The 55,549-nt window shown below is 57.6% G+C and carries 59 protein-coding genes and 4 tRNA genes (1 of these 63 cut by a window edge); 53 read left to right on the forward strand and 10 right to left on the reverse strand.

Annotated features, from left to right (window positions below):
• Positions 1–252: 252 nt before the first annotated feature.
• The 47 genes from birA to bfr all read left to right on the forward strand — a co-directional run bounded on the left by birA (position 253) and on the right by bfr (position 33,379).
• A complete protein-coding gene (birA, locus tag ACYAR8_RS14825; protein ID WP_463580302.1) occupies positions 253–1,209 on the forward strand; it encodes a bifunctional biotin--[acetyl-CoA-carboxylase] ligase/biotin operon repressor BirA in 957 nt (318 codons plus the stop codon).
• Positions 1,210–1,270: 61 nt separating this feature from the next.
• Positions 1,271–1,708, forward strand: a complete 438-nt coding sequence (locus tag ACYAR8_RS14830) for a hypothetical protein (protein ID WP_463580320.1) — start codon at positions 1,271–1,273, stop codon at positions 1,706–1,708.
• A gap of 142 nt (positions 1,709–1,850) precedes the next feature.
• Positions 1,851–1,935, forward strand: a tRNA-Tyr gene (locus tag ACYAR8_RS14835).
• 27 nt (positions 1,936–1,962) lie between these two features.
• Positions 1,963–2,036: transfer RNA gene (locus ACYAR8_RS14840), tRNA-Gly, on the forward strand.
• A gap of 27 nt (positions 2,037–2,063) precedes the next feature.
• Positions 2,064–2,139, forward strand: a tRNA-Thr gene (locus ACYAR8_RS14845).
• Positions 2,140–2,315: 176 nt separating this feature from the next.
• A tRNA-Trp gene (locus ACYAR8_RS14850) sits at positions 2,316–2,391 on the forward strand.
• A 44-nt stretch (positions 2,392–2,435) separates the two neighbouring features.
• A complete protein-coding gene (secE, locus tag ACYAR8_RS14855) occupies positions 2,436–2,804 on the forward strand; it encodes a preprotein translocase subunit SecE (protein WP_037017694.1) in 369 nt (122 codons plus the stop codon).
• A 9-nt stretch (positions 2,805–2,813) separates the two neighbouring features.
• Positions 2,814–3,347, forward strand: a complete 534-nt coding sequence (nusG, locus tag ACYAR8_RS14860; protein ID WP_103392788.1) for a transcription termination/antitermination protein NusG — start codon at positions 2,814–2,816, stop codon at positions 3,345–3,347.
• Positions 3,348–3,466: 119 nt separating this feature from the next.
• Positions 3,467–3,898 (forward strand): 50S ribosomal protein L11, encoded by a 432-nt coding sequence (rplK, locus tag ACYAR8_RS14865; protein WP_037017696.1) that lies wholly within the window; start codon positions 3,467–3,469, stop codon positions 3,896–3,898.
• Positions 3,898–4,593, forward strand: coding sequence for a 50S ribosomal protein L1 (gene rplA, locus ACYAR8_RS14870; protein ID WP_065988464.1), 696 nt, complete (start codon positions 3,898–3,900; stop codon positions 4,591–4,593). The genes rplK and rplA overlap by 1 nt, the downstream gene beginning before the upstream one ends.
• 197 nt (positions 4,594–4,790) lie before the next feature.
• Positions 4,791–5,291, forward strand: a complete 501-nt coding sequence (gene rplJ, locus ACYAR8_RS14875; RefSeq protein WP_074891743.1) for a 50S ribosomal protein L10 — start codon at positions 4,791–4,793, stop codon at positions 5,289–5,291.
• A gap of 78 nt (positions 5,292–5,369) precedes the next feature.
• Positions 5,370–5,735 carry a 50S ribosomal protein L7/L12 gene (gene rplL, locus ACYAR8_RS14880; protein WP_019409897.1) on the forward strand — a complete coding sequence of 122 codons (366 nt, stop codon included), beginning with the start codon at positions 5,370–5,372 and terminating at the stop codon, positions 5,733–5,735.
• Positions 5,736–5,956: 221 nt separating this feature from the next.
• Entirely contained in the window at positions 5,957–10,030 is a 4,074-nt protein-coding gene (rpoB, locus tag ACYAR8_RS14885) for a DNA-directed RNA polymerase subunit beta (protein ID WP_074891745.1), read from the forward strand.
• A gap of 63 nt (positions 10,031–10,093) precedes the next feature.
• The gene (rpoC, locus tag ACYAR8_RS14890) at positions 10,094–14,293 is read left to right on the forward strand and encodes a DNA-directed RNA polymerase subunit beta' (RefSeq protein WP_108121483.1); all 4,200 of its coding nucleotides are present in this window, start codon (positions 10,094–10,096) and stop codon (positions 14,291–14,293) included.
• A gap of 202 nt (positions 14,294–14,495) precedes the next feature.
• A complete protein-coding gene (gene rpsL, locus ACYAR8_RS14895) occupies positions 14,496–14,867 on the forward strand; it encodes a 30S ribosomal protein S12 (RefSeq protein ID WP_002555494.1) in 372 nt (123 codons plus the stop codon).
• 116 nt (positions 14,868–14,983) lie between these two features.
• Entirely contained in the window at positions 14,984–15,454 is a 471-nt protein-coding gene (rpsG, locus tag ACYAR8_RS14900; RefSeq protein ID WP_002555493.1) for a 30S ribosomal protein S7, read from the forward strand.
• 30 nt (positions 15,455–15,484) lie between these two features.
• Entirely contained in the window at positions 15,485–17,590 is a 2,106-nt protein-coding gene (gene fusA, locus ACYAR8_RS14905) for an elongation factor G (protein WP_074891749.1), read from the forward strand.
• 31 nt (positions 17,591–17,621) lie between these two features.
• Complete coding sequence (gene tuf, locus ACYAR8_RS14910; protein ID WP_024646116.1) at positions 17,622–18,815, forward strand: elongation factor Tu; 1,194 nt, start codon at positions 17,622–17,624, stop codon at positions 18,813–18,815.
• A gap of 139 nt (positions 18,816–18,954) precedes the next feature.
• A complete protein-coding gene (rpsJ, locus tag ACYAR8_RS14915; protein WP_003186070.1) occupies positions 18,955–19,266 on the forward strand; it encodes a 30S ribosomal protein S10 in 312 nt (103 codons plus the stop codon).
• Between the two features lie 81 nt (positions 19,267–19,347).
• The gene (gene rplC / locus ACYAR8_RS14920; RefSeq protein WP_065988459.1) at positions 19,348–19,983 is read left to right on the forward strand and encodes a 50S ribosomal protein L3; all 636 of its coding nucleotides are present in this window, start codon (positions 19,348–19,350) and stop codon (positions 19,981–19,983) included.
• A gap of 12 nt (positions 19,984–19,995) precedes the next feature.
• The gene (rplD, locus tag ACYAR8_RS14925; protein ID WP_037017717.1) at positions 19,996–20,598 is read left to right on the forward strand and encodes a 50S ribosomal protein L4; all 603 of its coding nucleotides are present in this window, start codon (positions 19,996–19,998) and stop codon (positions 20,596–20,598) included.
• Positions 20,595–20,894: a 50S ribosomal protein L23 gene (gene rplW / locus ACYAR8_RS14930; RefSeq protein WP_065988457.1), complete on the forward strand. Its 300-nt coding sequence runs from the start codon at positions 20,595–20,597 to the stop codon at positions 20,892–20,894. The genes rplD and rplW overlap by 4 nt, the downstream gene beginning before the upstream one ends.
• Before the next feature lie 14 nt (positions 20,895–20,908).
• On the forward strand, positions 20,909–21,733 hold the full coding sequence (gene rplB, locus ACYAR8_RS14935; protein ID WP_003176423.1) for a 50S ribosomal protein L2: 825 nt from the start codon (positions 20,909–20,911) through the stop codon (positions 21,731–21,733).
• Between the two features lie 16 nt (positions 21,734–21,749).
• Complete coding sequence (rpsS, locus tag ACYAR8_RS14940) at positions 21,750–22,025, forward strand: 30S ribosomal protein S19 (protein WP_002555486.1); 276 nt, start codon at positions 21,750–21,752, stop codon at positions 22,023–22,025.
• 13 nt (positions 22,026–22,038) lie between these two features.
• Positions 22,039–22,371: a 50S ribosomal protein L22 gene (rplV, locus tag ACYAR8_RS14945; protein ID WP_003103908.1), complete on the forward strand. Its 333-nt coding sequence runs from the start codon at positions 22,039–22,041 to the stop codon at positions 22,369–22,371.
• Between the two features lie 13 nt (positions 22,372–22,384).
• Complete coding sequence (gene rpsC, locus ACYAR8_RS14950) at positions 22,385–23,071, forward strand: 30S ribosomal protein S3 (protein ID WP_003176422.1); 687 nt, start codon at positions 22,385–22,387, stop codon at positions 23,069–23,071.
• A gap of 12 nt (positions 23,072–23,083) precedes the next feature.
• Positions 23,084–23,497 (forward strand): 50S ribosomal protein L16, encoded by a 414-nt coding sequence (gene rplP / locus ACYAR8_RS14955; protein ID WP_003186052.1) that lies wholly within the window; start codon positions 23,084–23,086, stop codon positions 23,495–23,497.
• Complete coding sequence (rpmC, locus tag ACYAR8_RS14960) at positions 23,497–23,688, forward strand: 50S ribosomal protein L29 (RefSeq protein WP_002555481.1); 192 nt, start codon at positions 23,497–23,499, stop codon at positions 23,686–23,688. Before rplP ends, rpmC begins: the two co-directional genes overlap by 1 nt.
• A gap of 2 nt (positions 23,689–23,690) precedes the next feature.
• A complete protein-coding gene (rpsQ, locus tag ACYAR8_RS14965) occupies positions 23,691–23,957 on the forward strand; it encodes a 30S ribosomal protein S17 (protein WP_003194644.1) in 267 nt (88 codons plus the stop codon).
• 23 nt (positions 23,958–23,980) lie between these two features.
• Positions 23,981–24,349, forward strand: a complete 369-nt coding sequence (gene rplN, locus ACYAR8_RS14970) for a 50S ribosomal protein L14 (RefSeq protein WP_002555479.1) — start codon at positions 23,981–23,983, stop codon at positions 24,347–24,349.
• Between the two features lie 11 nt (positions 24,350–24,360).
• Positions 24,361–24,675 carry a 50S ribosomal protein L24 gene (gene rplX / locus ACYAR8_RS14975; RefSeq protein WP_002555478.1) on the forward strand — a complete coding sequence of 105 codons (315 nt, stop codon included), beginning with the start codon at positions 24,361–24,363 and terminating at the stop codon, positions 24,673–24,675.
• 20 nt (positions 24,676–24,695) lie between these two features.
• The gene (gene rplE / locus ACYAR8_RS14980; RefSeq protein WP_037017720.1) at positions 24,696–25,235 is read left to right on the forward strand and encodes a 50S ribosomal protein L5; all 540 of its coding nucleotides are present in this window, start codon (positions 24,696–24,698) and stop codon (positions 25,233–25,235) included.
• A 13-nt stretch (positions 25,236–25,248) separates the two neighbouring features.
• A complete protein-coding gene (rpsN, locus tag ACYAR8_RS14985; RefSeq protein WP_003186042.1) occupies positions 25,249–25,554 on the forward strand; it encodes a 30S ribosomal protein S14 in 306 nt (101 codons plus the stop codon).
• A 214-nt stretch (positions 25,555–25,768) separates the two neighbouring features.
• Positions 25,769–26,161 (forward strand): 30S ribosomal protein S8, encoded by a 393-nt coding sequence (gene rpsH / locus ACYAR8_RS14990; protein WP_037017722.1) that lies wholly within the window; start codon positions 25,769–25,771, stop codon positions 26,159–26,161.
• Positions 26,162–26,173: 12 nt separating this feature from the next.
• The gene (gene rplF, locus ACYAR8_RS14995; RefSeq protein WP_108121485.1) at positions 26,174–26,707 is read left to right on the forward strand and encodes a 50S ribosomal protein L6; all 534 of its coding nucleotides are present in this window, start codon (positions 26,174–26,176) and stop codon (positions 26,705–26,707) included.
• 10 nt (positions 26,708–26,717) lie between these two features.
• Positions 26,718–27,068 (forward strand): 50S ribosomal protein L18, encoded by a 351-nt coding sequence (rplR, locus tag ACYAR8_RS15000; RefSeq protein ID WP_037017727.1) that lies wholly within the window; start codon positions 26,718–26,720, stop codon positions 27,066–27,068.
• Between the two features lie 3 nt (positions 27,069–27,071).
• Positions 27,072–27,572, forward strand: a complete 501-nt coding sequence (gene rpsE, locus ACYAR8_RS15005) for a 30S ribosomal protein S5 (RefSeq protein ID WP_037017729.1) — start codon at positions 27,072–27,074, stop codon at positions 27,570–27,572.
• 2 nt (positions 27,573–27,574) lie between these two features.
• Entirely contained in the window at positions 27,575–27,751 is a 177-nt protein-coding gene (gene rpmD / locus ACYAR8_RS15010) for a 50S ribosomal protein L30 (protein WP_028621547.1), read from the forward strand.
• Positions 27,752–27,754: 3 nt separating this feature from the next.
• A complete protein-coding gene (gene rplO, locus ACYAR8_RS15015) occupies positions 27,755–28,186 on the forward strand; it encodes a 50S ribosomal protein L15 (protein ID WP_037017733.1) in 432 nt (143 codons plus the stop codon).
• A complete protein-coding gene (gene secY, locus ACYAR8_RS15020) occupies positions 28,187–29,518 on the forward strand; it encodes a preprotein translocase subunit SecY (protein ID WP_065988454.1) in 1,332 nt (443 codons plus the stop codon).
• Between the two features lie 28 nt (positions 29,519–29,546).
• Complete coding sequence (rpmJ, locus tag ACYAR8_RS15025; RefSeq protein WP_002555468.1) at positions 29,547–29,663, forward strand: 50S ribosomal protein L36; 117 nt, start codon at positions 29,547–29,549, stop codon at positions 29,661–29,663.
• A 131-nt stretch (positions 29,664–29,794) separates the two neighbouring features.
• Complete coding sequence (gene rpsM, locus ACYAR8_RS15030; RefSeq protein WP_037017739.1) at positions 29,795–30,151, forward strand: 30S ribosomal protein S13; 357 nt, start codon at positions 29,795–29,797, stop codon at positions 30,149–30,151.
• A gap of 30 nt (positions 30,152–30,181) precedes the next feature.
• Positions 30,182–30,571, forward strand: a complete 390-nt coding sequence (rpsK, locus tag ACYAR8_RS15035; RefSeq protein WP_002555466.1) for a 30S ribosomal protein S11 — start codon at positions 30,182–30,184, stop codon at positions 30,569–30,571.
• An 18-nt stretch (positions 30,572–30,589) separates the two neighbouring features.
• The gene (gene rpsD, locus ACYAR8_RS15040; protein WP_037017742.1) at positions 30,590–31,210 is read left to right on the forward strand and encodes a 30S ribosomal protein S4; all 621 of its coding nucleotides are present in this window, start codon (positions 30,590–30,592) and stop codon (positions 31,208–31,210) included.
• 22 nt (positions 31,211–31,232) lie between these two features.
• Positions 31,233–32,234 carry a DNA-directed RNA polymerase subunit alpha gene (locus tag ACYAR8_RS15045; protein WP_007970428.1) on the forward strand — a complete coding sequence of 334 codons (1,002 nt, stop codon included), beginning with the start codon at positions 31,233–31,235 and terminating at the stop codon, positions 32,232–32,234.
• A 42-nt stretch (positions 32,235–32,276) separates the two neighbouring features.
• Positions 32,277–32,663: a 50S ribosomal protein L17 gene (rplQ, locus tag ACYAR8_RS15050; protein ID WP_074891753.1), complete on the forward strand. Its 387-nt coding sequence runs from the start codon at positions 32,277–32,279 to the stop codon at positions 32,661–32,663.
• A 251-nt stretch (positions 32,664–32,914) separates the two neighbouring features.
• Entirely contained in the window at positions 32,915–33,379 is a 465-nt protein-coding gene (gene bfr, locus ACYAR8_RS15055) for a bacterioferritin (protein WP_074891756.1), read from the forward strand.
• A gap of 71 nt (positions 33,380–33,450) precedes the next feature.
• On the opposite strand, the gene uvrA is transcribed toward bfr, so the two are convergent.
• On the reverse strand, positions 33,451–36,285 hold the full coding sequence (gene uvrA / locus ACYAR8_RS15060) for an excinuclease ABC subunit UvrA (RefSeq protein WP_463580303.1): 2,835 nt from the start codon (positions 36,283–36,285) through the stop codon (positions 33,451–33,453).
• A gap of 189 nt (positions 36,286–36,474) precedes the next feature.
• Between uvrA and ACYAR8_RS15065 the strand changes: the two genes are divergently transcribed.
• A complete protein-coding gene (locus ACYAR8_RS15065; RefSeq protein WP_074891760.1) occupies positions 36,475–37,869 on the forward strand; it encodes an MFS transporter in 1,395 nt (464 codons plus the stop codon).
• Between the two features lie 9 nt (positions 37,870–37,878).
• Complete coding sequence (locus ACYAR8_RS15070) at positions 37,879–38,418, forward strand: single-stranded DNA-binding protein (RefSeq protein WP_037017756.1); 540 nt, start codon at positions 37,879–37,881, stop codon at positions 38,416–38,418.
• 90 nt (positions 38,419–38,508) lie between these two features.
• On the opposite strand, the gene ACYAR8_RS15075 is transcribed toward ACYAR8_RS15070, so the two are convergent.
• From ACYAR8_RS15075 to ACYAR8_RS15085, 3 genes are read right to left on the reverse strand one after another with little or no spacing between them, the layout of a single operon-like run.
• Positions 38,509–38,988, reverse strand: coding sequence for a nuclear transport factor 2 family protein (locus ACYAR8_RS15075; protein ID WP_074891762.1), 480 nt, complete (start codon positions 38,986–38,988; stop codon positions 38,509–38,511).
• Positions 38,989–39,036: 48 nt separating this feature from the next.
• Positions 39,037–39,615 carry a TetR/AcrR family transcriptional regulator gene (locus ACYAR8_RS15080; protein WP_463580304.1) on the reverse strand — a complete coding sequence of 193 codons (579 nt, stop codon included), beginning with the start codon at positions 39,613–39,615 and terminating at the stop codon, positions 39,037–39,039.
• Positions 39,616–39,672: 57 nt separating this feature from the next.
• The gene (locus ACYAR8_RS15085) at positions 39,673–42,027 is read right to left on the reverse strand and encodes an FdhF/YdeP family oxidoreductase (RefSeq protein ID WP_463580305.1); all 2,355 of its coding nucleotides are present in this window, start codon (positions 42,025–42,027) and stop codon (positions 39,673–39,675) included.
• A gap of 216 nt (positions 42,028–42,243) precedes the next feature.
• Here ACYAR8_RS15085 and ACYAR8_RS15090 point away from each other — a divergent pair, with 216 nt between their 5' ends.
• Positions 42,244–44,406, forward strand: coding sequence for a mechanosensitive ion channel family protein (locus tag ACYAR8_RS15090; RefSeq protein ID WP_463580306.1), 2,163 nt, complete (start codon positions 42,244–42,246; stop codon positions 44,404–44,406).
• Between the two features lie 259 nt (positions 44,407–44,665).
• Here ACYAR8_RS15090 and ACYAR8_RS15095 read toward each other — a convergent pair whose 3' ends face one another.
• Entirely contained in the window at positions 44,666–48,979 is a 4,314-nt protein-coding gene (locus ACYAR8_RS15095) for a DEAD/DEAH box helicase (RefSeq protein ID WP_463580307.1), read from the reverse strand.
• 191 nt (positions 48,980–49,170) lie between these two features.
• Here ACYAR8_RS15095 and ACYAR8_RS15100 point away from each other — a divergent pair, with 191 nt between their 5' ends.
• Entirely contained in the window at positions 49,171–50,055 is an 885-nt protein-coding gene (locus tag ACYAR8_RS15100) for a sugar nucleotide-binding protein (protein WP_074891773.1), read from the forward strand.
• Positions 50,048–50,977, forward strand: a complete 930-nt coding sequence (locus ACYAR8_RS15105; RefSeq protein WP_463580308.1) for an NAD-dependent epimerase/dehydratase family protein — start codon at positions 50,048–50,050, stop codon at positions 50,975–50,977. The genes ACYAR8_RS15100 and ACYAR8_RS15105 overlap by 8 nt, the downstream gene beginning before the upstream one ends.
• A gap of 66 nt (positions 50,978–51,043) precedes the next feature.
• On the opposite strand, the gene ACYAR8_RS15110 is transcribed toward ACYAR8_RS15105, so the two are convergent.
• From ACYAR8_RS15110 to ACYAR8_RS15130, 5 genes are all read right to left on the reverse strand, one after another.
• Positions 51,044–51,730: an OmpW family outer membrane protein gene (locus ACYAR8_RS15110; protein ID WP_108121499.1), complete on the reverse strand. Its 687-nt coding sequence runs from the start codon at positions 51,728–51,730 to the stop codon at positions 51,044–51,046.
• Between the two features lie 112 nt (positions 51,731–51,842).
• Positions 51,843–52,352: a DUF3299 domain-containing protein gene (locus ACYAR8_RS15115; protein ID WP_463580309.1), complete on the reverse strand. Its 510-nt coding sequence runs from the start codon at positions 52,350–52,352 to the stop codon at positions 51,843–51,845.
• A 25-nt stretch (positions 52,353–52,377) separates the two neighbouring features.
• A complete protein-coding gene (locus tag ACYAR8_RS15120; protein ID WP_108121501.1) occupies positions 52,378–53,643 on the reverse strand; it encodes an ABC transporter permease in 1,266 nt (421 codons plus the stop codon).
• A 1-nt stretch (position 53,644) separates the two neighbouring features.
• Positions 53,645–54,355, reverse strand: a complete 711-nt coding sequence (locus ACYAR8_RS15125; protein ID WP_463580310.1) for an ABC transporter ATP-binding protein — start codon at positions 54,353–54,355, stop codon at positions 53,645–53,647.
• A gap of 63 nt (positions 54,356–54,418) precedes the next feature.
• Positions 54,419–55,003, reverse strand: a complete 585-nt coding sequence (locus tag ACYAR8_RS15130; protein ID WP_463580311.1) for a DUF2796 domain-containing protein — start codon at positions 55,001–55,003, stop codon at positions 54,419–54,421.
• A gap of 300 nt (positions 55,004–55,303) precedes the next feature.
• Between ACYAR8_RS15130 and ACYAR8_RS15135 the strand changes: the two genes are divergently transcribed.
• Positions 55,304–55,549: the 5' portion of a hypothetical protein gene (locus tag ACYAR8_RS15135; RefSeq protein WP_265388124.1), read on the forward strand. It continues 108 nt past the right edge of the window; the window shows 246 of its 354 coding nt (coding positions 1–246); its start codon is at positions 55,304–55,306; its stop codon lies off the right edge, out of view.

A 55,549-nucleotide genomic window follows, 5' to 3' on the forward strand; every position in this document is an offset into this window, starting at 1 on the left:
TGAAACGATGCATCGCCGATGGTAGTGTGGGGTTTCCCCATGTGAGAGTAGGTCATCGTCAAGATTAAATTCCAAAACCCCATTTGCGAAAGCAGATGGGGTTTTGTTTTTGCGCGCGAAAAAGTTGGTATCCATCCTTCCCAGGATTAGCGCATGAGAGCTGCTCGGCTCCTGTCTGAGTATTGGTGATGACTCTTGCGTAGGTCGGTTGTATCGCTATCATGCGCGTCTTACTACCAGGCAGTCTCACTCATGCATACGTTGCTAAAGCTACTTGAAGACGGGGCGTTTCACTCTGGCGAGGATCTAGGGCTTGCGCTGGGCGTCAGTCGGAGCGCCGTCTGGAAGAAGCTGCAGCAGCTGCAGACTGACATCGGCATTGAAATTTACAAGGTGCGCGGTCGTGGGTATCGTTTGGCGTCGCCGCTGTCCTTGCTGGACGATGAGGCGCTACGTGGTGGGCACGCTGAGCTGGGTTGGGCGTGCAGCATCCACGAAACGATCGACTCGACGAATGCTGAAGCCATGCGAGTGGCGAATTCAGGCGCTGTTCTTCCTTGCCTGGTTCTTGCAGAGCAGCAGACGGCGGGCCGCGGCAGGCGTGGCCGTCAGTGGATAAGTCCTTTTGCTGAAAATCTCTATTACAGCCTCGCGCTGCGGATGGATGGAGGGACGCGCCGGCTCGACGGTCTTAGCCTTGTCGTAGGGCTTGCAGTAGTAGATACCCTGCGACAGCTCGGTATTCGTGACGCGGGGTTGAAGTGGCCTAACGACGTTCTGGTTGGCGGCAAGAAAGTCGCGGGAGTGCTGCTCGAGGTAACTGGCGATCCCGCCAATGTATGCCACGTAGTGATTGGTATTGGGATCAATATCAACATGCGTGAATCCAGTAACGTCGACCAGGCCTGGACTTCATTGGGCCTCGAGCTGGGACATCTCCAGGACCGGAACAACGTTGCCTGCGCCCTCAGTCGAAATCTCAGCGCCTATCTTGCTGGGCATCAAGAAAAGGGTTTTGCAGCCTACCGGAGAGATTGGGAAGACAAGCACTTATGGCAAGGCCTCGGGGTTGCTCTTACCGCAGGTGCGACGATCACTCAAGGCGTTGTTATGGGGGTTGGTGATGATGGAGCGTTACGTCTTGAGGTTGGCGGGCGTGAGGAGCATTTCAGCGGCGGGGAAGTGAGTCTCAGGCTCAAGGGTGATTAGGGTTCAAATCGCAGTCAGTAGGTAGGCATGCATCCGGATGCGTATCGTTTATGAGGTGGGTATGCCTTGGACGTTGTTGTTAGTACTGATGTTGAACGGTCTTTATTTTGTATGGCATCAGCAGGATGCGCCGCTACGCCCTAAAGAGGTTGAGCCGCTGCTAACTCATCGAGCATATGGCCAGGATATTCGGTTACTAAGCGAGTCAGGATTGGGTGGTGGTAATGCGCACACCACTGCAGATCAAGAGAAATGCCTCTACGTTGGAGGTAGCACCAAGCAGGCTGAGGCGGCGCTTCTCGAGCAGCGCCTTGTTGCTTTGGATATAGATGCTCGCTTTGGGAAACGCCTGGACCTGCAAGGCGGCGGTTACTGGGTGAAAATTGCGCCTGCTAGCCGGCGGCTGATCAGCGAGGCGTTGATCGCCGAGCTCCGTAGGGATTTCCCCACGCTAAAAAATGAAATAATGTCGTGTGAAGGCATTGCAACCGTAGAATAGTTTGAATAGAATGGCGCCCGCTTCGCAGTGCAGATCAATTGATAAGTACTGGTGTTGCGAGAGTCAATGCTTGTAACCTCAAGTTTTTATTGAGAAAAAGATTGACAGAAGGGTGGCATGATATAGAATGCTGCCTCGCTTAGGAGGGGTTCCCGAGCGGCCAAAGGGATCAGACTGTAAATCTGACGTCTACGACTTCGAAGGTTCGAATCCTTCCCCCTCCACCAAATTTTGAGCGTAAGCAGCAAAGCTCAGCGGGTATAGTTTAGTGGTAGAACCTCAGCCTTCCAAGCTGATGATGCGGGTTCGATTCCCGCTACCCGCTCCAAGTTTTTCTGGTTGTGCGATGTGTTTTGCTCTTGTAGCTCAGTTGGTAGAGCACACCCTTGGTAAGGGTGAGGTCAGCGGTTCAAATCCGCTCAAGAGCTCCATTACTAAGGCAGATATGCAAGTATCTGCCTTTGTTTTAGGCGCTACGAATTCCAAGTTTTTCAAGGGCTTGGTGAGGTAGTGCTGCAGCGGGTCGATTTGCGCAGTGCGTACTTTTCGAGTTGCTGTTGAAATCTTCCTGTCAGGTCCGCATAATGTTCGGCCTGATTTTGCTTTTAGGTCAGTAGCTCAATTGGCAGAGCGACGGTCTCCAAAACCGTAGGTTGGGGGTTCGATTCCCTCCTGACCTGCCAGATTCTCTAAAGTGTCTGGCTTTCTTTTCACAGGATTTTAGTAGATGAATCCAAAGGCTGAAGCCCAAGACTCCCGTTTTGATCTCGTGAAGTGGCTTGTAGTAGTGCTTCTAGTGGTCGTGGGTGTCGTTGGAAATCAATACTACTCCGCGCAACCAATCCTGTATCGCGTTCTTGCCCTGCTTGTTATCGCCGCTGTGGCAGCCTATGTGGCTCTGCAGACGGGGAAGGGTAAGGCTTTCTTTGTTTTGGCCAAGGAAGCTCGCGCTGAGATTCGTAAAGTCGTGTGGCCTACGCGTCAAGAGACTACTCAGACCACTCTGATTGTGGTTGCGGTCGTTCTTGTCATGGCGCTGCTGTTGTGGGGTTTAGATTCCCTGCTCGGCTGGCTTGTTTCCTTGATTGTCGGCTAAGGGTGTCCCGTGGCTAAGCGTTGGTACGTAGTGCATGCCTACTCGGGTTACGAGAAGCATGTCATGCGCTCTCTTGTTGAGCGTGTAAAGCTTGCAGGCATGGAAGATGGCTTCGGCGAAATTCTGGTCCCTACTGAAGAAGTAGTAGAGATGCGTAACGGCCAGAAGCGCAAAAGCGAGCGCAAATTCTTCCCTGGCTATGTGCTTGTCCAGATGGACATGAGCGAGGGTACTTGGCACCTGGTCAAGGATACTCCTCGTGTCATGGGGTTCATCGGTGGCACGGCGGACAAGCCTGCGCCTATTACCGATAAAGAAGCTGAGGCTATCCTGCGTCGCGTTGCTGACGGCAGCGACAAGCCGAAGCCAAAAACTCTGTTTGAGCCGGGCGAAGTCGTCCGTGTTACAGACGGTCCGTTCGCTGATTTCAACGGTACTGTCGAAGAAGTCAACTACGAGAAGAGCCGGATCCAAGTGGCGGTGCTCATTTTCGGACGCTCCACCCCGGTGGAGCTAGAGTTCAGTCAGGTCGAAAAGGCGTAACTGAGCTCAGAATCCCATACCCCGCAGCCCTGGGCTGTGGGGTTTTTTCGTCACCGGGATAAACGCGCAAGTAACCGGGGAGCCTTTCGAGGCGCTAGAACCCGTAATTGGAGTGCCTCATGGCCAAGAAGATTACCGCTTACATCAAGCTTCAAGTGAAAGCCGCTCAGGCTAACCCTAGCCCGCCTGTAGGTCCTGCACTGGGTCAGCACGGCGTGAACATCATGGAATTCTGCAAAGCGTTCAACGCCCGTACTCAGGGTATTGAGCCAGGTCTGCCGACTCCTGTGATCATCACTGTTTACAGTGACCGCAGCTTCACCTTTGAAACCAAAAGCACCCCGGCTTCGGTACTGCTGAAAAAAGCAGCTGGCCTGACCAGCGGCTCGGCTCGTCCGAACACCGTAAAAGTTGGCACCGTAACCCGTGCTCAGCTTGAAGAAATCGCCAAGGCAAAAAATGCCGACTTGACCGCTGCTGATATGGACGCCGCCGTGCGCACCATCGCCGGTTCCGCTCGTAGCATGGGCCTTAACGTGGAGGGTGTGTAATGGCTAAGCTGACTAAGCGCCAAAAGGCTATCGCTTCCAAGGTTGAAGCTGGCAAATCGTACAACTTCAACGAAGCCGCTGCTCTGCTGGCTGAGTTGTCGACAGTGAAGTTCAGCGAGTCTGTAGACGTTGCAGTGAACCTCGGTGTTGATCCTCGTAAATCCGACCAGGTCGTACGTAGCGCTACCGTGCTGCCACACGGCACTGGTAAGACCGTTCGTGTAGCGGTATTTACTCAGGGTCCAGCTGCTGAAGCTGCTCTGGCTGCCGGCGCTGATCGCGTTGGTATGGACGACCTGGCTGCTGAAATGAAGGGCGGCGATCTGAACTATGACGTCGTTATTGCTTCCCCGGATGCAATGCGTGTTGTTGGTCAGTTGGGTCAGATCCTGGGTCCACGCGGCCTGATGCCTAACCCTAAGGTCGGTACTGTTACTCCAGACGTAGCCACTGCCGTTAAAAACGCCAAGGCTGGTCAGGTTCGTTATCGCACCGACAAAAACGGCATTATCCACACTTCCGTTGGCAAGGTCGGCTTCGAAGCAGACAAGCTGCGTGAGAACGTTGAGGCGCTGATCGCTGATCTGAAGCGTATCAAGCCAGCTTCGTCGAAAGGTATCTACGTCAAGCGCGTAACACTGAGCACCACTATGGGCCCAGGCTTGGTCATCGACCAAGGTTCGTTGGACGCGTAAGACTGGCATGGCGCGGGTAACCGCGCCGTTGCGAAAATTGGGGTCCCTGCCTGGCGGGGGCTATCCAAGACCGTAGGCGGCGAAAGCCTTAAACCTCAAGCCTACGCAGATGGTGCTCCCGGTTCCTTACCGAATCAGACACCAAAACGACATCCGGCCTAGGTCAGATGAAACGGTAACAAGCAGGAGTTAAACCCGTGGCAATTAAACTCGAAGACAAGAAGGCCATCGTCGCTGAAGTCAACGAGGCTGCCAAAAACGCTCTGTCTGCTGTTGTGGCTGATGCCCGCGGTGTGACAGTAGGCGCGATGACCGGACTCCGTAAAGAGGCTCGTGAAGCTGGCGTATACGTGCGTGTTGTGCGTAACACCCTGCTCAAGCGCGCCGTTGCTGATACTGAATACAGTGTCCTCAACGATGTGTTCACCGGCCCGACCTTGATCGCTTTCTCAAATGAACATCCCGGCGCTGCTGCCCGTTTGTTCAAAGAGTTTGCTAAAGGTCAGGATAAGTTCGAGATCAAGGCAGCTGCGTTCGAGGGCAAGTTCCTCGCAGCTAATCAGATCGACGTACTGGCAACACTGCCGACCCGCAACGAAGCGATTTCGCAGCTGATGAGCGTGATTCAAGGCGCTACCAGCAAGCTCGCTCGTACTCTGGCGGCCATTCGCGAACAGAAAGAAGCCGCTGCAGCTTAAGGGCTGGCACTTCCTCTCGCGTATTTTTGTTTATTTCGATGGTCGCGTAGGCCGTCCCCCAATTCAGGAATTAGAGTCATGTCTATCTCTCAAGACGATATCCTCAACGCCGTAGCTGAAATGTCCGTTCTGCAGGTTGTAGAGCTGATCAAAGCATTCGAAGAAAAATTCGGTGTTAGCGCTGCTGCTGCTTCTGCTGGCCCAGCTGCTGCTGCCGCCGTTGTTGAAGAGCAAACTGAATTCAACGTCATGCTGCTGGAAGCTGGCGAGAAGAAAGTTAACGTCATTAAAGCAGTTCGTGAGCTGACCGGTCTGGGCCTGAAAGAAGCCAAGGCAGTCGTTGACGGCGCACCAGCAATGGTCCTGGAAGCAGTAGCTAAAGACGCTGCTGACAAAGCCAAGGCTACTCTGGAAGAAGCAGGCGCTAAAGTCGAGCTGAAGTAAGCATCGACTTTGCGTTTCCAGCCCAAGCGTTAAGCGAAAGGCTGATGGCTGGTGGCTTCTGCCACCGGCCTTTTTCCGTTGTTGGCAGCTGATTCGGTTAGCGCTGATTACGTGATCTACCCACCTCGAACGGTGGCGCGAACCATGGGGTTCGCAAGATTTTTCTGGCTGCTCCCGTCGGGAGGAGCCAAACAAGCAGGTGACCAAGCTGGGGAACGCTGATGGCTTACTCATATACTGAGAAAAAACGTATCCGCAAGGACTTTAGCAAGTTGCCGGACGTCATGGATGTGCCTTACCTCCTGGCCATCCAGCTGGATTCGTATCGTGAATTCTTGCAAGCGGGAGCGACTAAAGATCAGTTCCGCGACGTGGGCCTGCATGCGGCCTTCAAATCTGTTTTCCCGATCATCAGCTACTCCGGCAATGCTGCTTTGGAGTATGTGGGTTATCGTCTGGGCGAACCGGCTTTTGATGTCAAGGAATGCGTGCTGCGCGGTGTGACATACGCCGTACCTTTGCGGGTAAAAGTACGTCTGATCATTTTCGACAAAGAATCGTCGAATAAAGCGATCAAGGACATCAAAGAGCAAGAAGTCTACATGGGTGAAATCCCCCTGATGACTGAGAACGGTACCTTCGTTATCAACGGTACCGAACGAGTGATCGTTTCCCAGCTGCACCGTTCCCCGGGCGTGTTCTTTGACCACGACCGCGGCAAGACGCACAGTTCTGGGAAGCTGTTGTACTCGGCTCGTATCATTCCTTACCGTGGTTCGTGGCTGGACTTCGAATTCGATCCGAAAGACTGTGTCTTCGTACGTATCGACCGTCGCCGCAAACTCCCTGCATCGGTTCTGCTCCGTGCGCTGGGTTACACCACCGAAGAAGTGCTGGATGCCTTCTACACCACCAACGTATTCCACGTTCAGGGCGAGAATCTGAATCTGGAGTTGGTGCCTCAGCGCCTGCGTGGCGAAATTGCCGTTCTGGATATTCTGGACGACAAGGGCAAGGTGATTGTTGAGCAAGGCCGTCGTATCACGGCTCGCCACATCAACCAGCTCGAAAAAGCAAACATCAAGACCCTTGAAGTTCCGCTCGATTACGTCATCGGCCGCACCAGCGCCAAAGCGATTGTGCATCCTGCGACCGGTGAAATCATTGCCGAGTGCAATACCGAGCTGAACACCGAGATCCTGGCAAAAATTGCCAAGGCTCAGGTTGTTCGTATCGAGACGCTGTACACGAACGATATCGACTGCGGTCCGTTCATATCCGACACCCTGAAGATCGACTCGACTGGCAATCAGCTTGAGGCCCTGGTCGAAATCTATCGGATGATGCGTCCCGGTGAGCCGCCTACCAAGGATGCTGCCGAGACCTTGTTCAACAACCTGTTCTTCAGTCCAGAGCGCTACGATCTGTCGGCTGTAGGTCGGATGAAGTTCAACCGTCGTATCGGTCGTACTGAAATCGAAGGTTCGGGCGTTCTGCATAAAGACGACATCGTTGCTGTGCTGAAGACCCTGGTCGACATCCGCAATGGTAAAGGCATCGTCGATGACATCGACCACCTCGGTAACCGTCGCGTTCGTTGCGTAGGCGAGATGGCCGAGAACCAGTTCCGCGTAGGTCTGGTACGTGTTGAGCGCGCGGTCAAAGAGCGTCTGTCAATGGCGGAAAGCGAAGGCCTGATGCCTCAGGACCTCATCAACGCCAAGCCTGTTGCGGCGGCGGTGAAAGAGTTCTTCGGTTCCAGCCAGCTTTCCCAGTTCATGGACCAGAACAACCCGCTGTCCGAGATCACTCACAAGCGTCGCGTCTCTGCACTCGGCCCTGGTGGTCTGACGCGTGAGCGTGCTGGCTTTGAAGTTCGTGACGTACACCCGACTCACTACGGTCGTGTATGCCCGATTGAAACGCCTGAAGGTCCGAACATCGGTCTGATCAACTCCTTGGCTGCTTATGCGCGCACCAACCAGTACGGCTTCCTCGAGAGCCCGTATCGTGTGGTTAAAGACGCTCTGGTAACTGACGAAATCGTTTTCCTCTCGGCTATTGAGGAAGCGGATCACGTTATTGCCCAGGCTTCTGCGGCAATGAACGACAAGAAGATCCTGATCGACGAGCTGGTTGCTGTTCGTCACTTGAACGAGTTCACCGTCAAGGCGCCGGAAGACGTCACCCTGATGGATGTTTCGCCGAAGCAGGTTGTTTCGGTTGCAGCATCGCTGATCCCGTTCCTTGAGCACGACGACGCCAACCGTGCGTTGATGGGTTCGAACATGCAGCGTCAGGCTGTACCAACCCTGCGCGCTGACAAGCCGCTGGTCGGTACCGGCATGGAGCGCAACGTTGCTCGCGACTCCGGCGTTTGCGTCGTGGCCCGTCGTGGCGGCGTGATCGACTCAGTAGACGCCAGCCGCATCGTGGTTCGTGTTGCAGATGACGAAGTTGAGACAGGCGAAGCCGGTGTCGACATCTACAACCTGACCAAATACACGCGTTCGAATCAGAACACCTGCATCAACCAGCGTCCGCTGGTGAGCAAGGGTGATCGCGTTCAGCGCAGCGACATCATGGCTGACGGCCCGTCCACCGACATGGGTGAGCTGGCGCTGGGCCAGAACATGCGCATCGCGTTCATGGCGTGGAACGGCTTCAACTTCGAAGACTCCATCTGCCTGTCCGAGCGTGTTGTTCAGGAAGACCGCTTCACCACGATCCACATTCAGGAACTGACCTGTGTGGCGCGTGATACCAAGCTCGGGCCTGAAGAGATCACTGCTGACATCCCTAACGTGGGTGAAGCGGCACTGAACAAGCTGGACGAAGCCGGTATCGTTTATGTTGGCGCGGAAGTAGGCGCTGGCGACATTCTGGTAGGTAAGGTCACTCCGAAAGGCGAGACCCAACTCACTCCGGAAGAGAAGCTGCTGCGCGCAATCTTCGGTGAAAAAGCGAGCGACGTTAAAGACACATCCCTGCGCGTACCTACCGGTACCAAAGGCACTGTCATTGATGTCCAGGTCTTCACTCGTGACGGCGTTGAGCGCGATGCCCGTGCTCTGTCCATCGAGAAAAGTCAGCTCGACGAGATCCGCAAGGACTTGAACGAAGAGTTCCGCATTGTTGAAGGCGCAACCTTCGAGCGTCTGCGTTCTGCACTGGTGGGTCGTACAGCTGAAGGTGGTGCCGGCCTGAAAAAAGGGCAGGAAATCACCAACGAAGTTCTGGACGGTCTGGAACACGGTCAGTGGTTCAAGCTGCGCATGGTCGAAGATGCGCTGAACGAGCAGCTCGAGAAAGCTCAGGCGTACATCGTTGATCGCCGCCGTCTGCTGGACGACAAGTTCGAAGACAAGAAGCGCAAGCTGCAGCAGGGCGATGACCTTGCTCCAGGCGTGCTGAAGATCGTCAAGGTCTACCTTGCGATCCGCCGCCGCATCCAGCCGGGCGACAAGATGGCCGGTCGTCACGGTAACAAAGGTGTGGTCTCCGTGATCATGCCGGTTGAAGACATGCCGCACGATGCCAACGGTACGCCGGTAGATATCGTCCTCAACCCGTTGGGTGTACCTTCGCGTATGAACGTTGGTCAGATTCTCGAAACCCACCTGGGCCTCGCGGCTAAAGGGTTGGGCGAGAAGATCAACCGGATGCTCGAAGAGCAGCGTAAAGTTGTTGAGCTGCGCAAGTTCCTGAACGAGATCTACAACGAGATTGGCGGCCGTCAAGAAAATCTTGATGACCTGTCTGATCAGGAAATTCTGGATCTGGCGAAGAACCTGCGTGGCGGCGTTCCAATGGCTACCCCGGTATTCGACGGGGCCAAGGAATCCGAAATCAAGGCAATGCTCCGCTTGGCGGACATGCCGGACAGTGGCCAGATGCAGCTGTTCGACGGCCGTACCGGTAACAAGTTTGAGCGTCCGGTCACCGTTGGCTACATGTACATGCTGAAGCTGAACCACTTGGTGGACGACAAGATGCACGCGCGTTCCACTGGTTCGTACAGCCTGGTCACCCAGCAGCCGCTGGGTGGTAAGGCTCAGTTCGGTGGTCAGCGTTTCGGGGAGATGGAAGTCTGGGCGCTGGAAGCATATGGCGCGGCGTACACTCTGCAAGAAATGCTCACAGTGAAGTCGGACGACGTGAACGGCCGTACCAAGATGTACAAGAACATCGTGGACGGCGATCACCGTATGGAGCCGGGCATGCCCGAGTCCTTCAACGTGTTGATCAAAGAAATCCGTTCGCTCGGTATCGATATCGATCTGGAAACCGAATAACACGTGACGCGAATCGAGGGTGGGTCTGTATGACTGCCCTCTGCTCCGCCAGGAGGAAAGGCCTTGAAAGACCTACTGAATTTGCTGAAAAACCAGGGTCAAGTCGAAGAGTTCGACGCCATCCGTATCGGATTGGCATCGCCTGAGATGATCCGTTCGTGGTCGTTCGGTGAAGTTAAAAAGCCGGAAACCATCAACTACCGTACGTTCAAACCAGAGCGTGACGGCCTGTTCTGCGCCAAGATCTTTGGCCCGGTCAAGGATTACGAGTGCCTGTGCGGTAAGTACAAGCGCTTGAAGCATCGTGGCGTCATCTGCGAGAAGTGTGGCGTTGAAGTCGCACTGGCCAAGGTCCGTCGTGAGCGCATGGCTCACATCGAACTGGCATCGCCGGTAGCTCACATCTGGTTCTTGAAGTCGCTGCCGTCCCGTATCGGCTTGCTGATGGACATGACCCTGCGTGATATCGAACGCGTTCTCTACTTCGAGAGCTATGTCGTTATCGATCCGGGCATGACCACGCTCGAAAAAGGGCAACTGCTGAACGACGAGCAGTACTTCGAAGCCCTCGAAGAGTTCGGTGATGACTTCGACGCCCGCATGGGTGCCGAGGCTGTCCGCGAGCTGCTGCACGCTATTGATCTGGAACACGAGATTGGCCGTCTGCGCGAAGAGATTCCGCAAACCAACTCCGAGACTAAAATCAAGAAGCTGTCCAAGCGTCTGAAGTTGATGGAAGCCTTCCAGGGTTCCGGCAACCTTCCAGAGTGGATGGTGTTGACCGTTCTGCCGGTTCTGCCGCCAGACCTGCGTCCACTGGTTCCACTGGATGGTGGTCGTTTTGCGACCTCTGACCTCAACGATCTCTATCGTCGGGTGATCAACCGTAACAACCGTTTGAAGCGCCTGCTTGATCTGTCTGCTCCTGACATCATCGTGCGTAACGAAAAGCGCATGCTGCAGGAAGCTGTCGATGCGCTGCTCGATAACGGTCGTCGCGGTCGTGCCATCACTGGTTCGAACAAGCGTCCTCTGAAGTCCCTGGCTGACATGATCAAGGGTAAGCAGGGCCGTTTCCGTCAGAACTTGCTCGGTAAGCGTGTTGACTACTCTGGCCGTTCGGTCATTACCGTAGGTCCGACCCTGCGTCTGCACCAGTGCGGTCTGCCGAAGAAGATGGCACTGGAGCTGTTCAAGCCGTTCATTTTCGGCAAGCTCGAAATGCGTGGTCTCGCAACCACCATCAAAGCTGCCAAGAAAATGGTTGAGCGCGAGCTGCCAGAAGTTTGGGACGTTCTCGCCGAAGTCATTCGCGAACACCCAGTGCTTCTGAACCGTGCGCCGACGCTTCACCGTCTGGGCATTCAGGCGTTTGAGCCGGTTCTCATCGAAGGTAAAGCGATCCAGCTGCACCCGCTGGTCTGTGCGGCATACAACGCCGACTTCGACGGTGACCAGATGGCCGTTCACGTGCCGCTGACGCTGGAAGCTCAGCTCGAAGCGCGTGCGTTGATGATGTCGACCAACAACATTCTGTCGCCAGCGAACGGTGAGCCAATCATCGTTCCATCGCAGGACGTTGTATTGGGTCTGTACTACATGACCCGTGAAGCGATCAACGCCAAAGGCGAAGGTCGTGTGTTCGCGGATCTGCAGGAAGTTGACCGTGTGTTCCGTGCCGGCGAAGCCGCACTGCATGCGAAAGTAAAAGTGCGCATCAACGAAACGGTCAATGACCGTGACGGTGGCAGCGTCAAGAACACTCGTATCGTCGACACAACCGTTGGCCGTGCGTTGCTGTTCCAGGTGGTTCCGGCCGGCCTGTCCTATGACGTCGTCAACCAGCCGATGAAGAAGAAGGCGATCTCCAAGCTGATCAACCAGTGCTATCGCGTGGTTGGCCTGAAAGAGACCGTTATCTTCGCTGACCAGTTGATGTACACCGGTTTTGCTTATTCGACGATCTCGGGTGTCTCCATCGGCGTTAACGACTTCGTTATCCCTGATGAAAAAGCTCGCATCATCGACGCCGCAACCGATGAAGTGAAAGAGATCGAAAGTCAGTACGCGTCCGGCCTGGTTACACAGGGCGAGAAGTACAACAAGGTGATCGACCTCTGGTCCAAGGCCAACGATGAAGTCTCGAAAGCGATGATGTCGAACCTGTCGAAAGAGAAGGTTGTCGACCGTCACGGTGAGACCGTTGACCAGGAATCCTTCAACTCGATGTACATGATGGCCGACTCTGGTGCGCGGGGTTCCGCTGCACAGATTCGTCAGCTGGCAGGTATGCGTGGTCTGATGGCCAAGCCGGATGGCTCGATCATCGAGACGCCGATCACTGCGAACTTCCGTGAAGGTCTGAGCGTACTTCAGTACTTCATCTCGACTCACGGTGCTCGTAAGGGTCTTGCGGATACCGCGTTGAAAACCGCGAACTCCGGTTACCTGACTCGCCGTCTGGTGGACGTGGCTCAGGATCTGGTCGTTACCGAGGTTGACTGCGGTACCGAGCACGGTCTGGTAATGACGCCGCACATTGAAGGCGGTGACGTTGTCGAGCCGTTGGGCGAACGCGTACTGGGTCGAGTTATCGCCCGTGACGTATTCAAGCCTGGCACTGAAGATGTGATCGTTCCAGGCGGCACGCTGGTTGACGAGAAGTGGGTCGAATTCATCGAGCTGAACAGCATCGACGAAGTGATCGTACGTTCTCCGATCAGCTGTGAAACGCGTTTCGGTATCTGCGCCAAGTGCTACGGCCGTGATCTGGCTCGCGGCCACCAGGTGAACATCGGTGAAGCTGTCGGCGTTATCGCTGCGCAGTCGATCGGTGAGCCGGGTACCCAGCTGACTATGCGTACATTCCACATCGGTGGTGCCGCAAGTCGTACTTCTGCTGCGGACAGTGTTCAGGTCAAGAACGGCGGTATCGTTCGTCTCCATAACCTGAAGCACGTTGAGCGTCTTGACGGTCACCTGGTTGCGGTTTCGCGTTCTGGTGAGCTGGCAATTGCCGACGAATTCGGGCGTGAGCGCGAGCGTTACAAGCTGCCTTACGGCGCTGTGATTCTGGTGAAGGAAGGTGACAAGGTCGACGCTGGGTCCATCGTGGCCAAGTGGGATCCGCACACTCACCCAATCGTCACAGAGATGAAAGGTACCGTGACCTACGTGGGCATGGAGGAAGGTATTACGATCAAGCGCCAGACCGACGAATTGACCGGTTTGACCAACATCGAAGTACTGGATGCCAAAGATCGTCCTGCAGCAGGTAAAGACATTCGTCCTGCGGTCAAGATGGTTGGTGTTGATGGTAAGGATCTGCTGCTGCCTGGTACCGATGTACCTGCTCAGTATTTCCTACCGGCAAACGCCCTCGTTGGTGTTGCGGATGGTGTGCAAGTGGGTGTTGGTGACGTTATCGCCCGTATCCCGCAAGAAACCTCCAAGACACGTGACATCACCGGTGGTCTGCCACGCGTTGCCGACTTGTTCGAAGCGCGTCGCCCTAAAGAGGCATCGATCCTGGCTGAAGTCAGCGGTACGATTGCGTTTGGTAAAGAGACCAAGGGCAAGCGCCGTCTGGTTATAACACCAAACGATGGTACCGATCCGTACGAAGAGCTGATTCCCAAGTGGCGTCACCTGAACGTCTTCGAAGGTGAGCAGGTCAGCCGTGGTGAGGTTATCTCCGACGGTCCTAGCGATCCGCACGATATCCTGCGTCTGCTGGGTGTCAGCGCGCTGGCGAAATACATCGTCAACGAGATCCAGGATGTTTACCGCCTGCAAGGCGTGAAGATCAACGACAAGCACATCGAGACGATCCTTCGTCAGATGCTGCGTAAAGTCGAGATCGCTGAGTCGGGCGACTCCAGCTTCATCAAGGGCGACCAGATGGAGTTGACGCACGTACTGGTTGAAAACGAGCGCTTGGCAGCTGACGAGAAATTTGTTTCCAAATTCACTCGTGTGTTGCTGGGTATCACCAAGGCCTCGCTGTCCACCGAATCGTTCATCTCGGCGGCCTCCTTCCAGGAGACCACCCGCGTACTGACCGAAGCGGCGGTTACCGGCAAGCGCGATTACCTGCGCGGCCTGAAGGAAAACGTAGTCGTGGGTCGTTTGATCCCTGCGGGTACCGGTCTTGCATATCACAGCGAGCGCAAGCGTCGCCGTGAAGCTGACAAGCCGATGCGCGTAAGTGCGAGCGAAGTTGAAGCCGCGCTGACCGAAGCGTTGAACTCAAGCAGTAATTGAGAGTAGGGCCCCGATTTTCACGATCATTGGTCTAACCCGGTTTCGAGGGGTTGCCAGTGGTTGTGGACATCGGGGCTTTGCCTTGACTGGGGGCAGGATCCTCTTTAGACTCTTGTACCCCTAAATCTGGCGGGACGTATGTCCTGCCATTTTGCTTTTCTTGTAAGACAATAGCGTCGCAAGACAACAGTGGAGCTAGTAGATGGCAACTATCAACCAGCTGGTACGTCAGCCGCGTAAGCGTATCGTCGAGAAATCCGACGTGCCTGCGCTGCAGAACTGCCCGCAGCGTCGTGGTGTGTGCACTCGCGTGTACACAACTACGCCGAAAAAACCTAACTCGGCATTGCGTAAAGTTTGCCGTGTGCGTCTGACCAACGGTTTCGAGGTTTCCTCGTACATCGGTGGTGAAGGCCACAACCTGCAAGAGCACAGCGTCGTACTGATTCGTGGCGGCCGTGTAAAAGACTTGCCAGGTGTTCGTTACCACACCGTTCGCGGTTCGTTGGATACTTCCGGTGTCAAGGGTCGTAACCAGGGTCGTTCGAAGTACGGTACCAAGAAGCCTAAGTAGTAGCGGCTTTTTGTAAAAACTGAATCATCTTATTTTCTGAGTCGATAAGAGTAAGGTCGGAAGCGCCAGTAGGTGCTGATTCCGAGCGAACCTGAAGACCGTTTGAGGGCTTATCCATGCCAAGAAGACGCGTAGCAGCCAAGCGCGAAGTGCTTGACGATCCAAAATACGGCAGCCAGATCCTGGCCAAGTTCATGAACCACGTTATGGAAAGCGGTAAGAAAGCCGTTGCCGAGCGTATCGTTTATGGCGCGCTGGAAAAGGTTAAAGAACGCAAGAACTCCGATCCCCTGGAAATCTTCGAGAAAGCTCTCGACGCCATCGCTCCGCTGGTCGAAGTGAAGTCGCGCCGTGTAGGCGGTGCTACTTACCAGGTTCCGGTCGAAGTTCGTCCGTCCCGTCGTAATGCTCTGGCAATGCGTTGGCTGGTAGACTTCGCGCGCAAGCGCGGTGAGAAGTCTATGGCTCTGCGTTTGGCTGGCGAATTGTTGGACGCCGCCGAAGGTAAAGGTGCTGCGGTCAAGAAGCGTGAAGACGTGCACCGTATGGCTGAAGCCAACAAAGCTTTCTCGCACTACCGCTTCTAATTTCAGCGTCACTAATTTTGCGAGGGCTTTATGGCTCGTACTACACCGATCAACCGTTACCGTAACATTGGTATCGTTGCTCACGTGGATGCTGGTAAAACCACCACCACCGAGCGCGTCCTTTTTTACACCGGTAAAAGCCACAAGATGGGCGAGGTGCATGACGGCGCCGCGACCACCGACTGGATGGTTCAGGAGCAGGAACGTGGTATTACCATTACTTCTGCTGCTATTACTGCCTTTTGGCAGGGTTCCGAGAAGCAACACAAAGACCAGTATCGCTTCAACGTGATTGACACCCCGGGCCACGTAGACTTCACCATTGAAGTTGAGCGTTCCCTGCGTGTACTCGACGGCGCGGTCGTAGTTTTCTGTGGTACTTCCGGCGTAGAGCCGCAGTCGGAAACCGTATGGCGTCAGGCCAACAAGTACGGTGTCCCACGTCTTGTGTACGTAAACAAGATGGACCGTGCGGGTGCAGACTTCCTGCGCGTAATCGGTCAGATCAAGCAGCGTCTGGGCCACACTCCGGTGCCTATCCAGCTGGCTATCGGTTCCGAAGACAACTTCCAGGGTCAGATCGATCTGATGTCCATGGAAGCGGTCTATTGGAACGATTCCGACAAGGGCATGGTCCCTGTTCGCAAGCCTATCCCTGCTGAACTGCAGGAAATGGCTGACGAATGGCGCGGCAACATGGTTGAGGCTGCGGCCGAAGCCAGCGAAGAGCTGATGAACAAGTACCTCGAGGGTGAAGAACTCACCAACGCGGAAATCAAGGATGCTCTGCGTCAGCGTACTATTGCTGGCGAAATCGTCCTGGCTGTTTGCGGTTCTTCCTTCAAGAACAAGGGTGTTCCCCTGGTTCTGGACGCCGTGATCGACTATCTGCCGGCACCAGTTGATATTCCTGCCATCAAGGGTACAGACCCTGATGACGAGACCATCAATCTGGAGCGTCACGCAGACGACAACGAGCCGTTCTCGGCTCTGGCGTTCAAGATCGCTACCGACCCATTCGTGGGCACCCTGACCTTCGTCCGTGTTTACTCGGGCGTGTTGGCATCCGGCGACGGTGTGATCAACTCGGTCAAGGGCAAGAAAGAGCGCGTGGGCCGTATGGTGCAAATGCACGCAAACGCTCGCGAAGAGATCAAGGAAGTACGCGCTGGTGACATCGCGGCCTTGATCGGCATGAAGGACGTCACCACTGGTGAAACCTTGTGCAACGCTGACAAGCCAATCATCCTGGTTCGGATGGACTTCCCGGAGCCGGTTATTTCGGTTGCCGTAGAGCCTAAAACCAAGGATGACCAGGAAAAAATGGGTATCGCACTGGGCAAACTTGCTCAGGAAGACCCGTCTTTCCGCGTCAAAACTGATGAAGAGACTGGTCAAACGATCATCTCTGGCATGGGCGAGCTGCACCTGGACATCCTGGTTGACCGGATGCGCCGTGAGTTCAACGTCGAAGCCAACATCGGTAAGCCTCAGGTTTCGTATCGTGAGCGCATCACGAAGAACTGTGAAATCGAAGGCAAGTTCGTTCGCCAGTCCGGCGGTCGTGGTCAGTTCGGCCACTGCTGGATCCGTTTTGCACCCGCTGACGAAGGTCAGGAAGGTCTGCAATTCGTGAACGAAGTGGTGGGTGGTGTGGTTCCTAAGGAATACATCCCGGCTATCCAGAAGGGCATCGAAGAGCAGATGAAGAACGGCGTTGTTGCCGGCTATCCGCTGATCGGCCTGAAGGCTACCGTGTTTGATGGTTCTTACCACGACGTCGACTCGAACGAGATGGCGTTTAAGGTGGCTGCTTCCATGGCGACCAAGCAACTGGCCCAAAAGGGCGGCGGTGAGTTGCTTGAGCCGATCATGGCTGTAGAGGTTGTTACGCCTGAAGACTATATGGGTGACGTGATGGGCGACCTTAACCGTCGTCGCGGCATGATCCTGGGTATGGAAGATACGGTCTCCGGCAAGGTAATTCGTGCCGAGGTCCCGTTGGGTGAGATGTTCGGTTATGCGACCGACGTTCGCTCCATGTCCCAAGGTCGCGCAAGCTACTCTATGGAATTCAAAAAATACAATACAGCTCCGTCGCACATCGTCGAAACTGTAACCAAAAAACAAGGCTGATTCAGCGCCTTTAGGCTAGGAGTTATTTGTCGTGGCTAAAGAAAAATTTGATCGTTCCCTTCCGCACGTCAACGTTGGCACCATCGGTCACGTTGACCATGGTAAAACCACGCTGACCGCTGCTCTGACTCGCGTCTGCTCCGAAGTTTTCGGTTCGGCTCGTGTTGACTTCGACAAGATCGACAGCGCACCAGAAGAGAAGGCTCGCGGTATCACCATCAACACTGCTCACGTTGAGTACAACTCGTCTGTACGTCACTACGCGCACGTTGACTGCCCGGGTCACGCTGACTACGTGAAGAACATGATCACCGGTGCTGCCCAGATGGACGGCGCTATCCTGGTTTGTTCGGCTGCTGACGGTCCGATGCCACAGACTCGTGAGCACATCCTGCTGTCCCGTCAGGTAGGCGTTCCGTACATCGTGGTCTTCCTGAACAAGGCTGACCTGGTAGACGACGCTGAGCTGCTGGAGCTGGTTGAGATGGAAGTGCGCGATCTGCTGAGCACTTACGACTTCCCGGGCGACGACACTCCAATCATCATCGGCTCTGCCCGTATGGCGTTGGAAGGTAAAGACGACAACGAGATGGGCACCACTGCCGTCAAGAAGTTGGTTGAAACTCTGGACAGCTACATTCCTCAGCCAGAGCGTGCTGTCGACAAGCCGTTCCTGATGCCAATCGAAGACGTATTCTCGATCTCCGGTCGCGGTACTGTTGTGACTGGTCGTGTAGAGCGCGGTATCGTCAAGGTTCAAGATCCACTGGAAATCGTTGGTCTGCGTGACACCACCGTCACCACCTGCACCGGTGTTGAAATGTTCCGTAAGCTGCTCGACGAAGGCCGTGCTGGCGAGAACTGCGGCGTTCTGTTGCGCGGCACCAAGCGTGACGACGTTGAGCGTGGCCAAGTCCTGGTAAAGCCAGGTACTGTCAAGCCGCACACTCAGTTCGAAGCTGAAATCTACGTTCTGAGCAAGGAAGAAGGCGGCCGTCACACTCCGTTCTTCAAAGGCTACCGTCCACAGTTCTACTTCCGTACTACCGACGTAACTGGTAGCTGCGAACTGCCGGAAGGCGTTGAGATGGTTATGCCAGGTGATAACGTGAAAGTTTCCGTTACCCTGATCAAGCCAATCGCAATGGAAGATGGTCTGCGTTTCGCTATCCGTGAAGGCGGTCGTACCGTCGGCGCTGGCGTCGTAGCCAAAATCATCGCGTAAGCGATGATCTTCAAAAAGAGCCTCCGCTTGCGGGGGCTTTTTTATTGGGTTGACACCCTGTTAGCTCGTCTATAGAATTGCGCCTCCTTTAAACGGGCGTATTGCGCTCGGTGGGAAGTAGCCTGGAGTCTGAAATCCAATGCAAAATCAGCAAATCCGTATCAGGTTGAAGGCTTTTGACCATCGCCTGATCGACCAATCCACCCAGGAAATCGTGGAAACCGCGAAACGTACTGGTGCTCAAGTGCGTGGTCCGATTCCACTCCCTACCCGTAAAGAGCGGTTCACCGTTCTGGTTTCTCCGCACGTCAACAAAGACGCGCGCGACCAGTACGAGATCCGCACTCATAAGCGTGTTCTGGACATCGTCCAGCCAACGGATAAAACCGTTGACGCGCTGATGAAGCTTGATCTTGCGGCAGGTGTGGAAGTACAGATCAGCCTCGGCTAAGACTCGGGTCTTAGTCGTGTAACGCTCTGAAATGGGCGGCCATAGCGGGTGAAAGCCCCGTACACTCATGAGGTTTACAACATGACTATTGGTGTAGTCGGTCGTAAATGCGGTATGACCCGTATTTTCACCGAAGAAGGTGTCTCCATTCCGGTTACGGTCATTGAGATCGAGCCGAATCGCGTCACCCAGTTCAAAACCGAAGAAGTCGATGGCTATCGTGCAGTGCAAGTCACTGTCGGCGTGCGTCGTGCTTCCCGTGTGACTGCTGCTCAGGCAGGTCACTTCGCTAAAGCGAACGTTGCCGCAGGTCGTACCGTCCTGGAATTCCGTCTTGAAGAAGGCGAATACAAGGCTGGCGATCTGATCAATGCAGAAATCTTTGCTGCTGGCCAGATGGTAGATGTTACCGGTCAGTCCAAAGGTAAAGGCTTCCAAGGTACTATCAAGCGCCACAATTTCCGTGGCCAAGATAATACTCACGGTAACTCCGTGTCCCACCGCGTCCCGGGCTCTATCGGCCAGTGCCAGACTCCTGGTCGTGTATTCAAGGGCAAAAAAATGTCCGGTCATATGGGCGCTGAGCGCGTGACCGTGCAGTCCCTGGAAGTAGTGCGCGTGGACGCTGAACGCAATCTGTTGTTGGTCAAGGGTGCTGTTCCTGGCGCTACTGGCGGCAATGTGGTTGTACGTCCAGCAGCCAAGGCTCGCGGTTAAGGGGAAGCTGACATGCAATTAAATGTAAATGACGCCCAAGCGATCGAAGTTTCCGAACTGACATTTGGCGGCGAATTCAACGAGACGCTGGTTCACCAGGCAGTCGTGGCCTATATGGCTGGCGGTCGTCAGGGTAGCAAGCAGCAAAAGACCCGTTCTGACGTATCCGGTGGCGGTAAGCGCCCTTGGCGTCAAAAGGGTACTGGCCGTGCTCGTGCCGGTACTATCCGTAGCCCGATCTGGCGCGGCGGCGGTACCACTTTCGCAGCACGTCCTCAGGATCACTCTCAGAAGCTCAACAAGAAGATGTATCGCGCAGCACTGCGCTCCATTCTTGCTGAACTGGTTCGTACTGATCGTCTGGTCGTGGTTCAGGATTTCGCTGTTGAATCGCCGAAAACCAAAGATCTGCTGGGCAAACTGAACGACATGAGCCTGACCGACGTTTTGATCGTGTCGGACGCTGTTGATCAGAACCTGTACCTGGCTGCTCGCAACCTGCCGCACGTTGATGTGCGTGATGTTCAAGGTTCCGATCCAGTTAGTCTGATCGCATACGACAAAGTGTTGATCACTGTGTCGGCCGTGAAGAAATTCGAGGAGCTGCTGGGATGAACCAGGAACGCGTATTTAAAGTTCTGCTTGGCCCGCACGTTTCCGAGAAGGCTACGGTTCTGGCAGACAAAAAAGGTCAGTTCGTTTTCAAGGTTGCTACTGATGCAACCAAGCTGGAAATCAAGAAGGCCGTCGAAAGCCTGTTCAGCGTGAAAGTAGAGCGTGTCACTACCCTGAATGTTATGGGTAAGACCAAGCGCACTGCTCGCGGTCTGGGCAAGCGTAATGACTGGAAGAAGGCAGTTATCTCCCTTCAGCCAGGCCAAGATCTCGATTTCAGCAGCAGTGCTGAGTAAGGAAGGGGTGCATCATGGCAATCGTTAAATGCAAACCGACTTCCCCTGGCCGCCGTTTTGTGGTCAAGGTGGTCAACCAGGAGCTGCATAAAGGCGCTCCTCACGCACCGCTGCTCGAGAAAAAATCGAAGACTGGTGGTCGTAACAACAATGGCCGCATCACTACTCGTCACATCGGTGGTGGTCATAAGCAGCATTATCGTCTGGTCGATTTCCGTCGCAACGACAAGGATGGCATCTCTGCCACCGTCGAGCGCATTGAATACGATCCAAACCGTACTGCTCACATCGCACTGCTGCTGTACGCAGACGGCGAGCGTCGTTACATCATCGCGCCTAAAGGCGTGAGTGCTGGCGACCAGCTGATCGCAGGCGCCTTGGCTCCAATCAAGCCAGGTAACGCTTTGCAGCTGCGCAACATTCCAGTGGGTTCTACCGTTCACGGCATCGAGTTGAAGCCGGGCAAAGGTGCTCAGATCGCTCGTTCCGCTGGTGCATCTGCACAGTTGATCGCTCGTGAAGGTGTCTACGTGACTCTGCGTCTCCGCTCCGGTGAGATGCGTAAAGTTCTGGCTGAATGCCGCGCGACTCTGGGTGAGGTCTCGAACTCCGAGCACAGCCTGCGTTCGCTGGGTAAAGCTGGTGCCAAACGCTGGCGTGGCGTTCGCCCAACCGTTCGTGGTGTTGCCATGAACCCGGTTGACCACCCACATGGTGGTGGTGAAGGTCGTACCTCTGGTGGTCGTCATCCGGTATCGCCGTGGGGCTTCCCGACTAAGGGCGCGAAGACTCGTGGTAATAAGCGTACCGACAAAATGATCGTCCGTCGTCGCAAGTAAATAGAGGGATACGACAGTGCCACGTTCTCTGAAAAAAGGTCCTTTTATTGATCTTCACCTACTGAAGAAGATCGAAGTGGCGGCGGAAAAGAACGATCGCAAACCAGTTAAGACCTGGTCGCGCCGTTCTATGATCCTGCCACAAATGGTCGGTTTGACCATTGCTGTGCATAACGGTCGTCAGCATGTTCCTGTTCTCGTGAACGAAGACATGGTCGGCCACAAACTAGGCGAGTTTGCCGGTACCCGCACTTATCGTGGGCACGTGGCAGACAAGAAAGCCAAGCGTTAAGGGGTAAGGAACGATGGAAGTAGCCGCTAAGTTGTCGGGCGCTCGAATCTCCGCCCAGAAAGCCCGCTTGGTCGCCGACCAGATCCGCGGGAAGAAGGTGGGCGAAGCGCTCAACCTGTTGGCTTTCAGCAGTAAGAAAGCCGCCGAGATCATGAAGAAAGTGCTGGAGTCGGCCGTAGCCAACGCCGAGCATAACGAAGGCGCAGACGTTGATGACCTTAAGGTCTCCACCGTTTTCGTCAACGAAGGGCGTTCGCTGAAGCGCATCATGCCACGTGCCAAAGGCCGTGCTGATCGCATCGTCAAGCGGTCTTGCCATATCACTGTCAAGGTTGCTGACAAGTAACGGAGTCGAAGAGATGGGTCAGAAAGTACATCCCATTGGCATTCGCCTGGGAATCGTCAAGGAGCACACCTCCGTCTGGTACGCAGACGGTCGGACTTATGCGGACTACTTGTTCGCTGATCTGAAGGTGCGAGAGTATCTCCAAGACAAACTAAAAAGCGCGTCCGTAAGCCGTATCGATATCCATCGTCCGGCGCAGACTGCACGCATCACCATCCACACCGCTCGTCCAGGTATCGTTATCGGGAAGAAAGGTGAAGATGTTGAGAAGCTGCGTCAGGACCTGACCAAGCAAATGGGTGTGCCTGTGCACATCAATATCGAAGAGATCCGTAAGCCGGAGCTCGACGGTATGCTGGTTGCGCAGAGCGTAGCTCAGCAGCTGGAGCGTCGCGTAATGTTCCGTCGCGCTATGAAGCGCGCAGTGCAGAACGCCATGCGCATTGGTGCCAAAGGCATCAAAATCCAAGTGAGCGGTCGTCTCGGCGGTGCTGAAATTGCACGTACTGAATGGTATCGCGAAGGTCGTGTGCCTTTGCACACCCTGCGTGCCGACATCGACTATGCCAACTACGAAGCTCACACCACTTACGGTGTGATCGGTGTAAAGGTTTGGATCTTCAAAGGCGAAGTAATTGGTGGTCGCCAAGAAGAGCTGAAGCCGCAAGCACCAGCGCCTCGTAAAAAAGCTGCTAAGTAAGGGGTACGCCAAATGTTGCAACCTAAGCGTACGAAGTTCCGCAAGCAAATGACCGGCCACAACCGTGGTCTGGCATTGCGCGGTAGCAAAGTCAGCTTCGGCGAGTTCGCGCTGAAGTCTGTAGCTCGTGGTCGTCTCACCGCTCGTCAGATCGAGTCAGCGCGTCGTGCACTGACCCGTCACGTTAAACGTGGCGGCAAGATCTGGATCCGTGTATTCCCGGACAAGCCTGTCACCAAAAAGCCTCTCGAAGTTCGGATGGGTAAAGGTAAGGGTAACGTGGAGTACTGGGTTGCCCAGATTCAGCCAGGCAAAGTCCTGTATGAAATCGAGGGTGTTTCCGAAGAGTTGGCGCGTGAGGCTTTCGCCCTGGCTGCTGCAAAGCTGCCGCTCGCCACCTCCTTTGTTAAGCGGACGGTGATGTGATGAAAGCGAATGAACTTCGTGAAAAATCAGCACAGCAACTGAACGAGCAACTGCTCGGCTTGCTGCGCGACCAGTTCAATCTGCGCATGCAGAAAGCAACTGGCCAGTTGGGGCAGTCTCACCTGCTCTCGCAAGTTAAGCGTGACATCGCTCGCGTGAAGACTGTGCTCAACCAGCAGGCAGGTAAGTAATCATGGCTGAAGCCGAAAAAACCGTCCGTACGCTGACTGGCCGTGTCGTCAGCGACAAGATGGACAAGACCATCACCGTACTGATCGAGCGTCGCGTCAAGCACCCAATCTACGGTAAATACGTTAAGCGTTCGACTAAGCTGCACGCGCACGACGAAACCAATCAGTGCCACATCGGCGACAAGGTCACTATTCGTGAAACTCGTCCGATGGCCAAGACCAAATCTTGGGCGCTGGTTGATGTTCTCGAACGCGCTGTGGAAGTCTAAGGGCTAGGGGTCGGAGAAATTATATGATTCAGACTCAATCCATGCTCGATGTGGCCGATAACAGCGGCGCACGCCGCGTTATGTGCATCAAGGTGCTTGGTGGCTCTCATCGTCGTTACGCTGGTATCGGTGACATCATCAAAGTTACCGTCAAGGAAGCAATTCCGCGCGGTAAGGTGAAAAAAGGCCAAGTGATGACTGCAGTAGTAGTCCGCACTCGCCACGGTGTTCGTCGCGCAGACGGCTCCATCATCCGCTTTGATGGCAACGCTGCTGTTCTGTTGAACAACAAGCAAGAGCCGATCGGCACCCGTATCTTTGGGCCAGTGACCCGTGAACTTCGTACTGAGAAGTTCATGAAGATCGTCTCGCTCGCCCCAGAAGTGCTGTAAGGAGATCCGACATGCAAAAGATTCGTCGTGACGACGAGATCATCGTGATCGCCGGCAAAGACAAAGGTAAGCGCGGTAAGGTGCTCAAGGTTCTCGCTGATGACCGTCTGGTCGTTGGTGGGATCAACCTGGTGAAGCGTCATACCAAGCCAAACCCGATGTCGGGCGTACAGGGCGGTATCGTCGAGAAAGAAGCGCCATTGCACGCTTCTAACGTCGCCATTTTCAACGGCGCAACCAACAAGGCTGACCGCGTTGGTTTCAAAGTTGAAGACGGCAAGAAAATTCGTGTCTTCAAGTCGACCCAAAAAGCGGTTGATGCTTGAACACTGCTAGGTAGAAGACCATGGCACGACTAAAAGAGATTTACTGGAAAGAAATCGCACCGAAACTTAAGGAAGAACTTAAGCTTTCGAACGTGATGGAAGTTCCACGCGTTACAAAGATCACGTTGAACATGGGTCTGGGCGAAGCGATCGGCGACAAGAAAGTCATCGAGCACGCTGTTGCAGACCTGGAAAAAATCACCGGCCAAAAAGTCGTTGTGACCTACGCTCGCAAATCTATCGCTGGCTTTAAAGTCCGTGAAGGTTGGCCGATCGGCGTCAAAGTGACTCTGCGCCGTGAGCGTATGTATGAATTCTTGGATCGTCTGCTGTCGATCTCCCTGCCTCGGGTTCGCGACTTCCGCGGCCTGAATGCCAAGTCCTTCGATGGTCGTGGTAACTACAGCATGGGCGTTAAAGAGCAGATCATTTTTCCGGAAATCGACTACGACAAGATCGATGCCCTGCGCGGTCTGGACATTACCCTGACCACCACTGCTCGTACGGACGAAGAAGGTCGCGCATTGCTGCGTGCTTTCAAGTTCCCGTTCCGCAACTGATTGGAGTAGGACCATGGCCAAGAAGAGCATGAAAAACCGTGAGCTGAAGCGTCAGCTCACCGTTGCCAAGTACGCTACCAAGCGTGCTGCGCTGAAAGCGATCATCGTGGATCTGAACGCAAGTCCAGAAGCACGTTGGGAAGCTACGGTCGCACTGCAGAAGCAACCACGTGATGCAAGCGCCTCGCGCATGCGTAACCGTTGCCGTCTGACAGGTCGTCCGCACGGCGTATACCGCAAGTTCGGCCTCGGCCGTAACATGCTGCGCCAAGCAGCAATGCGTGGCGACGTACCAGGTCTGGTTAAAGCCAGCTGGTAAGAAGTTATTCTCGCAGTGCGCCCATTGTGTTCACCTCGAACCGATGAGCGTAGAGCCTGAATTTGAATCAAGCCCCTTTTGGGGCTTGATTCATTTCCGGGGTGCGCCTAGAATTGCCGGCTCGCCAGAGCCCGTGCTTGCACGTGCCCGGAATTTTAAGGCGATAGGTTGTAGCCGTAAGGCTCATTTTTTTTGTATCAGGAGCGTCTAGCCCATGAGTATGCAGGACCCGTTAGCGGACATGCTAACTCGTATCCGTAATGCCCAGATGGCTGAAAAGCCCGTCGTAAGCATGCCATCCTCCACGTTGAAGGTGGCTGTAGCCAAAGTCCTGAAGGACGAAGGTTACATTGCGGGTTATCAGATCAGCAGCGAAACAAAGCCGTTGCTGTCCATCGAGCTGAAGTACTTCGAAGGCCGTCCGGTCATCGAAGAAGTGAAGCGCGTTAGCCGTCCAGGCCTGCGTCAGTACAAGTCCGTCGATGAGTTGCCAAAAGTTCGTGGCGGCCTCGGTGTGTCTATCGTCTCCACCAACAAAGGTGTGATGACGGATCGTGCTGCGCGCGCTGCCGGTGTCGGCGGCGAAGTGCTTTGCACAGTGTTCTAAGGGGGGATAAGCATGTCACGCGTAGCTAAGAACCCCGTTAAGTTGCCAGCAGGCGTCGAAGTCAAACTCGTCGGCCAGCAGCTTTCGGTGAAGGGTGCCAAGGGCACTCTAGACCTGAACATCCATTCGTCCGTTGAAATTGTTGAAGAGTCCGGTGAGCTGCGTTTCGCTGCTCGCAATGGCGATCAACAAACTCGCGCAATGGCCGGTACCACTCGTGCGTTGGTAAACAACATGGTCCAGGGCGTAAGCCAAGGCTTCGAGCGCAAGCTCCAGCTGGTCGGTGTTGGTTACAAAGCGCAAGCAAAAGGCACGGTGCTGAACCTGGCCCTTGGCTTCTCGCACCCAGTGGACTACGAATTGCCGGAAGGCATCACCGCTGAGACTCCCAACCAAACCGATATCGTCATTCGCGGTATCGACAAGCAGTTGGTTGGTCAAGTGGCCGCTGAGATCCGCGACTTCCGCCGTCCAGAGCCGTACAAAGGCAAAGGCGTGCGTTACGCGGACGAAGTCGTCCGTCGTAAAGAAGCCAAGAAGAAGTAGGGCATAGCAAATGACCGTCAAAAAAGTTACCCGACTGCGTCGCGCTCGCAAAGCACGCCTGAAAATGCACGAGCTAGAAGTCGTGCGTCTCTGCGTGTACCGCTCTTCGCAGCACATTTATGCCCAGGTCATCTCGGCCGACGGCAGCAAAGTCCTGGCAAACGCCTCGACTTTGGACAAAGAACTGCGTGATGGCGCCACTGGCAACATCGACGCGGCCACTAAAGTTGGCCAGCTGATCGCTGAGCGTGCGAAAGCCGCCGGTGTATCGCAAGTGGCTTTTGATCGTTCTGGCTTCAAGTACCACGGCCGCGTTAAGGCGCTGGCTGATGCTGCTCGTGAAGGCGGGCTGGAGTTCTAAGTTATGTCAAATAACGACCAAAAACGCGACGAAGGCTACATCGAGAAGCTGGTACAAGTTAATCGCGTAGCAAAAACCGTTAAAGGCGGCCGTATCTTCACCTTCACCGCGTTGACCGTGGTTGGTGACGGTAAAGGGCGCGTTGGCTTCGGCCGTGGCAAGTCACGTGAAGTGCCTGCCGCGATCCAGAAGGCAATGGAAGCTGCTCGCCGCAACATGATCCAGGTTGATCTGAACGGCACTACTCTGCAGTACGCCATCAAGTCCGCTCATGGGGCTTCGAAGGTTTACATGCAGCCTGCGTCGGAAGGTACCGGCATCATCGCTGGCGGCGCAATGCGCGCTGTCCTCGAAGTTGCTGGCGTCCACAACGTTCTGGCCAAGTGCTACGGTTCGACTAACCCGGTCAACGTTGTTCACGCAACGTTCAAGGGTTTGAAAACCATGCAGTCCCCTGAGTCCATCGCTGCTAAGCGCGGCCTGAACGTCCAGGAGATTTTCTGATCATGGCTACCGTTAAAGTAACGTTGATCAAAAGCATGACCGGCCGCATCCCTAACCACAAATTGTGCGTTAAGGGTTTGGGTCTGCGTCGCATCGGTCACACTGTAGAAGTCGTTGATACCCCGGAAAACCGTGGGATGATCAACAAGGCTTACTACATGCTGCGCGTCGAGGGTTAATCGATGAAACTCAATGATCTGAGTCCAGCGCCGGGTTCCCGTCGCGAAAAGCATCGTCCGGGCCGTGGTATCGGTAGTGGTTTGGGTAAGACCGGTGGCCGTGGCCACAAAGGTCAGACCTCCCGCTCCGGTGGCACCATCGCTCCGGGCTTCGAAGGCGGCCAACAGCCGTTGCATCGTCGTCTGCCTAAGTTCGGCTTCGTCTCTTTGAAAGCTATGGATCGTGCTGAAGTTCGCACCTCCGAGCTGGCTAAAGTAGAAGGCGTCGTCACTGTGCAGTCCCTGAAGGATGCCAACGTGATCAACCAAAACGTACAGCGTGTGAAAATCATGCTGTCCGGTGAGGTTACTCGCGCAGTCACCCTTAAAGGTATCGCAGCCACCAAAGGTGCGCGTGCGGCTATCGAAGCAGCTGGCGGCAAGTTCGAGGAATAAATGGCTAAGCAAGGTGCTCTCTCAGCGCTAGGCAAAAGCGGCGGGTTGTCCGAACTCTGGGCTCGTCTGCGTTTCCTGTTCCTGGCGATTATCGTCTATCGGATCGGTGCGCATATCCCAGTTCCGGGTATCAACCCTGACCGTCTGGCGGACCTGTTTCGACAGAATGAGGGGACCATTCTTAGCTTGTTCAACATGTTTTCCGGCGGTGCGCTGGAGCGCATGAGCATTTTTGCACTGGGGATCATGCCGTATATCTCGGCGTCGATCATCATGCAGCTCATGACCGCAGTCAGTCCGCAGCTGGAGCAGTTGAAGAAGGAAGGTGAGGCTGGTCGTCGTAAGATCAGCCAGTACACCCGCTATGGCACCGTAGTCCTGGCCCTGGTTCAAGCTATTGGCATGTCCATTGGTTTGGCCGGGCAGGGCGTTGCGTTCTCAGCAGATATCGGCTTCCACTTCGTCGCAGTCACCACTTTTGTTGCAGGTGCACTGTTCATGATGTGGCTAGGCGAGCAGATCACTGAGCGTGGTGTTGGCAACGGTATCTCGATGTTGATTTTTTCGGGTATCGTTGCCGGTCTTCCGAGAGCGATCGGGCAGTCTTTCGAGTCTGCTCGTCAAGGTGATATCAATATCTTCGCTTTGGTCGCCATCGGTTTGCTGGCAGTAGCGATCATCGGTTTCGTGGTGTTCATCGAGCGTGGTCAGCGTCGTATTGCTGTTCACTACGCGAAGCGTCAACAGGGCCGTAAGGTCTTCGCTGCGCAGACGAGCCACTTGCCGTTGAAAGTGAACATGGCGGGTGTTATTCCTGCCATTTTCGCTAGCAGCATCTTGCTGTTTCCGGCTTCGCTGGGTGCCTGGTTCGGTCAGTCTGAGGGTATGGGCTGGTTGCAGGACATCTCGCAGTCGATCGCACCTGGTCAGCCGTTGAATATTCTGCTGTTTAGTGCAGGGATTATTTTCTTCTGCTTCTTCTATACGGCTTTGATGTTCAATCCGAAAGACGTAGCGGAAAACCTGAAGAAGTCCGGTGCCTTTATTCCGGGCATTCGTCCTGGTGAGCAGTCTGCGCGCTATATTGATGGCGTTCTGACTCGTCTGACCATGTTCGGTGCTCTCTACATGATGGCCGTATGCTTGCTTCCGCAGTTTCTCGTGGTCGCTGCAAACGTGCCGTTTTACCTTGGCGGGACCTCGTTGCTGATCGTGGTCGTGGTTGTGATGGACTTCATGTCCCAAGTGCAATCGCACCTCGTTTCGCACCAGTATGAATCCCTGATGAAGAAAGCCAACCTGAAGGGCTACGGCAGCGGCATGCTGCGCTGAAGCACCCATAAGGTTCGAGGAGTTGGTGATGAAAGTTCGTGCATCGGTGAAAAAGCTGTGCCGCAACTGCAAGATTATTCGCCGCGAAGGTGTTGTTCGAGTAATTTGCAGCGCGGAACCACGTCACAAGCAGCGCCAAGGCTAAATGTGATCTGTGCTAAAAGCCCAGCAGCTAGTGCGCTGCTGGGTTGATTATTTGTTATTACAGCGATATTATCTCGCGCCCTATTTCTTGGCTTCCGGGGCGTAGGTAGCTGTCAATTGGAGTCCCACTGAATGGCCCGTATTGCAGGCGTTAACATTCCAGATAACAAGCATACTGTTATCTCGCTGACCTACATCTATGGTGTTGGTCGCACAACTGCACACAAAATCTGTGCTACTACCGGGGTTAACCCGGCGGTAAAGATCAAAGATCTGAGCGACGAGCAGATTGAACAGCTGCGTGGCGAAGTCGCGAAGTTCACCACTGAAGGTGATCTGCGTCGCGAAATCAACATGAAAATCAAGCGCTTGATGGACCTCGGTTGCTATCGCGGTCTGCGTCATCGTCGTGGTCTTCCAGTGCGCGGTCAGCGTACCAAGACTAACGCGCGTACCCGTAAAGGTCCGCGTAAGCCGATCCGCAAGTAATCGCCCCAGCGAATCGACAGGAATTAAATCATGGCAAAACCTGCTGCTCGTCCTCGTAAAAAAGTTAAAAAGACAGTGGTTGATGGCATCGCCCACATCCATGCATCTTTTAACAACACAATCGTGACCATCACCGACCGTCAAGGTAACGCTCTGTCCTGGGCAACCTCCGGTGGTTCGGGTTTCCGCGGTTCCCGCAAGTCCACGCCGTTTGCTGCTCAAGTAGCTGCTGAACGTGCTGGTCAAGCTGCGCTGGAATACGGCCTGAAAAACCTCGACGTTAACGTCAAAGGTCCAGGTCCAGGTCGTGAATCTGCTGTCCGTGCTTTGAACGGCTGCGGCTACAAGATCGCCAGCATCACCGACGTGACGCCAATCCCGCACAACGGGTGCCGTCCGCCGAAGAAGCGCCGCGTGTAATCCAGGAGATTGTAAAGAATGGCTCGTTACATTGGTCCAAAATGCAAACTCGCTCGTCGCGAAGGCACCGATCTCTTTCTGAAGAGCGGCGTGCGCGCGATCGAATCGAAGTGCAACATCGAAGCAGCACCTGGTATCCACGGCCAACGCCGCGGTCGCCAGTCCGACTACGGCACCCAACTGCGTGAAAAGCAGAAGGTCCGTCGTATTTATGGCGTTCTCGAGCGTCAGTTCAGCGGTTACTACAAAGAAGCTGCCGGCAAGAAAGGCGCAACTGGTGAGAACCTGCTGCAACTGCTCGAATGCCGTCTGGACAACGTTGTGTACCGCATGGGCTTCGGTTCGACTCGTGCCGAATCGCGTCAGCTGGTATCGCACAAGTCGGTAAGCGTAAACGGCAAAACCGTTAACGTTCCGTCCTACCAGGTCCGTGCTGGTGACGTAGTGGCAATTCGCGAAAAAGCGAAGAACCAACTGCGTATCGTCCAGGCTCTCGATCTGTGTGCCCAACGTGGCCGCGTAGAATGGGTAGAAGTAGACACTGAGAAAAAATCTGGCGTCTTCAAAAGCGTTCCAGCTCGCAGTGATCTGTCCGCCGACATCAACGAAAGCCTGATTGTCGAGCTCTACTCCAAGTAAGGGCTAGAAAATAGGTGCATCCATGCAGATTTCGGTAAATGAGTTCCTGACACCCCGCCACATTGATGTGCAGGTTGTCAGTCCGACCCGCGCCAAGATCACTCTCGAGCCTCTCGAGCGTGGTTTCGGCCATACCCTGGGCAACGCGCTGCGCCGCATCCTGTTGTCCTCCATGCCCGGCTGTGCAGTAGTCGAGGCCGAGATTGACGGTGTGCTCCATGAGTACAGCGCCATCGAAGGTGTACAGGAAGATGTCATTGAAATCCTGTTGAACCTTAAAGGTCTGGCTATCAAGCTGCACGGTCGAGACGAAGTTACGCTGACCTTGTCGAAGAAGGGTTCGGGGGTGGTTACCGCTGCCGATATTCAGCTGGATCATGATGTCGAGATCGTTAACCCCGATCACGTAATCGCTAACCTGGCGTCTAACGGCGCCCTGAACATGAAGCTCGTCGTAGCTCGTGGTCGCGGTTATGAACCAGCAGACTCGCGTCAGAGCGATGAAGACGAAAGCCGCAGCATTGGTCGCTTGCAGCTCGACTCTTCGTTCAGCCCGGTTCGTCGCATCGCATACGTGGTGGAAAACGCCCGTGTCGAGCAGCGTACCAACCTGGACAAGCTGGTTATTGATCTGGAAACCAACGGTACTCTGGATCCTGAAGAGGCTATCCGTCGTGCAGCAACCATTCTGCAACAGCAGTTGGCTGCGTTCGTCGACCTCAAAGGTGACAGCGAACCCGTTGTAGTCGAACAGGAAGACGAGATCGATCCGATCCTGCTTCGTCCGGTTGACGATTTGGAACTGACCGTACGTTCGGCCAACTGCCTTAAGGCGGAGAACATTTACTACATCGGCGACCTGATTCAGCGCACCGAAGTAGAACTGTTGAAGACTCCGAACCTGGGCAAGAAATCCTTGACCGAGATCAAGGACGTTCTGGCTTCTCGTGGTCTCTCCCTCGGCATGCGCCTCGACAACTGGCCGCCTGCAAGTCTTAAGAAGGACGACAAGGCGACTGCCTGATCGTCGTAATCACCGAACGTAGTGTTTGGTAAGGAATGAACCATGCGTCATCGTAAAAGTGGACGTCACCTGAGCCGTACCAGCTCTCACCGTAAGGCCATGTTCCAAAACATGGCGGTGTCGCTGTTCGAGCACGAGCTGATCAAAACTACCCTGCCGAAAGCCAAAGAACTGCGTCGCGTTGCTGAGCCGCTGATCACCTTGGCCAAGATTGACAGCGTTGCTAACCGTCGTCTGGCATTTGACCGTACCCGTTCGAAAGAAATGGTCGGCAAACTGTTCAACGATCTGGGCAAGCGTTATGCAACTCGTGAGGGTGGCTACCTGCGCATCCTCAAGTGCGGCTTCCGCGCTGGCGACAACGCGCCAATGGCGTACGTCGAACTGGTTGACCGTCCTGTCGGTGGCTCTGTAGAAGCCGCTGAATAAGACATCAGTCAATACAAAGAACCGGGCCCAGTGCCCGGTTTTTTGTTTCCTGCCAAAACCACTTTTTAAGCCTGAATTGCGCCCACAACGAGCTGATTCTAAGTGCTAAACGGAACCTTCCTCATTTACCCGTCTTTTCGACACCAAATGCCCGAATTTCGCAGTATTTCTACTGTTATTTGTCCTCTCGCTGGGTGACCAACCAGTCTTGTTGGTTCAAACTAACGCCTTTCACGAGGAGATGGACGGCGATGCAAGGCCACCCCGATGTAATTGATTACCTCAACACGCTGTTGACTGGCGAACTGGCTGCGCGCGACCAGTATTTCGTCCACTCGCGGATGTACGAAGATTGGGGTTTCAGCAAGCTGTACGAACGCATCAACCACGAGATGGAAGAAGAGGCTCAACACGCTGATGCGTTGATGCGCCGGATTCTGATGCTCGAAGGCACACCCCGCATGCGTCCTGACGATCTTGACGTGGGCACCACGGTGCCTGAGATGCTCGCCAGTGACCTTCGTCTTGAGTACAAGGTGCGAGCCGCACTGTGCAAAGGTATTGCGCTCTGTGAGCAACACAGAGATTACGTCAGCCGTGACATCCTCCGCATCCAGCTCGCTGACACCGAAGAAGACCACACTTACTGGCTTGAAAAGCAGCTGGGCCTGATCAAATCCATCGGCCTCCAGAACTACCTTCAGTCGCAATTCTGAACACTGCGACCGTCGCAAAAAAAAGCCCCTGCCGCGTATCGCGACAGGGGCTTTTTGTTACAGTCATGGGATCAAGCGCGATCGCGCTCCAGAAGCGGCTTCAGATAGTGGCCGGTGTAGGACTGTTTCATGTCCGCTACCTGTTCTGGCGTACCGGTTGCGATGATTTGTCCGCCTTTCGAACCGCCTTCAGGACCCAAATCAACTAGCCAATCGGCGGTCTTGATCACGTCCAGGTTGTGCTCGATCACCACGACCGTGTTGCCGTGGTCACGCAGGCGATGCAAGACGTCGAGCAATTGCTGGATATCCGCGAAATGCAGACCCGTGGTGGGCTCATCAAGGATGTACAGGGTCTTGCCGGTGTCACGCTTGGACAGCTCGCGAGACAACTTCACGCGCTGCGCTTCACCACCGGAAAGCGTGGTCGCCGACTGACCCAACTTGATGTAGGACAAGCCCACATCCATCAGCGTCTGCAGCTTCCGTGCAAGGGCAGGCACGGCGTCGAAGAACGTCCTTGCCTCCTCGATCGTCATTTCCAGGACCTCGTGGACGTTTTTGCCCTTGTACTTCACCTCGAGAGTCTCACGGTTGTATCGCTTGCTCTTGCACACATCGCAAGGCACATAGATGTCAGGCAGGAAATGCATCTCGACCTTGATCAGGCCGTCGCCCTGGCAGGCCTCGCAGCGTCCGCCCTTGACGTTGAAGGAGAAGCGGCCAGGCCCGTAACCACGAGATCTCGATTCAGGCACGCCAGCGAACAATTCACGGATCGGTGTGAAAAGGCCGGTATACGTCGCAGGGTTTGACCGTGGTGTGCGCCCGATTGGGCTCTGGTCGATATCGACGACTTTATCCAGGTGCTGCAGACCGTCGATGCTGTCGTGTGCCGACGCCTCAAGCGTCGTTGCGCCATTGAGGGCTGTGGCGCTGAGCGGAAACAGTGTGTTGTTGATCAGCGTCGACTTGCCCGAACCCGATACACCTGTTACGCAGGTCAGCAAGCCGATTGGAATTTCCAGATCGACATTGCGCAGGTTGTTGCCCCGCGCGCCTTTGAGTTTGAGCGACAGCTTCTTGTTACGAGGCGTACGCTTGGCCGGCACGGCGATCTTCACGCGGCCCGACAGGTATTTGCCCGTCAACGAATCCGGATGATCCATCACTTCCTGTGGCGTGCCCTCCGCAACGATCTGGCCGCCATGCACGCCCGCACCCGGGCCGATGTCGACCACGTAGTCGGCGAGTCGAATCGCGTCCTCGTCGTGCTCAACCACGATCACGGTATTGCCGATGTCTCGCAGGTGCCGCAACGTGTCGAGCAGCCGATCGTTATCGCGCTGATGCAGACCAATTGAGGGCTCATCGAGGATGTACATCACGCCGACCAGGCCGGCACCGATCTGGCTGGCCAGACGAATTCGTTGCGCCTCACCGCCAGAGAGCGTATCGGCGCTGCGGTCCAGTGTCAGGTAGTCCAGCCCGACGTTGACGAGGAACTGCAGGCGCTCGCGAATCTCCTTGAGAATCTTGTCAGCGATTTCACCGCGGCGACCCGTGAGCTTCAGCTCACCAAAATAATGCGTAGCGTCGCCGATTGGCATATTGGTGACAGCGGGCAGTGTCTTCTCGCCGACCCAGACGTGACGAGCTTCACGGCGCAGCCGCGTGCCACGACATTCGGGGCAGGGCTGCGTACTGAGAAACTTCGCCAATTCCTCTCGAACCGTAGTCGATTCGGTTTCGCGATAGCGGCGCTCCAGGTTGGGAACGATGCCTTCGAACGGGTGCGCACGTTTGACGATGTCGCCACGGTCGTTCAAGTACCGAAAGTCGACACTGTCCTTGCCGCTGCCGCCCAGCAGGACCTTCTGCAAATCGGCAGGCAGCTCCTTGAACGGCACCTCGAGGCTGAAGCCGTAATGCTTCGCCAACGAGCCCAGCATCTGGAAGTAATAGACGTTTCGCCTGTCCCAGCCACGAATCGCGCCTTCTGCCAGCGTCAGTTCGCCATTGACCAGACGCTTGGTGTCGAAGAATTGCTTCACACCCAAGCCGTCGCAGGTCGGGCATGCGCCGGCGGGGTTGTTGAACGAGAACAGCTTTGGCTCCAGTTCGCTGATCGCGTGTCCGCAGATCGGGCAAGCGAAGCGGGCGGAGAAAATGATCTCTTCGCCTGGCTCATCGTCCATCGGCGCGACCAGTGCAATGCCGTCTGCCAGCTTCAACGCGGTTTCGAAGGATTCGGCCAGACGCTGTTGCAGGTCCGAGCGCACCTTGAAGCGGTCAACCACGACATCGATCGAGTGCTTCTTCTGTTTATCAAGTTTTGGCAGTTCGTCCAGCTCGCACAGCCGGCCATTCACCCGAGCGCGCACGAAACCCTGAGCGCGAAGCTCTTCGAAGACTGCCAGGTGCTCGCCTTTACGCTCCCGTACCACGGGGGCAAGCAGCATCAGCTTGGCGCCTTCGGGCTGCGCCAGGACTAGGTCGACCATCTGGCTGACGGTTTGCGCCTCCAGAGGAATGTCGTGATCCGGGCAACGCGGCTGACCGACGCGCGCATACAGCAGACGCAGGTAGTCGTAAATCTCGGTGATGGTGCCCACGGTCGAGCGCGGGTTGTGGGACGTGGACTTCTGCTCGATGGAGATGGCCGGGGAGAGGCCTTCAATCGTGTCGACGTCCGGCTTCTCCATCATCGACAGGAACTGACGCGCGTAGGCGGACAGCGATTCGACGTAGCGGCGCTGGCCCTCGGCGTAGAGCGTATCGAACGCCAGGGACGATTTTCCTGAGCCGGACAATCCGGTGATGACGATCAGCTTGTCGCGTGGAAGGGTCAGGTCGATGTTCTTCAGGTTGTGGGTTCGAGCCCCACGAATCAAGATCTTGTCCAAAGCTGGCCTCGCACGGCGGGCGTGTAAAACGTGGAAGTATACGGGGAAATACTGGATGGATACACACTATCGAGGATCTCGCCGCCTTACTCGGAATAAAGAATATTCCTGCGATGCGCGGCAAACCGTCGTATGTGCTCTAAACGATGGGACTGGTAGAATCGCCGCCGGTTCATACGAGGTTCCTTCATGCACGATTCTCACAGCGAGCGCATGAGCGGCAGCGAAACCCGCGCCGCGGGCGGTCTGGCGCTGGTGTTCGCCTTCCGTATGCTTGGCATGTTCATGGTGCTGCCCGTCCTCGCCACTTACGGGATGGACTTGGCCGGCGCGAGTCCGGCGCTCATCGGTCTGGCGATCGGCGCCTACGGCCTGACCCAAGCGGTATTGCAGATTCCGTTCGGCATCATCTCCGATCGCATTGGCCGTCGCCCCGTCATTTATCTGGGATTGATCGTGTTTGCGCTCGGCAGTGTGCTGGCGGCCCAGTCGACCTCGATCTGGGGCGTGATCGCCGGCCGGGTCCTGCAAGGCGCGGGCGCTATCTCCGCGGCGGTCATGGCCTTGCTGTCGGATCTGACCCGTGAGCAGCATCGCACCAAAGCCATGGCAATGATCGGCATGACCATTGGCGTGTCGTTCGCCGTTGCAATGGTGGTCGGCCCCATTCTGACCAGTGCATTCGGATTGTCCGGTCTGTTCCTGGCGACCGGCGCCATGGCGCTGGTCGGCGTGGCGATCGTTGCCTTCGTCGTACCTAAGTCAACGGTGACCCTGCAGCACCGGGAGTCCGGTCTGGCGCGGCAGGCGTTGGGCGCGACGCTTCGTCATCCCGACCTGCTGCGTCTGGACTTGGGTATCTTCGCGTTGCACGCCATGCTGATGTCCAGTTTCGTGGCATTGCCGCTGGCGCTGGTCGAAAAAGCCGGGTTGCCCAAGGAGCAGCACTGGTGGGTATATCTCACAGCGCTGCTGATTTCTTTCTTCGCGATGATCCCTTTCATCATCTACGGCGAAAAAAAGCGTCAGATGAAGCGCGTCTTGCTCGGCGCCGTACTGGTGCTGATGCTCACTGAGCTATTCTTCTGGGAGTTCGGCGACACGCTGCGAGCGCTGGTCATCGGTACCGTGGTCTTCTTTACCGCGTTCAATTTGCTTGAAGCGTCGCTGCCGTCGCTGATCAGCAAAGTGTCTCCGGCGGGCGGGAAGGGCACGGCGATGGGGATTTATTCCACCAGTCAGTTCCTGGGTTCGGCAGCGGGCGGGATTCTCGGAGGGTGGCTTTTCCAGCACGGCGGACTGGATGTGGTGTTCCTTGGCGGCGCCGGGCTGGCCGCCATCTGGCTGGCGTTTGCTGTTACCATGCGCGAACCTCCCTACGTAACCAGCCTTCGCTTGCCGTTGTCGCCCGAGGCTCAACGCGACACAGGCCTTGCCGATCGCGTGTTGGCCGTACGTGGAGTAACAGATGCAGTAGTGGTGGCCGATGAGGCTGCCATCTATATCAAATTTGACAAAGAACTGTTGGATCGGGCGTCTTTCGACGAAGTGGTCAATCCAGCGTCGGAAACGTGTGAAGCCTAGGAGAACGTTATGGCCCGTGGGGTAAACAAAGTCATATTGGTCGGCACATGCGGCCAGGATCCCGAAGTCCGCTACATGCCTAACGGTAATGCCGTGACCAACCTGAGTCTGGCTACAAGCGAACAGTGGACCGACAAGCAAACCGGTCAGAAGGTCGAGAAGACCGAATGGCACCGTGTCTCGATGTTCGGCAAAGTCGCCGAAATCGCCGGCGAGTATCTGCGCAAGGGTTCGCAAGTCTACATCGAAGGCAAGCTGCAGACCCGCGAATGGGAAAAAGACGGCATCAAGCGTTACACGACTGAAATCGTCGTCGACATGCAAGGCACCATGCAGTTGCTCGGTGGCCGTCCTCAAGGCGACGGCGCCCCTCAGGGCCAGGGTGGTGGCGGTTATCAGAACTCCCAAAACTCAGCGCCGCGTCCGCAGCAACAGGCACGCCCGCAGCAGTCCGCTCCTCAGCCACAGCGCGAGTCGCGTCCTGCGCCGCAACAAGCGCCGCAGCCAGCGCCTGATTTCGACAGCTTCGATGACGACATCCCGTTCTAAGCAGCGCGTTATCCAACCGCGATAACGCTGCAAACAAAAGCCCCCGCACAGCTCAGCTGTTGGGGGCTTTGTTTTGGGTCGCGTCAGGGATTACAGGCCCAGATCCGATAACCCGGGATGATCATCAGGACGGCGGCCCAAGGGCCAGTGAAACTTGCGATCCGTTTCTTTGATCGGCATGTCATTGATGCAGGCAAAACGTCGCGCCATCAAACCGTCTTCATTGAATTCCCAGTTCTCGTTACCGTACGAACGGAACCAGTTGCCTGAGTCGTCGTGCCATTCGTAGGCGTAACGGACCGCGATGCGATTGTCGGTGAACGCCCACAGCTCTTTGATCAGGCGGTAGTCGAGCTCCTTGTTCCACTTGCGGATCAGGAAATTTTTCGCCTCCTCGCGGTTCTCGACAAAATCGGCGCGATTGCGCCATTGGGTGTCGAGTGTGTAGGCCAGCGAGACTTTTTCAGCGTCCCGGCTGTTCCAGCCATCTTCCGCGAGGCGAACCTTTTGGATGGCGGATTCTCGGGTGAAAGGGGGAAGTGGCGGGCGAGTCTGGGCATTGGACGACATAGGGACCTCCAGGCGGTGATGATTCGGCGGTGGGTGGGACGTGTGTGGCTAGGGACTGATACGCAAGCGCTGTTCAAGCATTGACTGCGCAACAGCCCTGGCGCTCTCTGCAGCGCTGTAGTCACCCATGACGCGTGCGACGGTAATCGCGCCATCCATGAGGATGAGTAGCTGTTTGGCCAAGACTTGCGGATCGGCAATACCGAGCTGTTCGCAGAGCTCCAGCGTGTAATCCAGCAGCTTCTGTTTGTGCAGCCTGGCGATCAGACGGATGGGGTCCTGTGGGTCGCCGATTTCGCCTGCCGTATTGATAAATGCGCACCCGCGAAAGCCTTCGGACTCGAACCAGCCTTTGAGCACGTCAAACATATTCAGGATGCGCGCTTGAGGGGTGTCGGCCTTGTCTGACTCGGTTCGGAACCAGTCCATCCAGCGCACGTCACGGGCGTTGAGCGCAGCGGCGGCCACGTCGTCTTTGGTGGCGAAGTAGCGATAGATGCTTTTCCTCGCAACGCCCGACGTCTTCACCAGAAGGTCCATGCCGGTGGCCTGGATACCGTTCTGGTAAATGAGCTGTTCGGCAGTCGCGAGGATTTTCTCGCGGGTGTTGGTCGTCGATGTATTCATGACCCAAAAGGTAGAACGTACGTTCTCCTGCGTCAAGCCGCTCTTTCAAAAACAGTCTCAACGCACCTGATCGGATTCCGGCAGCGCACGTTTCAACTCGTCTGCGCTGGGTGAGGCTTTGGCCAGCGTAACGGGGATGGATTTAGCCGCAGGCACCTTGCTGCGTTCGGCGTGGTGCCACAGCGGAACAAGGGGATTGCACTCAGGGTAATACGCCGCGCAGCAGTTCTCGGGGATGTCATAGGCAATGATCTGCAGAGGCCCCACCGAGCGCGTGACCTGCGGCTCGATGGCGGTGGTGACGTTCACCCAGTCTCCCGGCTTGAAGCCCAGTCGGAGGACATCGTTGCGGTTCATGAAGATCACCGCGCGGGTGCCGCTGACGCCGCGGAAGCGATCTTCGTAGCCGTAGATCGTGGTGTTGAACTGGTCATTGCTGCGCAGCGTCATCAGTTGCAGCACGTCACGGCGAGTGTGGTTCGGGTACACGTCATCGTTTTCTTCGAGCAGTTCGGGCGTGATGAACATCGCGCGGCCACTCTCGGTTTTCCATTCACGCTTCGCTGCGGCAATGGGGCGATGAAAGCCGCCGGTTTCCCACATGCGGGTTTCCATTTCGTGAAAAATCTCCGGGTAGACCTGAGCGATGCCTTGACGAATCAGCTTGTAATCGCGGCGCCAGGCGTCCCAATCGATTCGAGTGGCACCGGGTAATGTTGCCTCGGCGATGCCGGAAAGGATGGCGACTTCAGCGCGGGCGTGGCCGCTGGCCGGTTCGCTATTACCCTGCCAGGCCCGCACGCAGCCGGTGCTGTCTTCGGTGGTATAAACCTGCTCGACGCCGTTTTGCATATCCTTTTCGATGCGTCCGAGGCAGGGCAGGATCCACGCGTTCTTGCCCGGCACCAGGTGAGTGCGGTTCAGCTTCGTGGCGATCTGAACGTTCAGGTCCAAGGTATTCCAGGCCGGCTCCATGCGGGACGTATCCGGGATCGCTCGTAGAAAATTCCCGCCGAGCCCGATGAATCCGCGCACGCTCCCGTCCAGCAGTCCTTCGCAGGTCTCAACAGTGTTCAAGCCTTTTTTTGACGGCACCGAGAAGCCATACAGTGCCTCAATCTTATCCACAGGAACCTTCTTCGGGTCTTCGGTAATGCCGACGGTGCGTTGGCCCTGCACGTTGGAGTGACCGCGCACCGGGCAGATGCCGGCGCCGCGCTTGCCGATGTTGCCGCGCAGCAGGAGCAGATTCACAAGCATCTGCACATTGGTCACGCCGCGCCGGTGCTGGGTGATGCCCATGCCGTAAACCAGCATCACGCGCTCGTGTCTGGCGTACACCGTCGCCACTGCCTCCAGTGCACTGCGACTAAGTCCTGCCTGACGCTCAATGGTTTCCCACGGCGTTTCAAGCACGCAGTTGCAGAACTCGGCGAACCCTTCGGTGTGCTGGGCAATGAACGCCTGATCGATGATCCCGGGCTGCCCCTTCGCCAGCGCCGCCTCGTCCATTTCAAACAGCGATTTGGCAATGCCCAGCACAACCGCCGTGTCGCCGCCTATCGCCAACTGATGGTATTGGGTGCTGATGACGGTCGACTTCGGCCCGAGCATCTCCACGGGAGACTGGGGATTGACGAAGCGCTCGAGGCCGCGCTCGCGAATCGGGTTGAACGTGATGATCGGCACGTCACGCTGCCGGGCTTCTCGCAGCTGATGCAGCATCCGCGGGCTGTTACTGCCTACGTTCTGGCCAAAAAACAGGATGCAGTCGGTGTGCTCGAAGTCATCCAGCGTCACGGTTCCTACCGGTACGCCGATACTTTCCTGTAAACCGACCGAGGTGCTCTCGTGGCACATGTTCGAGCTGTCAGGCAGGTTGTTGTTGCCGTAGGCGCGGGCGATGAGCTGGTACATGAACGACGTTTCCAGCGAGGCCCGGCCCGACGCATAAAAGACCACGCTCTCGGGCGTCATGCTTTTCAGCTGCGCGCCAATGTCACGGTAGGCGTCCTCCCACGTGGTTTCCTGATAACGATCGCTCGCGGCGTTGTACCGCATGGGGTGCGTGAGGCGGCCCTGTTGCTCAAGGTCGTAATCGGGCCACTGGCGCAGTTCGGTGAGCGTGTGACGGCCGAAGAAGGCCGGGTCGGTCTTCCGCGACGTCAGCTCCCAGGCCGTGGCCTTCGCGCCGTTTTCGCAGAACTCCAGGCTGTGGGGCTTGCCGGGCTTGGCCCATGCGCAGCTGACGCAGGCAAACCCGCCTGGCTTGTTTTGTTTGATCAGCGGCAGGCCTGCTCGAATCGGCGCCTGCTCGCGCCAGAGGATCTCCATCACCGACTTAGCCGAGCCCCAACCGCCAGCGGCAGAGGTGTAGGGGCGGAAATGAGCTTTAGGATGGATGAGTGTCATGAAGGGGATCCTCGGCGGACGGGCGCACTGGAGACAGTCGCCCTCGTAAGGCTACGACGAAGCGGCTCGGTAAAGGTTCGTTACATTTACTGGTGAACGGACCGTCAACGGCCAACATGACGATTGCGTGTCCGAGCGAACTTGCCGAGTGAAATCCGATCAGTGTCAGAGGGCCGTTTTTTTCACGGTTCCCTGATCGAAGGAGTGACTCGCGTTTTGCCGAATTTCAAACCCTTTCTGTTGCTTTGCCTGCTGTTGAGCGTTTGCAGCGTCAACGCTCAAGCCGCCGAAGCCCCCGCCGCAACCACTGCTCCTGCTGCCGCAACTGCCGACCCGGCGCCGGTGGATCCCGCCAAAGCGGAGATTCTGGTCAAAGGCGGATTGCTCGGCGCCATCAGTTCCAGCATCGACAGCGTGCAAGACAAGCTCGATGTGGATGGCCACTTGCTCGACTCCTGGCGCCTGCGGGCCGACCGAGCCGCTGACGAGATCGACGCGCTGGTCAACAAACCGCAGTCGCGCTCACCGTGGCGAATCACCGGCGATTTCGTGATGCTGTCGCTGGTGTGGGCGGGGGCATTCCTACTGCTCAACCGCATCGGCGCGTTTCTCGTGACCCGGTTATCACGGCACCGTTTTTTGATTCGCCGCGATCGCGTGGTCGGGGTGCTGGGCTATGTGCTGCCATACATGGTGCCAGCGCTCATCTGTCTGCCGCTGACGCTGTACGTCAGTCATTTCATGCCGACGTCGGTGGGGCGTGCGCTGGCGCTGTGTCTGGCTTACTCGACCAGCAGCGGGATTTTCTCCACCTCGGTGCTGCTGTCGCTGATCGTGCTGTTCAACTCGGGCCACAAACGGCCGGCGGTGCGGATCATTCGTCACTACGCGCCGCACCCGTTGTTCATCATCGGATTCCTCGCGGCGCTGAGTGATGCGTTGACCAGCCCTCAGATTGCCAGACTGTTCGGCGGCAACGTGACCACCAGCATCGCCGCGTTCACCGGGCTGATGGCGTCGGTCATGTTTGGCATGGTCGTCATCCGCATGCGCCGGCCGATCGCGCATCTGATCCGCAACCGTCCCCTTGCCGCCCGGTTGGCGCGGCCGGCGGTGCAACAGACGCTGAAAATCTTCTCCAGCCTGTGGCATTTGCCGATCCTGCTGATGATTCTGGTCTCGGCGGTAAACCTGATCGGTGCTGGTGAAGGCAGTCAGGAAGCCCTGCGTTGCGCGTTGCTGACCACGGTGCTGTTGATTGGCTCGGTGTTTCTCAGCACTTTGTTCCAGCACATGTTCAAGCCCACCGAGGTGCGCACCAATAGTGTTTATAAGGAGCGTCTGCTGAGCCTGTTACACGCGGTCATGCGTATCGCGCTGGCGATCGGCTTCATCGAGTTGCTGGGGCGGATCTGGGGTTTCTCGCTGTTTGAATTTGCCCAGCGCAATGCCCTGGGCAAGGTGATCAGCGATTCGCTGAGCAGCATCGGTCTGATTCTGCTGGTGACCTGGCTGCTGTGGGTGGTGATGGACACGGCGATTCAGGAAGCCCTGAAGCCTCCGGCCAATGGACGTTCCGCGCGTCAGCCGAGCACGCGGGTGAAGACCATTCTGCCGCTGTTGCGCAACGCGATGAAGATCATCCTGGTGGTGATCTGCACCATCACGACCATGGCCAACCTGGGCATCAACGTCGCGCCGCTGCTGGCCGGTGCGGGCGTTGTCGGTCTGGCAATTGGTTTCGGTTCGCAACAGCTGGTTCAGGATGTCATTACCGGGCTGTTCATCATCATTGAAGACACCATCTCCATCGGCGACTGGGTGGTGCTGGATTCGGGCCACGCCGGTACGGTCGAAAGCCTGACGATTCGCACCCTGCGTCTGCGCGACGGCAAGGGCTTCGTGCATTCGGTGCCGTTCGGGCAGATCAAGGCGGTCACCAACCAGTCGCGTCAGTTCGCGTATGCGTTTTTCTCGTTCCAGTTCACTTACGACACGGACGTGGATGCGGCGACCTCGCTGATTCGCGAAGCGGGTCAGTCGATCAGCGATGATCTACTGCTGGCGAGCAAACTGCAGGGCCCGCTGGAAGTGTTCGGGCTGGACCGGATGGACATGAACGGGATCGTCATCACCGCGCAGTTCCGTACGTCATCGGGCGGGCAGTACGCGGTGAGCCGTGCGTTCAACGATCGACTCAAGCGACTTGTGGATAAGTCGGCTGAGGTGCGATTCGCGCAAACTTATCCACAACTGGTGATGAGCCCGCACAATCGCCAGGCACCCGAGGGCGAACGTGGCGAGGAGGGCGCAGAGCAACAAGCGCTGCCCGGCAAGACATCCGTGGTGAACAAGGACGGGTCCGAAAGCCCGGTTTGACATACTGGACAGATGGCGCGAGCTCGAAATTGAGCCGGCTTGCTGGCGAAAGCGTCCGGTCAGCCCCTACATAGTTGTCAGACCGGCAAGGTTCGCCAGCAAGCCGGCTCCTTGGATTGGGGCCAACCACAAATCATGTGAGCGACCTAAAGCCACTGTAGGAGCGCGCTTGCCCGCGAAGGCGTCAGCACATCCAACATCGTGATTGCCTGAGGCACCGCCTTCGCCAGCAAGCGACGCCCCAGAGATTGGCTGCGGTCTACCTGAACAATCGATCCCGCACCTGCAACATCAGCGCCTCATCCACTTCGCCCCAGTACTGCGGCTTGCCGGCGATGATGGCGGCGATGGGGATGCCGTCGCGGTAAACCAGCTTGTTGCCCACAATCGCCGGGACTTTCGCGCCGGGCAGCAGCGTCCCGGCGAGGTTGAGCGGGTCGACTCCGCTCACCGCAATCAGGCTGCCGTCAAGCGGGCGATTGCGGACTTCGCGCAATAAAGGGATGGCTTCGGGCAACGCGAACTGCTCACCGGCCAGCCCTGCCACAAAGCGCCCGCCGCGAATCTCGCCGCGGGCCTCAAGACGATGGAACGTGCGCAGCAGCTCGCGCCAGGTCGCCAGCCAGTCGGCCTCGCGCTCCAGCAGGCGCCAGAACACCACGCCGTATCGGCGCAGCAAGGTCATTGCTATGTGCTCCAGCGTGTCGCTGTCGATCCTTTGCGGCGCGCCTTCCTCCTTCGCCGGCGCGCGACGCAGCAACGCCCAGCGCCCGGCATCATCCATGCCGCCAATGAACGCGCCACGGTTGCGTCGACTGGTGTGGCTGCTGCGTTTGCTCGCCGGGGTGATCAGCGCGCGCAGCCCGGCGAAGCTGTCGGCATTGACCAGCCCGGCACCGACCAATTCTTGCAGCGCGGTTTCCAGCTCGGCGCGCAGCAAGTGCGCTTCGCCGGTCAGCTCGTCGAAAAACATCGCGCCCTGGCTCGACAACACCTCATGAACCTTCTGCGCGCGCAGGGATAATTCGGTCGGCGCCGGCTGTTCGGTCAGCCCGGTCCACAGGCGAACCTGCGGTCGCGGCAGCAGCACAATCGGCGTACTGCGCAACGCAGCGCTGCCAACCTTGTTGCGACTGGTCAGACGCATCCACACCACCTTGCCGGACCGACACAGGTCATCCAGCCAGATCGATGAATAGTCCTTCAAGCGCGCTGGAAGCAGATCACTGTCCCACGCGCCTGCCGCCGATGAAAAACCCTCCAGTTGCGCAACGACCTCCGGCAGCGCGGCTTTGCCCTGACTCTGGGTCGTCGCAGACAAGTGCTGCCAATCGAACAGGAATCGAGTGAAGTCCTGCAGCGACACCGGCTCGATTTCGCGACGCAGGCGTTTGACCGTGTAGCGGTGGATGCGCGACAGCAGATGCCGCTCGCACCACTGTTCCTCGCGGGCGTCAGGGCTGAACTGGCCGCGCAGCACATACCCTTCGTTCTCCAGCTGCGCCAGCGCCTGAGCGACCTCGTTCAGTGTCAGCGCCAGCGGCTCGGCAATGGCCGCGACCGTGAGCGGACCGAAACCGCCAAGCCGCGCCCGGACGATCTCCACGCGCGCTTCGTCCTCGCTCCACGCTTCATCGAACCCGGCCAATGCCGCCAACGGCGGGTGCATTTCGGCGGCAGGGTAGACCGCCTGCAAACAGGTCAGCCGCTCCAGGGGAATCCACAGCGCCTGCTCCGGCGTTACCTGCAGGCGTGTGCCCCTGCCTGAGCGAGCCAGACTTTCCAGCCATTTCATCCAGCCGCTGTGCTCGCGGGCCTCAACGCCGGTGATGCACCCCAAGCTCATCAGCGCCTCGTGCATCTCATCGACGTTTTGCGGCTGCGGCCAGGCTTCATCGGCCACCGCTTTGATCGCATCGACGTCCAGCGCGCCGAGATCGTCGGTGGATTCCGGGTCGCTCCAGCGCCGATTGAGCACTGCCTGGGTGCGACGTTCTTCCAGTGGCGCGTTGTCGAGAAACGCATACGGCTTGGCGTTGAGAATTTCCGCCGCCAGCGGCGAGGGCGCGGGCAGATCGCGGCTGACCAGACGCACCTCGCCGTTCTCCATGCGCCGCAGCAGTTTCAGCCAGCCTTCGGCGTCCATGGCTTCGTGCAGGCAATCGTCCAGGGTCTGCTCGATCAGCGGATGCTCAGGGACATCCCGCTCGCCCACCAGATTCTCCATACAGGCGATCTGGTCCGGAAACACCGTGGCGATAAGGTCATCGCTCTTGATCCGTTGCAGCTGTGGCGCCACTTTTCGCCCGCCGGTGTAACGCGGCAGGGCCAGTGCGACACCGGCATTCCAGCGCCAGCGTACGCCGAACAGCGGCGCATCTAGCACCGCCTGAATCAGCAAATGCTCAGCGGAATTGGAATTGAGATAACGCCAGACTTCATCGAGGGCAAAGCTGTGAGTCGTGGACAGCGACAGCACGATGGCGTCCTCACTGGCCGCCGCCTGCAGCTCGAAGTTGAAGGTACGACAGAAGCGCTTGCGCAGGGCCAGCCCCCACGCGCGATTGACCCGGCTGCCGAACGGGGAATGAATCACCAGTTGCGTGCCGCCGGACTGATCGAAAAAGCGCTCGATGATCAGCGTGTCCTGGGACGGCAATGTGCCCAAGGCCGAGTGCGCGCGGGCGAGGTATTCAATGATTTGCTCGGCGCCGGCGAGGTCCAGGCCCAGGCTTTTCATCAGCCAGTCCGTGCAGGCTTGAAGATTGCCGGGGTGGGCGCTGAGCTGCTGGTCGATGTCGGCCTGCAAGCGTGCGACGGCGAACGACAATTCGTCGCTGCGCCCCGGCGCCTCACCCATCCAGAACGGAATGTTCGGCGGCATGCCGTGGGCGTCCTCGACCCGCACGCGGCCGGACTCAATCCGCAGAATCCGGTAGGACGTGTTGCCCAGCTGGAAGATGTCGCCCGCCGCGCTTTCCACGGCGAAATCTTCGTTGACCGTACCGATGTTCAGCGCCTGGGGTTCGAGAACCACGCTGTAGTCGGCGTTGTCCGGAATCGTGCCGCCGCTGGTGACCGCTGTGAGTTTGCTGCCGCGCCGGCCACGCAACGTGCGGGTGACCGCGTCGCGATGCAGGTACGCCGCGCGCACGCCCTGCCGCCCGCTGTAACCCTCGGCGAGCATGCTCAACAGCGCCTGATAATGGCCTTCGTCAACGTCGGCGTAGGGCGAAGCCTTGCGGAACAGCGCCAGCAGGTCCTGCTCCTGCCATTCCTGACAACTCACCTCGGCGATGATCTGCTGCGCCAGCACATCCAGCGGTGCTTTGGGAATGACCAGCGTGTCGAGTTCGCCGCGCCGCACGCAATCCAGCAGCGCCGCGCACTCGATCAAATCGTCCCGGGACACAGCAAACAGCCGTCCCTTGGGCGTGCCGCCGACGTGGTGACCGGAACGGCCGACCCGTTGCAGAAAGGACGCGATGGAGCGGGGCGAGCTGATCTGGCAGACCAGATCGACGTCGCCAATGTCTATCCCAAGTTCAAGCGACGCCGTGGCAATCAGTACTTGCAGGTCACCGCGCTTGAGGCGCTGCTCGGCGTTCAGCCGCTGTTCCTTGGCCATGCTGCCGTGGTGGGCGGCGACTGCTTCTTTGCCCAGTCGCTCGCTCAGATGCCGCGCCATGCGCTCGGCCAGTCGCCGGGTGTTGACGAAGATGAGCGTGGTGCGGTGTTCACGGGCCAGCGCCGCCAGCCGGTCGTAGACCAGTTGCCAGACGTCACTGGACATCACGGCGCTCAAGGCAACCGGCGGCACTTCGATAGCCAGATCCCGAGGGCGCGCGTGGCCGATGTCGACGATGGCGCACGGACGACTGACCGGATCACTGCCGACCAGAAAGCGTGATACGCGCTCGATGGGTTTTTGCGTCGCCGACAGCCCGATGCGCAGCAGCGGCTTTGCACATAGCGCCTGCAAACGCTCGAGGGTCAGGGCGAGATGACTGCCGCGCTTGCCGGCCGCAATCGCGTGAATTTCGTCGACGATGACGGTCTGGGTGCTCGCAAGCATGCGTCGGCCCGAGTCGGACCCCAGCAGCACGTAAAGCGATTCCGGCGTCGTGACCAAAATGTTCGGCGCGGTTTTGCGCATGGCCGTGCGTTCTTTCTGCGGCGTGTCACCGGTGCGCACAGCGGTAGTGATACGCAGCCCGGGCAGGCCCTGCTGGATCAGGTGATCCGTGATGCCCGCCAGCGGGTTTTGCAGATTGATCTGGATGTCGTTGGACAGCGCTTTCAGGGGCGAGACGTACACCACGAAGGTCTCGTCCGGCAGCTCGCCGCCCCGCTCCAGCCCTTGATGGACCAGATCATCGATGACCGCCAGAAACGCCGTCAGGGTTTTCCCGGAGCCGGTCGGCGCGGCAATCAACGTGGATTCGCGGCCCTTGATCAGCGGCCACGCCTGGGCCTGGGCCGCGGTAATGGCCGGAAACGTCGAACGGAACCACGCGCTGACCGCCGGATGGAAGGGGTCGAGCACCGGGTCGGGTTTCTGGGGAAGATTCATCAGCAATTAATGCGGGCGCAGGCAGGCGGATGCAAGGGGCAGATACCGGGCCGAGTGATCGGCGGCGTGCCTCAATACCTTCACGCAGTCCCGCGCGCCCGAGGCTGTTGGGACTTGCCCGTCGGCGTGTTATGTTTGCGGACGTTTTTCACCTATTTTTAATCGACCTGAAGACTGAGCCTGCTGACTCTATGCGAATGCGCCTTATGCTATTGGGCGGCGGAAATGCCCTCGGGCAGGCGTTGATTCGTCTAGGTGCCGAGGAGAACATTGGATTCCTCGCGCCGCGCCCACCGCAAGACGGTTGGGATGCGGCAAGCCTGACGCAACTGCTCGATGACACCCGCCCGGATGCCTTGATCAATCTCGCTTACTACTTCGACTGGTTTCAGGCGGAGCGAGTGAGCGCTGACAGGCTGGATAATCAGGAACGCGCCGTCGAGCGTCTCGCTGAACTGTGCCAGCACCACAATATCGTCCTCGTTCAACCGTCCAGCTACCGTGTGTTCGACGGTTCGCGGGCGACGGCTTACAGTGAAAAAGACGAGCCCGTGCCGCTGGGTTCCCGTGGCCAGGCCTTGTGGCGCATCGAGCAGAGTGTGCGTGCCACCTGCCCGCAGCATGTGCTGCTGCGTTTTGGCTGGCTGCTGGATGACAGCGCCGACGGCGTACTGGGGCGCTTCCTCAGCCGCGCCGAATCCCCCGGTGAATTGCTGCTGGCAGACGATCGTCGCGGCAATCCGACCCCGGTCGACGATGCCGCGAGGGTCATTATTTCGGTGCTCAAACAGCTCGATTGCGCCGCGCCGCTGTGGGGCACTTATCACTACGCCGGACACGAAGCGACTACGCCACTGGCATTCGGTCAGGCTGTATTGACCGAAGCCCGTCTGCTGCGCCCGCTGGCGATCGAGACGCCGACCGCGCAAGCCCATGCCGCGCGTCCGGACGCCAGCGACGAGCCACAGAACGCCGTGCTCGCCTGTAAGAAAATCCTTCACACTTTCGGTATCAAGCCACGCGCCTGGCGTGCCGGCTTGCCCAATCTACTGGACCGCTATTACCGCCATGTCTGATGCTCCTGTCCTCATCACCGGCGGTGCCGGCTTCATTGGTTCGCACCTGACCGACGCGCTGCTCGCCAAGGGCTATGCGGTGCGCATTCTCGACGACCTGTCCACAGGCAAGCGCAGCAACCTGCCGCTGGATAACCCGCGCGTCGAGCTGATCGAAGGTGATGTGGCCGATGCCGCGCTGGTGGCCCGTGCGGCGCTGGGTTGTCAGGCCGTTGCGCACCTGGCTGCCGTCGCGTCGGTGCAGGCCTCGGTGGATGATCCGGTGAAGACGCACCAGAGCAACTTCATCGGCACGCTGAATGTCTGCGAAGCAATGCGCCAGGCCGGCATCAAGCGCGTGGTGTTTGCGTCCAGCGCCGCTGTATACGGCAACAACGGTGAGGGCGAGGCCATCACCGAAGACACTCCGAAAGCACCGCTGACCCCGTATGCGTCGGACAAACTGGCCGGTGAGCACTACTTCGATTTCTATCGTCGTCAGCACGGTTTCGAGCCGGTCGTGTTCCGCTTCTTCAACATCTTCGGCCCGCGTCAGGATCCTTCTTCGCCGTATTCCGGGGTGATCAGCATCTTTGCAGAGCGCGCCGTGAAAGGCCTGCCGATTGCCGTCTTCGGTGATGGCGAGCAGACCCGCGATTTCTTCTACGTTGAGGACCTAGTTGACCTTGTGGTGCAGGGTATCGAGATGCCGACGGTGGCGGAGGGTGCAGTCAATGTCGGCCTGAATGCGACGACTTCGCTCAACGAACTGCTGAGCGCCCTTGCCGAGGTTGTCGGAAGTCTGCCGCCGGTGAGCTACTTGCCGGCACGTTCGGGCGACATCAAGCATTCACGGGCGAGCAATCAGCGTCTGCTTGAGCGTTTCAAAGTGCCCGAGCCGACGCCGCTGAAAGTCGGGCTGGCGCGGCTGCTGGGGCGCTGAAGCCCGCACAGCAAAAAGGCACCGGTGAGGTGCCTTTTTTGTGCCTGCTCGTTGGGGCGTCAGCGCTTAAAACTTGTAGCCCACGCCGACCATGTACACCCACGGATCGACGTCCACGTTCACTTTGGTCCGGCCGACGCCCAGCGCCGACGGACCGTCCAGCGTCGCTTGCGTGTCGATGTCCACATACCAGACGGCGGCGTTGAGCATGATCTTGTCCGTCAGCATGTAGTCCGCGCCGATCTGACCGGCCCAGCCCCAGGAGTTCTTGATGTGCAGGTTGTTCATGCCCTGGCCCTTGCGCTCGCTGCTCAGGTTTTCATCGTAGAACCAGGTGTAGTTCACGCCGACACCGGCGTACGGCTGGAACTTAGACGTCGCGTCCATCGGGTAGTACTGCAGCGACAGGGTCGGCGGCAGCTGCTTCACGTCTGCCAGCTTGCCATCCAGGCCCGGGCCCAGGCCTTTGATCCCAACGGTGTGCTGGAAGGGCGTTGCCGCCAGTAACTCGAGGCCCACGTGGTCGGTGAGCATGTAGGCGAAGGCCAGGCCCAGTTGCGTGTCGCTGTCCAGCGTCGCTTTGGTCCCCGGGACTTTGGTGCCGTCCAGCTTCAGGTTGCCGCTCTCTTCGTTAGGCGCCGTCGTGGCAGCACCGGCCCGGATAATGAAGTCACCGGCCTGGTGGGCTTGAGCGGCGAGGGGGACACCGAGTGCAAGCGCGAGCAGGGGCGCGCTGAGCAGGTACTTGTGCATGGGGGCTCCGTAAGGGCATAAAAGTGTATGCCGTATGTTACGAAGCGTCTACGTCGCGGTTTTTGACCTGGCTCAATGAAAACTGGATTAGGGTGTGCCTGTTAACGGCAACTCACTGCTCATCCGGCATTTCGTACACCAGAATCTTGTCCGCTTCCATCTGGTAACCCGCATCGGCCAATTCGCTGGTCGATGGTTTGACCTGCATCGGGCCTTCGATCCAGTAGGGTTGGTACAGCTCGTCAACCTTCACGCCCAATTCGCTGGTCACGTGGACGATCTGGTTCGGCGGCGGCGGTGGCACGTGAATGCAGGCGCCGAAATACGGCACCAGCAGAAACTCCGTCACCCGGCCTTCCTCGCTGACTTCCAGCGGCACGATATAACCCGGCAGCCGCACCCGCTCGCCGTCCAGCGACTTGACGACCGGCGCATGGGGCGCCAGTTGATGCGCGGCGGGCGCCGACTCGACTGACAGGGTGTCCGCCAGGCTCGACAGGTTATGGATCGGCGCGGTGATCAGCTTCACCGGCGGCGCGTCAGGCGGAATCATTTCCTGCCACGTCAGCACCCGCAGGTCCTGCGCCCACAACGGCGTCGCGGCGAGCATCATCAACAGCATCCAACCCATCCGCATCACAACGACCTCATAAACGAATCGACAACCCGTCTGCCAGCGATTGGCGATAGGCACGCCACGCAGGAACGGTGCCCATCAACACGGCCGCGCCGAGAATCCCCGCCAGTAGCGTCCATTCGTAGGTGCTGGGCAGTGACAGTGGCAGATACAAACCATAATTGGCCTGCACGTAACCCTGCGCGGAGGCGATGCCGATGTAAAGCAGCGCCAGGCCGCAGACCGAGCCCCCCAGCGCCAGGGCAAACGCTTCCAGCACCAACAGACTGGCGATATGCCAGGGCCGCGCACCCACCGAACGCAGAATCGCCATCTCGCGGCGCCGCTCGTTAAGGCTGGTGAGGATCGCCGTCAGCATGCCGATCAACCCGGTCAGTACGACAAACAACGAAATCACGAACAGCGCCTTTTCAGCCGTACCCATCAGGCTCCACAGCTCCTGCAACGCTACCCCCGGCAGAATCGCCAACATCGGCTCGCCGCGGAACTCGTTGATGTCCCGCTGCACGGCAAAGGTCGCGATCTTGCTGTTCAGCCCGAGCATGAAGGCGGTGATGGCGGTGGGCGTGAGGTCCATGTTGCGTGCCTGATCGGCGCTGATACGCCCGGCGCCTTGTGCAGGCACGCCGTTGTGCCAGTCGATGTGAATCGCTTCCATGCCGCCCAGGCTGATGTGCAGCGTGCGGTCCACCGGCGTGCCGGTGCGTTTGAGAATGCCGACCACGGTGAACGGCTTGTCGTCATGCTTGACCAGACTCACCGTCGCGACGCCGTGGGCCAGCACCAGCTTGTCGCCGAGCTTGTAATGCAGCGCGTCCGCCACTTCCGCACCGAGCACCACCTCAAACGGGTCGGTGGCGAACGGCCGGCCGTCGGCCAGCTCCAGATGCTGCTGACGACCGTATTGGTAGTGCTCGAAATACGATTCATTGGTGCCCATCACGCGATAGCCGCGATGGCTGTCACCCAGGGAAATCGGGATCGCCCACTTCACCTGCTTGCTGTTTGCGAAGTGCTCGAAGCTGTCCCAGCGAATGTTGTTGGTGGCATTGCCGATGCGGAACACCGAGTACAGCAGCAGGTTGACCGAGCCCGAACGCGCGCCGACGATCAGGTCCGTGCCGCTGATGGTGCTGGCAAAACTCGCGCGCGCTTCGGTGCGCACCCGTTCGACTGCCAGCAGCAGGCAAACGGAAAGGGCGATGGCGAACGCGGTGAGGAACGCGGTGAAGCGGCGGTTGGCGAGGCTGGCCAGCGCCAGACGAAGAAGATACATCTCAGACCTCTGCGGCGACGGCGGCGCGATTGAGTTCGGCCAGCGACAGGTTGCGATCAAACAGCGGCGCCAGGCTCTGATCGTGGCTGACGAATAACAGGCTGGCGCCGGCCTCGCGGCATTCGGCGAACAGCAGCTGAATGAAAGCTTCGCGGGCGTCGGCATCCAGCGCCGAGGTGGGTTCGTCAGCGATCACCAGCTCCGGCTGGCCGATCAGCGCGCGGGCTGCGGCGACGCGCTGCTGCTGACCGATGGACAGCGAGTCGGCGCGGCGGCTGAGCATTTCAGGGTCTTTCAGGCCCAGGTGAGCGAGCAGGCTTTCAGCCGCTTTGTCGACGCTGCCGTGGCGCTGCGTTGCACGCTGGGTGCGCAATGTAGAAAAGCGACACGGCAGCTCGACGTTCTCGCGCACCGACAAAAACGGCAGCAGGTTGAACTGTTGAAAGATGTAGCCCGTGTGATCGACGCGAAACCGGTCCCGCGCCCCGGCCGAGAGCTGCGTCAGCTCCTGACCGAGCAGGCGAACGCTGCCGCGACTCGGGCGCTGCACACCGCCCAGCAGACCCAGCAACGTGGTTTTACCGCTGCCGCTGGGGCCTTTGAGGAACAGGGTTTCGCCGGCATCGAGGCGAAACGCCGGAATGTCCAGCAGTTGCGGATGCCCCGGCCAGCTGAAGCCGAGTTCGGACAATTCAATGAGCGCTTGAGTCATGGCCACACGTGCGTCTGAAAAGTGATCGACCGGGAAGCCCGGTCGCTGATGGAGCGGCGCTGGTTAAAACTTGACCACCGGATTGCTCGGACGCACTTCAGCGCCCATCTGGCGTTTCGGTGTCACCAGCTGTACTTGAATGGTCTGGGTGGCCGGGAAGCTTTTGAACAGTTGGGTCAGGTCGAGCTTGTTGAGCACGTTCGGCGCGCTGCAGGCGAACTGATAGTGACCGTGTATTTCGCTGTGCTCGTGTTCAGCGGCGTCCGCACCGGCTTGGTCATGATCGTGGTCGTCGTCATCCTTGTCGCCGAACAGCGTGCTTTCAACCCGCTGCCTGGTGGCGGTGCACCCGGCCGCTTCCGGAAGACTGAACAGCGCGTGGGGCTTGAGCAGGGTTTCCTTGGCCAGGGCCAGGGTCATCTTGTCAGCGTCTGTGGTTGCCGGATGCTCGAAGCCGACGATGTTCATCGCCGGGGTGTCGAGCTCCAGTTCCAGCGTACGCCCGTCCAGCGCCATATCCAGCCGCGCGACACCGTGCACGTGCGCGCCTAAACTGCCGTGCTCATGATCGTGGTCATGTTCATCGGCCGCGTGGGCGACGGCGAGGGGCAGCAAAGCGAAGGGCAGGGCGAGTAGCAAACGACGCATGGGGGAAAGCTCCGGAGGCAGGTCTGAAATTTGTTATGTGATCTTATAACAATGTGTTGCGCGGTTTCTTAACTTTTTCAAGCGACCCTGTCCGATCCTGTGGGAGCGTGGCTTGCCCCGCGATCTGGCGCGCAGCGGCAGCCGTTCGGCCGGCTCAGTAGTCCATCTGTTTACGACGACTGCGTCGCCGATCGCGGGACAAGCCACGCTCCTACAGTATTGCGCGACATCAGTAGATCACGTGCAGCTCGCTATTTCCTGTGGGACCATGCCGGTCCGCCTTATCAGAGGACACACACCATGCTGCGAATCCGTGGAACCGTCGGCGATTTGCCGGTGGATCTGACTGTGGAAATGGACGACGCCGATTGGGCTCGGCTGGGCATTCAGCTGGGCGCGCAGGTTCAGGAAACGTCGGCGCCAACGGATACGTCCGTCAAGCCTGCGGCCAGTCGCAATGATGCTGTCTGGGATATCGCTCAGGAGCTGCTACGCAAAGCAGGTCACCTGACCGGGCCGGATCTGCTCGGTCAGCTTGAAGGACTG

It is taken from the genome of Pseudomonas sp. HP_01, from assembly GCF_055284355.1.

What these genes read in the sequence shown, in the direction of transcription:
- ACYAR8_RS15100 (WP_074891773.1), top strand. Translation starts at nt 49,171, where the DNA reads ATGCGAATGCGCCTTATGCTATTGGGCGGCGGAAATGCCCTCGGGCAG.
- rpsM (WP_037017739.1), top strand. Translation starts at nt 29,795, where the DNA reads ATGGCCCGTATTGCAGGCGTTAACATTCCAGATAACAAGCATACTGTT.
- rpsD (WP_037017742.1), top strand. Translation starts at nt 30,590, where the DNA reads ATGGCTCGTTACATTGGTCCAAAATGCAAACTCGCTCGTCGCGAAGGC.
- rplA (WP_065988464.1), top strand. Translation starts at nt 3,898, where the DNA reads ATGGCTAAGCTGACTAAGCGCCAAAAGGCTATCGCTTCCAAGGTTGAA.
- rpmD (WP_028621547.1), top strand. Translation starts at nt 27,575, where the DNA reads ATGGCTACCGTTAAAGTAACGTTGATCAAAAGCATGACCGGCCGCATC.
- ACYAR8_RS15120 (WP_108121501.1), bottom strand. Translation starts at nt 53,643, where the DNA reads ATGTATCTTCTTCGTCTGGCGCTGGCCAGCCTCGCCAACCGCCGCTTC.
- ACYAR8_RS15080 (WP_463580304.1), bottom strand. Translation starts at nt 39,615, where the DNA reads ATGAATACATCGACGACCAACACCCGCGAGAAAATCCTCGCGACTGCC.
- rplN (WP_002555479.1), top strand. Translation starts at nt 23,981, where the DNA reads ATGATTCAGACTCAATCCATGCTCGATGTGGCCGATAACAGCGGCGCA.
- secE (WP_037017694.1), top strand. Translation starts at nt 2,436, where the DNA reads ATGAATCCAAAGGCTGAAGCCCAAGACTCCCGTTTTGATCTCGTGAAG.
- rplW (WP_065988457.1), top strand. Translation starts at nt 20,595, where the DNA reads ATGAACCAGGAACGCGTATTTAAAGTTCTGCTTGGCCCGCACGTTTCC.
- rpmC (WP_002555481.1), top strand. Translation starts at nt 23,497, where the DNA reads ATGAAAGCGAATGAACTTCGTGAAAAATCAGCACAGCAACTGAACGAG.
- rplX (WP_002555478.1), top strand. Translation starts at nt 24,361, where the DNA reads ATGCAAAAGATTCGTCGTGACGACGAGATCATCGTGATCGCCGGCAAA.
- ACYAR8_RS15130 (WP_463580311.1), bottom strand. Translation starts at nt 55,003, where the DNA reads ATGCGTCGTTTGCTACTCGCCCTGCCCTTCGCTTTGCTGCCCCTCGCC.
- rplC (WP_065988459.1), top strand. Translation starts at nt 19,348, where the DNA reads ATGACTATTGGTGTAGTCGGTCGTAAATGCGGTATGACCCGTATTTTC.
- ACYAR8_RS15045 (WP_007970428.1), top strand. Translation starts at nt 31,233, where the DNA reads ATGCAGATTTCGGTAAATGAGTTCCTGACACCCCGCCACATTGATGTG.
- ACYAR8_RS15065 (WP_074891760.1), top strand. Translation starts at nt 36,475, where the DNA reads ATGCACGATTCTCACAGCGAGCGCATGAGCGGCAGCGAAACCCGCGCC.
- ACYAR8_RS15085 (WP_463580305.1), bottom strand. Translation starts at nt 42,027, where the DNA reads ATGACACTCATCCATCCTAAAGCTCATTTCCGCCCCTACACCTCTGCC.
- rpsH (WP_037017722.1), top strand. Translation starts at nt 25,769, where the DNA reads ATGAGTATGCAGGACCCGTTAGCGGACATGCTAACTCGTATCCGTAAT.
- ACYAR8_RS15125 (WP_463580310.1), bottom strand. Translation starts at nt 54,355, where the DNA reads ATGACTCAAGCGCTCATTGAATTGTCCGAACTCGGCTTCAGCTGGCCG.
- bfr (WP_074891756.1), top strand. Translation starts at nt 32,915, where the DNA reads ATGCAAGGCCACCCCGATGTAATTGATTACCTCAACACGCTGTTGACT.
- rplV (WP_003103908.1), top strand. Translation starts at nt 22,039, where the DNA reads ATGGAAGTAGCCGCTAAGTTGTCGGGCGCTCGAATCTCCGCCCAGAAA.
- rplR (WP_037017727.1), top strand. Translation starts at nt 26,718, where the DNA reads ATGACCGTCAAAAAAGTTACCCGACTGCGTCGCGCTCGCAAAGCACGC.
- rplL (WP_019409897.1), top strand. Translation starts at nt 5,370, where the DNA reads ATGTCTATCTCTCAAGACGATATCCTCAACGCCGTAGCTGAAATGTCC.
- rpsL (WP_002555494.1), top strand. Translation starts at nt 14,496, where the DNA reads ATGGCAACTATCAACCAGCTGGTACGTCAGCCGCGTAAGCGTATCGTC.
- rpmJ (WP_002555468.1), top strand. Translation starts at nt 29,547, where the DNA reads ATGAAAGTTCGTGCATCGGTGAAAAAGCTGTGCCGCAACTGCAAGATT.
- secY (WP_065988454.1), top strand. Translation starts at nt 28,187, where the DNA reads ATGGCTAAGCAAGGTGCTCTCTCAGCGCTAGGCAAAAGCGGCGGGTTG.
- rpsQ (WP_003194644.1), top strand. Translation starts at nt 23,691, where the DNA reads ATGGCTGAAGCCGAAAAAACCGTCCGTACGCTGACTGGCCGTGTCGTC.
- rpsC (WP_003176422.1), top strand. Translation starts at nt 22,385, where the DNA reads ATGGGTCAGAAAGTACATCCCATTGGCATTCGCCTGGGAATCGTCAAG.
- rpsE (WP_037017729.1), top strand. Translation starts at nt 27,072, where the DNA reads ATGTCAAATAACGACCAAAAACGCGACGAAGGCTACATCGAGAAGCTG.
- rplD (WP_037017717.1), top strand. Translation starts at nt 19,996, where the DNA reads ATGCAATTAAATGTAAATGACGCCCAAGCGATCGAAGTTTCCGAACTG.
- ACYAR8_RS15105 (WP_463580308.1), top strand. Translation starts at nt 50,048, where the DNA reads ATGTCTGATGCTCCTGTCCTCATCACCGGCGGTGCCGGCTTCATTGGT.
- ACYAR8_RS15095 (WP_463580307.1), bottom strand. Translation starts at nt 48,979, where the DNA reads ATGAATCTTCCCCAGAAACCCGACCCGGTGCTCGACCCCTTCCATCCG.
- rpsG (WP_002555493.1), top strand. Translation starts at nt 14,984, where the DNA reads ATGCCAAGAAGACGCGTAGCAGCCAAGCGCGAAGTGCTTGACGATCCA.
- rplB (WP_003176423.1), top strand. Translation starts at nt 20,909, where the DNA reads ATGGCAATCGTTAAATGCAAACCGACTTCCCCTGGCCGCCGTTTTGTG.
- rpsJ (WP_003186070.1), top strand. Translation starts at nt 18,955, where the DNA reads ATGCAAAATCAGCAAATCCGTATCAGGTTGAAGGCTTTTGACCATCGC.
- rpoB (WP_074891745.1), top strand. Translation starts at nt 5,957, where the DNA reads ATGGCTTACTCATATACTGAGAAAAAACGTATCCGCAAGGACTTTAGC.
- fusA (WP_074891749.1), top strand. Translation starts at nt 15,485, where the DNA reads ATGGCTCGTACTACACCGATCAACCGTTACCGTAACATTGGTATCGTT.
- rplF (WP_108121485.1), top strand. Translation starts at nt 26,174, where the DNA reads ATGTCACGCGTAGCTAAGAACCCCGTTAAGTTGCCAGCAGGCGTCGAA.
- rplP (WP_003186052.1), top strand. Translation starts at nt 23,084, where the DNA reads ATGTTGCAACCTAAGCGTACGAAGTTCCGCAAGCAAATGACCGGCCAC.
- ACYAR8_RS15115 (WP_463580309.1), bottom strand. Translation starts at nt 52,352, where the DNA reads ATGCTGTTGATGATGCTCGCCGCGACGCCGTTGTGGGCGCAGGACCTG.
- ACYAR8_RS15110 (WP_108121499.1), bottom strand. Translation starts at nt 51,730, where the DNA reads ATGCACAAGTACCTGCTCAGCGCGCCCCTGCTCGCGCTTGCACTCGGT.
- ACYAR8_RS15070 (WP_037017756.1), top strand. Translation starts at nt 37,879, where the DNA reads ATGGCCCGTGGGGTAAACAAAGTCATATTGGTCGGCACATGCGGCCAG.
- rplO (WP_037017733.1), top strand. Translation starts at nt 27,755, where the DNA reads ATGAAACTCAATGATCTGAGTCCAGCGCCGGGTTCCCGTCGCGAAAAG.
- ACYAR8_RS15075 (WP_074891762.1), bottom strand. Translation starts at nt 38,988, where the DNA reads ATGTCGTCCAATGCCCAGACTCGCCCGCCACTTCCCCCTTTCACCCGA.
- rpsN (WP_003186042.1), top strand. Translation starts at nt 25,249, where the DNA reads ATGGCCAAGAAGAGCATGAAAAACCGTGAGCTGAAGCGTCAGCTCACC.
- ACYAR8_RS14830 (WP_463580320.1), top strand. Translation starts at nt 1,271, where the DNA reads ATGCCTTGGACGTTGTTGTTAGTACTGATGTTGAACGGTCTTTATTTT.
- rplE (WP_037017720.1), top strand. Translation starts at nt 24,696, where the DNA reads ATGGCACGACTAAAAGAGATTTACTGGAAAGAAATCGCACCGAAACTT.
- birA (WP_463580302.1), top strand. Translation starts at nt 253, where the DNA reads ATGCATACGTTGCTAAAGCTACTTGAAGACGGGGCGTTTCACTCTGGC.
- rpsK (WP_002555466.1), top strand. Translation starts at nt 30,182, where the DNA reads ATGGCAAAACCTGCTGCTCGTCCTCGTAAAAAAGTTAAAAAGACAGTG.
- rplQ (WP_074891753.1), top strand. Translation starts at nt 32,277, where the DNA reads ATGCGTCATCGTAAAAGTGGACGTCACCTGAGCCGTACCAGCTCTCAC.
- rplK (WP_037017696.1), top strand. Translation starts at nt 3,467, where the DNA reads ATGGCCAAGAAGATTACCGCTTACATCAAGCTTCAAGTGAAAGCCGCT.